Annotated in this window: 60 protein-coding genes and 2 pseudogenes (1 of these 62 only partly in view); 31 read left to right on the forward strand and 31 right to left on the reverse strand. The window is 57.8% G+C overall.

Translation table 11 applies throughout. The features are described 5' to 3' along the window. Nucleotides 1–579 precede the first annotated feature (579 nt). From ACFHWW_RS26315 to ACFHWW_RS26405, 19 genes are all read right to left on the reverse strand, one after another. Nucleotides 580–807 carry a hypothetical protein gene (locus ACFHWW_RS26315; RefSeq protein ID WP_379941833.1) on the reverse strand — a complete coding sequence of 76 codons (228 nt, stop codon included), beginning with the start codon at nucleotides 805–807 and terminating at the stop codon, nucleotides 580–582. A gap of 93 nt (nucleotides 808–900) precedes the next feature. Then, the gene (locus tag ACFHWW_RS26320; protein ID WP_379941835.1) at nucleotides 901–1,335 is read right to left on the reverse strand and encodes a helix-turn-helix domain-containing protein; all 435 of its coding nucleotides are present in this window, start codon (nucleotides 1,333–1,335) and stop codon (nucleotides 901–903) included. A gap of 10 nt (nucleotides 1,336–1,345) precedes the next feature. Beyond that, nucleotides 1,346–1,642, reverse strand: coding sequence for a hypothetical protein (locus ACFHWW_RS26325; protein WP_379941838.1), 297 nt, complete (start codon nucleotides 1,640–1,642; stop codon nucleotides 1,346–1,348). After that, nucleotides 1,639–4,440, reverse strand: a complete 2,802-nt coding sequence (locus tag ACFHWW_RS26330; RefSeq protein ID WP_379941840.1) for a type IV secretory system conjugative DNA transfer family protein — start codon at nucleotides 4,438–4,440, stop codon at nucleotides 1,639–1,641. The genes ACFHWW_RS26325 and ACFHWW_RS26330 overlap by 4 nt, the downstream gene beginning before the upstream one ends. Continuing rightward, complete coding sequence (gene virB11 / locus ACFHWW_RS26335) at nucleotides 4,409–5,458, reverse strand: P-type DNA transfer ATPase VirB11 (protein ID WP_379941843.1); 1,050 nt, start codon at nucleotides 5,456–5,458, stop codon at nucleotides 4,409–4,411. The genes ACFHWW_RS26330 and virB11 overlap by 32 nt, the downstream gene beginning before the upstream one ends. Then, entirely contained in the window at nucleotides 5,455–6,837 is a 1,383-nt protein-coding gene (virB10, locus tag ACFHWW_RS26340; protein ID WP_379941846.1) for a type IV secretion system protein VirB10, read from the reverse strand. The genes virB11 and virB10 overlap by 4 nt, the downstream gene beginning before the upstream one ends. 1 nt (nucleotide 6,838) lies before the next feature. Beyond that, the gene (virB9, locus tag ACFHWW_RS26345; RefSeq protein ID WP_379941849.1) at nucleotides 6,839–7,654 is read right to left on the reverse strand and encodes a P-type conjugative transfer protein VirB9; all 816 of its coding nucleotides are present in this window, start codon (nucleotides 7,652–7,654) and stop codon (nucleotides 6,839–6,841) included. Continuing rightward, the gene (locus ACFHWW_RS26350) at nucleotides 7,651–8,385 is read right to left on the reverse strand and encodes a virB8 family protein (RefSeq protein WP_379941851.1); all 735 of its coding nucleotides are present in this window, start codon (nucleotides 8,383–8,385) and stop codon (nucleotides 7,651–7,653) included. Before ACFHWW_RS26350 ends, virB9 begins: the two co-directional genes overlap by 4 nt. A gap of 126 nt (nucleotides 8,386–8,511) precedes the next feature. After that, nucleotides 8,512–9,585, reverse strand: coding sequence for a type IV secretion system protein (locus ACFHWW_RS26355; protein WP_379941854.1), 1,074 nt, complete (start codon nucleotides 9,583–9,585; stop codon nucleotides 8,512–8,514). 214 nt (nucleotides 9,586–9,799) lie between these two features. Beyond that, nucleotides 9,800–10,588, reverse strand: a complete 789-nt coding sequence (locus ACFHWW_RS26360; protein WP_379941856.1) for a conjugal transfer protein — start codon at nucleotides 10,586–10,588, stop codon at nucleotides 9,800–9,802. Between the two features lie 37 nt (nucleotides 10,589–10,625). Continuing rightward, on the reverse strand, nucleotides 10,626–11,801 hold the full coding sequence (locus ACFHWW_RS26365) for a lytic transglycosylase domain-containing protein (protein ID WP_379941858.1): 1,176 nt from the start codon (nucleotides 11,799–11,801) through the stop codon (nucleotides 10,626–10,628). Then, nucleotides 11,779–14,301: a VirB4 family type IV secretion/conjugal transfer ATPase gene (locus tag ACFHWW_RS26370; protein WP_379941861.1), complete on the reverse strand. Its 2,523-nt coding sequence runs from the start codon at nucleotides 14,299–14,301 to the stop codon at nucleotides 11,779–11,781. The genes ACFHWW_RS26365 and ACFHWW_RS26370 overlap by 23 nt, the downstream gene beginning before the upstream one ends. Before the next feature lie 3 nt (nucleotides 14,302–14,304). Beyond that, the gene (locus ACFHWW_RS26375) at nucleotides 14,305–14,664 is read right to left on the reverse strand and encodes a VirB3 family type IV secretion system protein (protein WP_379941863.1); all 360 of its coding nucleotides are present in this window, start codon (nucleotides 14,662–14,664) and stop codon (nucleotides 14,305–14,307) included. Further along, on the reverse strand, nucleotides 14,633–14,983 hold the full coding sequence (locus tag ACFHWW_RS26380) for a TrbC/VirB2 family protein (RefSeq protein WP_379941865.1): 351 nt from the start codon (nucleotides 14,981–14,983) through the stop codon (nucleotides 14,633–14,635). Before ACFHWW_RS26380 ends, ACFHWW_RS26375 begins: the two co-directional genes overlap by 32 nt. A gap of 17 nt (nucleotides 14,984–15,000) precedes the next feature. Next, a complete protein-coding gene (locus tag ACFHWW_RS26385) occupies nucleotides 15,001–16,185 on the reverse strand; it encodes a lytic transglycosylase domain-containing protein (protein WP_379941868.1) in 1,185 nt (394 codons plus the stop codon). A gap of 142 nt (nucleotides 16,186–16,327) precedes the next feature. After that, the gene (locus ACFHWW_RS26390) at nucleotides 16,328–16,816 is read right to left on the reverse strand and encodes a hypothetical protein (RefSeq protein ID WP_379941871.1); all 489 of its coding nucleotides are present in this window, start codon (nucleotides 16,814–16,816) and stop codon (nucleotides 16,328–16,330) included. Next, nucleotides 16,800–17,459, reverse strand: a complete 660-nt coding sequence (locus tag ACFHWW_RS26395; RefSeq protein ID WP_379941873.1) for a hypothetical protein — start codon at nucleotides 17,457–17,459, stop codon at nucleotides 16,800–16,802. The genes ACFHWW_RS26390 and ACFHWW_RS26395 overlap by 17 nt, the downstream gene beginning before the upstream one ends. A 142-nt stretch (nucleotides 17,460–17,601) precedes the next feature. After that, nucleotides 17,602–17,820, reverse strand: coding sequence for a hypothetical protein (locus ACFHWW_RS26400; protein WP_379941876.1), 219 nt, complete (start codon nucleotides 17,818–17,820; stop codon nucleotides 17,602–17,604). 169 nt (nucleotides 17,821–17,989) lie between these two features. Then, nucleotides 17,990–18,406 carry a hypothetical protein gene (locus ACFHWW_RS26405; RefSeq protein WP_379941878.1) on the reverse strand — a complete coding sequence of 139 codons (417 nt, stop codon included), beginning with the start codon at nucleotides 18,404–18,406 and terminating at the stop codon, nucleotides 17,990–17,992. Between the two features lie 284 nt (nucleotides 18,407–18,690). On the opposite strand from ACFHWW_RS26405, the gene ACFHWW_RS26410 reads away from it, so the two are divergent. Beyond that, on the forward strand, nucleotides 18,691–19,152 hold the full coding sequence (locus ACFHWW_RS26410; protein ID WP_379941881.1) for a hypothetical protein: 462 nt from the start codon (nucleotides 18,691–18,693) through the stop codon (nucleotides 19,150–19,152). Nucleotides 19,153–19,200: 48 nt separating this feature from the next. Beyond that, nucleotides 19,201–19,581: a thermonuclease family protein gene (locus ACFHWW_RS26415; protein ID WP_379942126.1), complete on the forward strand. Its 381-nt coding sequence runs from the start codon at nucleotides 19,201–19,203 to the stop codon at nucleotides 19,579–19,581. 142 nt (nucleotides 19,582–19,723) lie between these two features. Here the strand turns inward: ACFHWW_RS26415 and ACFHWW_RS26420 are convergent, their stop codons facing one another. Further along, nucleotides 19,724–20,107, reverse strand: a complete 384-nt coding sequence (locus ACFHWW_RS26420; RefSeq protein WP_379941884.1) for a hypothetical protein — start codon at nucleotides 20,105–20,107, stop codon at nucleotides 19,724–19,726. A 207-nt stretch (nucleotides 20,108–20,314) separates the two neighbouring features. On the opposite strand from ACFHWW_RS26420, the gene ACFHWW_RS26425 reads away from it, so the two are divergent. From ACFHWW_RS26425 to ACFHWW_RS26450, 6 genes are read left to right on the forward strand one after another with little or no spacing between them, the layout of a single operon-like run. Then, the gene (locus tag ACFHWW_RS26425; RefSeq protein WP_379941887.1) at nucleotides 20,315–20,995 is read left to right on the forward strand and encodes a thermonuclease family protein; all 681 of its coding nucleotides are present in this window, start codon (nucleotides 20,315–20,317) and stop codon (nucleotides 20,993–20,995) included. A gap of 17 nt (nucleotides 20,996–21,012) precedes the next feature. Then, entirely contained in the window at nucleotides 21,013–21,639 is a 627-nt protein-coding gene (locus tag ACFHWW_RS26430; protein WP_379941890.1) for a thermonuclease family protein, read from the forward strand. Next, complete coding sequence (locus ACFHWW_RS26435) at nucleotides 21,636–22,247, forward strand: thermonuclease family protein (protein WP_379941892.1); 612 nt, start codon at nucleotides 21,636–21,638, stop codon at nucleotides 22,245–22,247. The genes ACFHWW_RS26430 and ACFHWW_RS26435 overlap by 4 nt, the downstream gene beginning before the upstream one ends. A gap of 1 nt (nucleotide 22,248) precedes the next feature. Further along, a complete protein-coding gene (locus ACFHWW_RS26440) occupies nucleotides 22,249–22,578 on the forward strand; it encodes a hypothetical protein (RefSeq protein ID WP_379941895.1) in 330 nt (109 codons plus the stop codon). 11 nt (nucleotides 22,579–22,589) lie between these two features. Beyond that, a complete protein-coding gene (locus ACFHWW_RS26445) occupies nucleotides 22,590–22,961 on the forward strand; it encodes a hypothetical protein (protein WP_379941898.1) in 372 nt (123 codons plus the stop codon). 20 nt (nucleotides 22,962–22,981) lie between these two features. Continuing rightward, nucleotides 22,982–23,575, forward strand: coding sequence for a hypothetical protein (locus tag ACFHWW_RS26450; protein ID WP_379941900.1), 594 nt, complete (start codon nucleotides 22,982–22,984; stop codon nucleotides 23,573–23,575). Between the two features lie 37 nt (nucleotides 23,576–23,612). Here the strand turns inward: ACFHWW_RS26450 and ACFHWW_RS26455 are convergent, their stop codons facing one another. Continuing rightward, on the reverse strand, nucleotides 23,613–23,966 hold the full coding sequence (locus ACFHWW_RS26455) for a helix-turn-helix domain-containing protein (protein WP_379941902.1): 354 nt from the start codon (nucleotides 23,964–23,966) through the stop codon (nucleotides 23,613–23,615). A gap of 1,255 nt (nucleotides 23,967–25,221) precedes the next feature. On the opposite strand from ACFHWW_RS26455, the gene repA reads away from it, so the two are divergent. The 4 genes and pseudogenes from repA to ACFHWW_RS26475 form a co-directional block, all read left to right on the forward strand. Further along, nucleotides 25,222–26,418: a plasmid partitioning protein RepA gene (gene repA, locus ACFHWW_RS26460; protein ID WP_379941905.1), complete on the forward strand. Its 1,197-nt coding sequence runs from the start codon at nucleotides 25,222–25,224 to the stop codon at nucleotides 26,416–26,418. A 73-nt stretch (nucleotides 26,419–26,491) separates the two neighbouring features. Next, nucleotides 26,492–27,475 (forward strand): plasmid partitioning protein RepB, encoded by a 984-nt coding sequence (gene repB, locus ACFHWW_RS26465; RefSeq protein WP_379941907.1) that lies wholly within the window; start codon nucleotides 26,492–26,494, stop codon nucleotides 27,473–27,475. 155 nt (nucleotides 27,476–27,630) lie between these two features. Then, entirely contained in the window at nucleotides 27,631–28,848 is a 1,218-nt protein-coding gene (gene repC, locus ACFHWW_RS26470; protein WP_379941909.1) for a plasmid replication protein RepC, read from the forward strand. A gap of 123 nt (nucleotides 28,849–28,971) precedes the next feature. After that, nucleotides 28,972–29,057: pseudogene (locus ACFHWW_RS26475) on the forward strand (Maebl); the annotation flags it as partial. 191 nt (nucleotides 29,058–29,248) lie between these two features. Here the strand turns inward: ACFHWW_RS26475 and ACFHWW_RS26480 are convergent. Continuing rightward, entirely contained in the window at nucleotides 29,249–30,181 is a 933-nt protein-coding gene (locus ACFHWW_RS26480; protein WP_379941911.1) for a recombinase family protein, read from the reverse strand. Between the two features lie 553 nt (nucleotides 30,182–30,734). Between ACFHWW_RS26480 and ACFHWW_RS26485 the strand changes: the two are divergent. Next, nucleotides 30,735–30,952: pseudogene (locus tag ACFHWW_RS26485) on the forward strand (DUF1612 domain-containing protein); the annotation flags it as partial. Nucleotides 30,953–31,038: 86 nt separating this feature from the next. Here the strand turns inward: ACFHWW_RS26485 and ACFHWW_RS26490 are convergent. The 3 genes from ACFHWW_RS26490 to ACFHWW_RS26500 are packed head-to-tail and all read right to left on the reverse strand — an operon-like array spanning nucleotide 31,039 to nucleotide 35,812. Continuing rightward, nucleotides 31,039–33,471, reverse strand: coding sequence for an AAA family ATPase (locus ACFHWW_RS26490; RefSeq protein ID WP_379941913.1), 2,433 nt, complete (start codon nucleotides 33,469–33,471; stop codon nucleotides 31,039–31,041). Continuing rightward, nucleotides 33,468–34,076, reverse strand: a complete 609-nt coding sequence (locus ACFHWW_RS26495; protein WP_379941915.1) for a hypothetical protein — start codon at nucleotides 34,074–34,076, stop codon at nucleotides 33,468–33,470. The genes ACFHWW_RS26490 and ACFHWW_RS26495 overlap by 4 nt, the downstream gene beginning before the upstream one ends. Further along, on the reverse strand, nucleotides 34,073–35,812 hold the full coding sequence (locus tag ACFHWW_RS26500; RefSeq protein WP_379941917.1) for a hypothetical protein: 1,740 nt from the start codon (nucleotides 35,810–35,812) through the stop codon (nucleotides 34,073–34,075). Before ACFHWW_RS26500 ends, ACFHWW_RS26495 begins: the two co-directional genes overlap by 4 nt. A 150-nt stretch (nucleotides 35,813–35,962) precedes the next feature. On the opposite strand from ACFHWW_RS26500, the gene ACFHWW_RS26505 reads away from it, so the two are divergent. The 4 genes from ACFHWW_RS26505 to ACFHWW_RS26520 all read left to right on the forward strand — a co-directional run bounded on the left by ACFHWW_RS26505 (nucleotide 35,963) and on the right by ACFHWW_RS26520 (nucleotide 39,049). Beyond that, nucleotides 35,963–37,204 (forward strand): DUF6035 family protein, encoded by a 1,242-nt coding sequence (locus ACFHWW_RS26505; RefSeq protein ID WP_379941919.1) that lies wholly within the window; start codon nucleotides 35,963–35,965, stop codon nucleotides 37,202–37,204. Between the two features lie 211 nt (nucleotides 37,205–37,415). Continuing rightward, on the forward strand, nucleotides 37,416–37,598 hold the full coding sequence (locus ACFHWW_RS26510; RefSeq protein WP_379941921.1) for a hypothetical protein: 183 nt from the start codon (nucleotides 37,416–37,418) through the stop codon (nucleotides 37,596–37,598). Further along, nucleotides 37,589–38,749 (forward strand): DUF3800 domain-containing protein, encoded by a 1,161-nt coding sequence (locus ACFHWW_RS26515; protein WP_379941923.1) that lies wholly within the window; start codon nucleotides 37,589–37,591, stop codon nucleotides 38,747–38,749. Before ACFHWW_RS26510 ends, ACFHWW_RS26515 begins: the two co-directional genes overlap by 10 nt. Nucleotides 38,750–38,860: 111 nt before the next feature. Next, the gene (locus tag ACFHWW_RS26520) at nucleotides 38,861–39,049 is read left to right on the forward strand and encodes a hypothetical protein (RefSeq protein ID WP_379941925.1); all 189 of its coding nucleotides are present in this window, start codon (nucleotides 38,861–38,863) and stop codon (nucleotides 39,047–39,049) included. A 4-nt stretch (nucleotides 39,050–39,053) separates the two neighbouring features. Here ACFHWW_RS26520 and ACFHWW_RS26525 read toward each other — a convergent pair whose 3' ends face one another. From ACFHWW_RS26525 to ACFHWW_RS26535, 3 genes are all read right to left on the reverse strand, one after another. Further along, entirely contained in the window at nucleotides 39,054–41,246 is a 2,193-nt protein-coding gene (locus ACFHWW_RS26525) for a hypothetical protein (protein WP_379941927.1), read from the reverse strand. 181 nt (nucleotides 41,247–41,427) lie between these two features. Continuing rightward, the gene (locus tag ACFHWW_RS26530; RefSeq protein WP_379941929.1) at nucleotides 41,428–42,012 is read right to left on the reverse strand and encodes a P-loop ATPase, Sll1717 family; all 585 of its coding nucleotides are present in this window, start codon (nucleotides 42,010–42,012) and stop codon (nucleotides 41,428–41,430) included. Next, nucleotides 42,009–42,344: a hypothetical protein gene (locus ACFHWW_RS26535; protein WP_379941932.1), complete on the reverse strand. Its 336-nt coding sequence runs from the start codon at nucleotides 42,342–42,344 to the stop codon at nucleotides 42,009–42,011. The genes ACFHWW_RS26530 and ACFHWW_RS26535 overlap by 4 nt, the downstream gene beginning before the upstream one ends. A 349-nt stretch (nucleotides 42,345–42,693) precedes the next feature. Between ACFHWW_RS26535 and ACFHWW_RS26540 the strand changes: the two genes are divergently transcribed. Together ACFHWW_RS26540 and ACFHWW_RS26545 are read left to right on the forward strand one after the other, a co-directional pair. Beyond that, complete coding sequence (locus tag ACFHWW_RS26540) at nucleotides 42,694–42,987, forward strand: hypothetical protein (RefSeq protein WP_379941934.1); 294 nt, start codon at nucleotides 42,694–42,696, stop codon at nucleotides 42,985–42,987. A gap of 13 nt (nucleotides 42,988–43,000) precedes the next feature. Continuing rightward, nucleotides 43,001–44,407 (forward strand): hypothetical protein, encoded by a 1,407-nt coding sequence (locus ACFHWW_RS26545; protein WP_379941936.1) that lies wholly within the window; start codon nucleotides 43,001–43,003, stop codon nucleotides 44,405–44,407. Nucleotides 44,408–44,422: 15 nt separating this feature from the next. On the opposite strand, the gene ACFHWW_RS26550 is transcribed toward ACFHWW_RS26545, so the two are convergent. From ACFHWW_RS26550 to ACFHWW_RS26560, 3 genes are all read right to left on the reverse strand, one after another. Beyond that, nucleotides 44,423–45,139, reverse strand: coding sequence for an Abi family protein (locus tag ACFHWW_RS26550; protein ID WP_379941938.1), 717 nt, complete (start codon nucleotides 45,137–45,139; stop codon nucleotides 44,423–44,425). Between the two features lie 116 nt (nucleotides 45,140–45,255). After that, nucleotides 45,256–45,741, reverse strand: a complete 486-nt coding sequence (locus ACFHWW_RS26555; RefSeq protein ID WP_379941941.1) for a helix-turn-helix domain-containing protein — start codon at nucleotides 45,739–45,741, stop codon at nucleotides 45,256–45,258. 341 nt (nucleotides 45,742–46,082) lie between these two features. Next, on the reverse strand, nucleotides 46,083–46,502 hold the full coding sequence (locus tag ACFHWW_RS26560; protein WP_379941943.1) for a hypothetical protein: 420 nt from the start codon (nucleotides 46,500–46,502) through the stop codon (nucleotides 46,083–46,085). Nucleotides 46,503–46,638: 136 nt separating this feature from the next. Here ACFHWW_RS26560 and ACFHWW_RS26565 point away from each other — a divergent pair, with 136 nt between their 5' ends. The 12 genes from ACFHWW_RS26565 to ACFHWW_RS26620 all read left to right on the forward strand — a co-directional run. After that, nucleotides 46,639–46,872: a hypothetical protein gene (locus tag ACFHWW_RS26565; protein WP_379941945.1), complete on the forward strand. Its 234-nt coding sequence runs from the start codon at nucleotides 46,639–46,641 to the stop codon at nucleotides 46,870–46,872. Nucleotides 46,873–46,887: 15 nt separating this feature from the next. Further along, on the forward strand, nucleotides 46,888–47,088 hold the full coding sequence (locus ACFHWW_RS26570; RefSeq protein ID WP_379941947.1) for a hypothetical protein: 201 nt from the start codon (nucleotides 46,888–46,890) through the stop codon (nucleotides 47,086–47,088). Between the two features lie 105 nt (nucleotides 47,089–47,193). Then, nucleotides 47,194–47,799, forward strand: a complete 606-nt coding sequence (locus ACFHWW_RS26575; RefSeq protein WP_379941949.1) for a DUF6985 domain-containing protein — start codon at nucleotides 47,194–47,196, stop codon at nucleotides 47,797–47,799. A gap of 604 nt (nucleotides 47,800–48,403) precedes the next feature. Then, entirely contained in the window at nucleotides 48,404–49,348 is a 945-nt protein-coding gene (locus ACFHWW_RS26580) for an ArdC family protein (protein ID WP_379941951.1), read from the forward strand. 43 nt (nucleotides 49,349–49,391) lie between these two features. Continuing rightward, nucleotides 49,392–49,874, forward strand: coding sequence for a hypothetical protein (locus tag ACFHWW_RS26585; protein WP_379941953.1), 483 nt, complete (start codon nucleotides 49,392–49,394; stop codon nucleotides 49,872–49,874). Beyond that, complete coding sequence (locus ACFHWW_RS26590) at nucleotides 49,858–50,868, forward strand: hypothetical protein (protein WP_379941955.1); 1,011 nt, start codon at nucleotides 49,858–49,860, stop codon at nucleotides 50,866–50,868. The genes ACFHWW_RS26585 and ACFHWW_RS26590 overlap by 17 nt, the downstream gene beginning before the upstream one ends. Before the next feature lie 16 nt (nucleotides 50,869–50,884). Further along, complete coding sequence (locus tag ACFHWW_RS26595; protein WP_379941957.1) at nucleotides 50,885–51,199, forward strand: type II toxin-antitoxin system prevent-host-death family antitoxin; 315 nt, start codon at nucleotides 50,885–50,887, stop codon at nucleotides 51,197–51,199. Further along, nucleotides 51,189–51,620 carry a hypothetical protein gene (locus ACFHWW_RS26600; RefSeq protein ID WP_379941959.1) on the forward strand — a complete coding sequence of 144 codons (432 nt, stop codon included), beginning with the start codon at nucleotides 51,189–51,191 and terminating at the stop codon, nucleotides 51,618–51,620. Before ACFHWW_RS26595 ends, ACFHWW_RS26600 begins: the two co-directional genes overlap by 11 nt. Before the next feature lie 12 nt (nucleotides 51,621–51,632). Continuing rightward, nucleotides 51,633–51,863 (forward strand): hypothetical protein, encoded by a 231-nt coding sequence (locus ACFHWW_RS26605; RefSeq protein WP_379941961.1) that lies wholly within the window; start codon nucleotides 51,633–51,635, stop codon nucleotides 51,861–51,863. Nucleotides 51,864–51,956: 93 nt separating this feature from the next. Continuing rightward, the gene (locus tag ACFHWW_RS26610) at nucleotides 51,957–52,538 is read left to right on the forward strand and encodes a hypothetical protein (RefSeq protein ID WP_379941964.1); all 582 of its coding nucleotides are present in this window, start codon (nucleotides 51,957–51,959) and stop codon (nucleotides 52,536–52,538) included. Between the two features lie 80 nt (nucleotides 52,539–52,618). Then, entirely contained in the window at nucleotides 52,619–54,775 is a 2,157-nt protein-coding gene (locus ACFHWW_RS26615) for a ParB N-terminal domain-containing protein (protein ID WP_379941967.1), read from the forward strand. 82 nt (nucleotides 54,776–54,857) lie between these two features. Continuing rightward, nucleotides 54,858–55,044, forward strand: the beginning of a protein-coding gene (locus ACFHWW_RS26620; RefSeq protein WP_379941969.1) for a DUF3085 domain-containing protein. Its footprint extends 191 nt past the window's final position; the window shows 187 of its 378 coding nt (coding positions 1–187); its start codon is at nucleotides 54,858–54,860; its stop codon lies beyond the right edge, outside the window.

The following is a 55,044-nucleotide window of genomic DNA, read 5'->3' on the forward strand; positions in this document are numbered from 1 at the left end:
CAATGGACTTTATTGCAATCAGCAGATCGCGAGGCGGTGTGCGAGGGAGAACATAATAAGAACATCCATCGGCGATGCGGCCGCCATCTAAAAATCAAATCAGGCAAAAGCTCGTGTTTTCACGGGGAAGGAGGAGTCATGGCCGCCGGCGACGCACGATCGGAGATGGAGTAGGTCGACGAAAGGCTCGTCGAAGTCGCGGCTGCGCTCGCTCGGCACGGCGGCGACGCTGAAGCGACGATCCGAACCCTACTCGCCGACTGCAAGCGACCTGCGCGAACAGCTCTTTCCCCGTTGCTGGCGGTCGCGTTCGCGCTCGGCGTCTCATTAAGCATGCCTGTCGCTGCCGCCGATCCGATAGCCGGTCGCGCGACCATCATCGACGGCGACACCCTGGGAAATCCCGGGAAAGCGCATCCGCCTCCACGGCATAGACGCGCCAGAGAGCTGGCAGAAATGTGAGGATGGCGACGGGAGGCAGTTATCGATGTGGCAAGGAAGCTCGCGCTCGACTGGTTTTTGGCGCCGTCCCTCCCTACCCCGTTGCGAGGGTCGTTGAGCGCGCTCAGTATCAGCGGCTCACGGCAGCAGCGGGCTGCAACGACATCGACGCTTCTTTAGGTCATGATGTGGCTCTCGCCCCAATGCCTTGGCAATTTTGCGCCAGTCCCGGCCGCACACTCCAGGTATCCGCAGAATCTCTACTGAAGATAGATGCTGCAAGTCTCCGATCACCTCATATCCGCGCTGATTTAGCTCGGTGAGGACCCATGGCGTGAGTTTCAAATCTGCAATTTTTGTGTCCATGCCGGGATAAGATCAGGTCAAGGAGCATCGCGCAATTGCATGATTCTACACGGACCGGCGGTGAACAGCGGCTTTGAGGCGTTCGCTCGAGCGTCACCAGTCGTGTTCGCCGAGGGACTTGATGAGCATAGCGACACGGTTGCGCACCTTTAGGTCGCCAATGCGGGTGAGTGCCCGAATGATCTCAAGACCTTCCTCGCTGGAGACGAATTCCACCACTTCGGGCGGGAGATCCAGGTTTTTTGCATCGGCCCGCTCGCCGGACTTGTTTTCGTCAGGCAAGCCCTCGAAAAAATACGAGGGTTTCACATCCAGAGCATTGGCCAGCTCCTGGAGGCGGCTCGCACTGACGCGATTGGTGCCTTTTTCGTACTTTTGGATTTGCTGAAACGACACGCCGATCGCTGCGCCGAGGGCCGCCTGTGTCATGTCCAGCCAGACGCGCCGCTGGCGGATTCTGCGGCCGACATGAGCGTCCGCGTCGTTGGCTTGCCCCTTATTCTTTTTCTCGGGCGTAACACTCAGCACAGGCAACTCCTCAGTGCGCTTTTCTATTCTCCATCCAATGCCCCGCCGATGAGCCTGGGTCCAGGTATCGGCCGAGGGAGCGAAGATATGCGACAATTTCGAGGATCAGGAAATCCCGATCGCCGAACGCTTCATCTATGCGCTCAAGCTCGTCGGTCGCCGCCGCCATTTCCTCGAGGTCGGCGAGCACGTAGCAGTCGTGCCCGATCGCGCAGATGTCGCAACCGGCCTTGATCACCTCGTCGACAAAGGCCGGGGATCTCGCTCTCCACATCAGCCGCTTAGACCTGGTGCCTACGTTCGTCATACTTGCCCTTCCTCAGCAAGAGGATCCATCGCCTTTTCCGCGTATTCCTTCAGATACAGGCGGGACGTTTTATCAGCCATCTTCTCCGAGAGCGTTTGCACCATGAGCTCTATATCCGCGTTCAGGTCGGGCGCCTCGATTTCGCTCTCCGCATTCACGCTGTCGAAGATCACCTTGTTCAAAGCCGAAACGTCACTGCCAAACGCCTCACGCACCTCCTGCCTTCGAAGGATCGGAGAGCGAACGACGTGTGTGTCCGGAGCGTCCTCTCGTGCAATCATTCGCTCGCGCACGGGATCTTGGCGCTTGAGGATGCCGGCGTACTTGTTCCTGTCCAGCTTTTCCTGGTCAACTTCGAGGTCGTCATCATCGACCGTGGTCGCACCGTCGTCACTGCCAGCAGAAAGCCGATCGCCGTCGGCATTCGGGGGGGAAGACGTACTCGCGCTCGCGATTTGTTGAGGCGGTTGCTCCTTTTGCCGGTTCCGTCGCCAATCATCTTCACTCACGCCGGCAACTCGCTTCTCGTCGAGATCAAGCCGTCGGCGCAGCTCGTCGAGCGACGATATGTAGACCTGGCGGACGCCCTCTTTCATTCCGAAGCGGACTTCATGAGCATGCTGCGGCCGTTCGACGGCGGAGAAATCGACCTCGCCAGCAACAGCTTTCGCTCTGCCTTCCTTGATGTGCCCAGGCCCTTCCTTTGTCGACGGCCGCGATGCATTGAACTTGTCGGTGTCCTCGGTCGTCCACTCCACGGGTTCCATCCGCGGCTTAGGTACCGGTTTGAAGTTTCGCACCTTGGCGAACATCCGCTCCCCGCCGGAATCCAGCTTCATGATCCTCATAAGCGGCATGCCGGTCACGTGAAGGATCGCTTCTTCAGGCTTCATCATCATCAGCGTATTCACCGGGAGCAGATCCACGGACACAGGAACCTTCGATACTGAACGGTCGCGGCGGCCGTGGCGGTGCGTGTATGACGACTGTTCGATCCATTCAGTCGTTTTGCCCGCCGCCATCGAGACGGCGGCCGCATCCTCCTGGTTCTGGAAGTTCATGTAGAGTTTGATCGTAGAGGATCCCATGAGGATCTTCTGGCCCGACTTCTGATACAGCCGCTCGAGCTGCGCACCGTCCTGAAGGATGAACACGAATCGCACGCCGTTCTTGCGGATCAAAGGAGCAAGGGTCAAAACCGTGTCGATGCGCCCGCCGTTGCCGAATTCGTCGAGCATCATCAGCACTTCATGCTCGCCATCGCGCAGCTTGCCCATCTGCACCAGCTTGTCGGCCATCTGCTGGATGAAAATCGAAATCAGCCGCTCATAGATCTGTATCGCGTTCCAGTCCGCCTGCACGTAGATCACCATTTTGCGCTTGCGGATGGTGTCCACCGGAATCGTCGTGATCGAAGTCAATGCCTCCACGAGAGGGTTCTGCAGGAAGTTGAGCTTGGCAACGATCTCCGCCGCGATCCCCTCCCCGAGCTTCTCATGCCGGCCGGCAAACTTCGTAAGCTGCATGCGGGTCTGATCGGACAGCACGCTCTCGTAGTTCTCAAGCAGCTGCACGATCGCTTTACGCTCATCCGACATCGAATTGAGAATGCGATAGACCTCGCTTAAGGATTTGCGTGTGTCGGGGCATTCGAGAACGAACCCCAACATCGCAGTCAGAAGGATTCGGGCACTCTCTTCCCAAAAGTCCGAAGAATCCGACCGGAGGCGCTCAGGAAGCAGCATTTGCGTAAGCTTCTGAAGATCCGTGATCCTCTGATTCGGATCGCTGCTGATCAGGTCGAGAGGGTTATAGCCATCCGTCAGCTTCGAACCCGGCGCCAGAAGGAAGACGTCATAGCCCTTGTCCTTCATGTAGCCCGACGTCTCCTCGAACAGCTCGCCGCTCATGTCGAGAACGAACTGAGAGCCCTGAAAACACATCATCGTCGGGATGACGAAGCTTCGCGACTTGCCCTGTCCCGGCGAGCCAATGACCATCACATGCTGATCACCATCATTTCGCAGCAAGAGCCCCTGCTTGAGACCAAGCACGATTCCGTGCTTGTCTCTAAGCCGAAAATCGGCGGCATCCTTTAGCGTCGCCAGACGAGCCTTTCCCATGATCATGTTTTGTCGTTTCTGCACCGCCGCACCGATCGGAAACCCAATCAACGCCCCTGCAGCTGCCAATCCAGCGAGCGCAGCCAAAACAGTTTGTCGCGCCGGACGTTGGTAGAATCCGGCTGCGTCGATCGCGCCGAAAGGCGCTTGGAACATTGCTGCGAGGTGATTGCCGTAATACTCGGCTGCGGCGGCATTATCCCCGAACCTCGTCGCCACCATATAAAACGCAATGCCGTAGGCGATCACCCCGATGTAGGCAGCGGCGAAGACGAGCGCTGTCGTTGCGATCAGACTGAACATCGACCGTACATGGAGCAGGTACAGGATCTTGCGCGAAAGCGCCCTGCCGCCCTTCAGCATCCACAGGCACAGCCAAATAAAGAGGAAGGGCGACGCCAGCACGAAGGCTAAGAGCGTCAGTCCGATCGTGTTGCGGACGCCGATGATGGACCAGGTGTAACGGAGCCCATCGAGGAGCGGAGCGCGAGAGATATAGTCAATATACGACGCTGAGCCGAACGAGGTGATGTAAGCGTCGTAGATAAGCGTGAAGAAAACGAGCCACAGTAAAACTGCGACGACGATCGCTACCGGAAAGGTGAAGAACGAAACTTTTTGGAGGCCCGTCCACTTCGGGCGGTCAATCTCCTCGTCCGTGTACACGCTTGCCATTCTCATCAACCTCGTCGGCAAAATAGATCTCGCTGACGCCGCGGCCGCCGGCGGCATCACTTTTTTTCAACTGCACCACGATCGGAATGATGGACCTGATGTAGCTGATGATGTCGTCGCGCTCCATCCGAACATTGCTGTTCAGGACAAGGGTCGACAACCTGTTGAATGCATGGTGTGGCGAGTTTGCGTGAATCGTCGACATCGAGCCTGGATGGCCCGTGTTGATCGCATTGAGAAAGTCAAAGGCTTCATCGCCGCGGAGCTCGCCCATGAAGATCCGCTCCGGTCTCAAGCGCAGCGCCGTCGCCAGAAGATCGGTCATCGTTACGCGAGCTTCGCCCTGTCCGCCTTTCGACACCAGCAAGGAAACAACGTTTTCTTGTTGCGGCTCGAGCTCAGCCGTGTCCTGCATGAGAACGAACCGCTCATGCTTGGGAATGGCAGTCAGCATCGTGTTGAGAAAGGTGGTCTTGCCGGTAGAGGTGCCGCCTGAGATCAGCATGCTGCGGTGGTTGATCGCAGCCATTTCGAGAAACGCCCGCACCTTTCCTGCTCTCAACAGGCGGGACAGCTCGATATCGACCTCATCGATGTAATCGTCGCCCGTTACCTTGGTGAACCTGAAGGCGCCGGCCTTTTCATAATCGTCCAGGTCGAAACGACGGATGAACTGCTTTCTGATTGAAAACGCGTGCCCTGTCGCAGAGGTAGGGTTCAGCACAAACTGAACACGCTCGCCATTGACGAGCGTAGCCGACAACAGCGGATTTTCGGCATTGATGTTCTGTTTGGTAAAGGAAGCTGCCCGGGAGGCCATGTGCCTGATCGTGTCCTGATCGAGGCCTTCCACCGCCACCTTTTCCATTGCCAGTTTGCCCATGCGCTCTACCCACACCTCGTTGCTGCGCTGGCAGGAAATTTCCACGATGTTTGGATCATCGAGAAACTTTCTGATTGGCTCCACCGCCTCCGAAAGGAAGTGCTGCTCGGGCGAGATTGACGGTCTAGCGTTCATTTGTAGACAGGACCTTGCGGCACGTAGATCCGTTCGCTGCGGATCGCGGTTTGCCGCTGTTTTTTTCTGTGTAGAAGCCGCTCGTACTCTTCCTGAACCGGGTCGGGATACAAATCCGAGAAGTCCAGGTCTCGAGTCACGAAAACGTTGATATCGGATCCTTGCGGAATATGGATCGTCGGCCGGATGCTGCGAGTATCTTCGAAGGCTTCGGCCGCCATTTGCTGAATGCCCGACGCGATGGTTTCGGCGGCAATCTCGCGCGCCCGATCCTCCGAACTGTCGCCATTGTCTTGCGGAATCCGGGTGACACTCCCGTCGGAATTGACGATGGTGATGTATTGCGTCTCAGACTGGCCAAGGGTCGCCACGTATTGAGCAGCTCCACCGATCAGCGTCATCAGCGCCGGCGGTCCGAACCTTTCCCAATATTTCCGGTCGACCTTGCCCGTCATGCCCGAACGACCGAGGCGATCCGTGCCGTAGGAACCCAATTGCACGGAAATACCGTCACCGCGGATCATGCGTGTCCAAACGATGAGAACACGCTCTTGACCGCGCTCTATGCCCGATTTGTATTCGCCGATCAGGGACGAGCCGGCCGGAATCAAAATTCGACGACCATCGAACGAATAAACATCCTCGCGAACAATCCCCTTGACCATGCCGGCCAGATCAGAATTCAAGGCTGTCTCGAGCGTCCCTCGGATCATCGTCCCCTGCGGGATCCATGCATCCGTGCGACGGTTTTCGGCGGCTATCGAGACTTCGACCCCCTGGCTCCCCATGGCCTTCAAGAACGACCGATCGCCGTCGACTGCGCCGCCGCCCCCGCCGTTGGCCGGAGCCCCACCATTCGCCGACGGATCAAATCCGCCAAATCCGCCATTGCCCTCGCTGACAGAGGCCTGAGCGGTCCCGTTGGATTGATCGTAGATCATCGAGCTCGAACGAACCCGCTCGAGCATCTTGGCCTCCCGGGCGAGTTCAATGCATCGTGGATGCTCTGGATTCTTGCCGTTCGAGCAATCGACCTGTGTAGGTTGGGGGACCGGCATTGCGGCCGGGATAACAGCTGCCGGAGGCGGAGGAGGCGGTGGTGGAGGCGCCTCGGGTACCTGTACCGTCGGCAGTGGCGGAGGTGCCGGCGCCGCGAAAGCTTCTCTTCTCGGCGCATGGACTGGCTGGAACTCCTCCCGCGGCGTCGTGTCCACAATCGGCTCTTCCTCAACTCCGGACAGAAGGAAATAGAGCACGACGCCTACGCCGAAGATCGCCGCCAACACCGCGACAGGACGCATGATGCCGACGCCGGACTTTCTGACCTGGCCGCCGATCGCGGTATCGCTGTCGATCGAATGATAGTGAGAATCGGACATATTACCCCCTACCACCGCTGGAGCCGATCCGCTTCGGTCCTACGACCCCCTCAATGGGCGCAGGGGCGTCTGCCGGAGCGGTTCTCAGGTTGAACAGGCATGTTTCTTCCTCGGTGCCATAGCGCAGCGTCCATTGCCGTGAGACCTTGTCTATGACGATGTAGTCGCCTTCCCGGCGATAGTTCACAAGGCTCTCCCGACGCTTCCGATCGACAATGAAAATCGCCGGAACATCCCCGGTGAATTTCATGAAGGTCTTGAGGCCGTCGTCAAACACCCACAATGGCTTGGCCGCATCACTGCCCTTGAAGCCGTAATCGTAGTTGACCTTATCCCGACGAATATTCTTGATATTGGGGTTTTGCTGCGCCTCCTGTGCCTGCTTCCACAGCTCAGCCGTTCCCTTCAGGCCGGCATCTTCTGGATACGTGAAACGCAGCTTGAAGGTCTGATTGTTCATCGACGAGCTGTCATTTACGCGCAAGTCGAAGGCATAGGTTCTCTTGGTCGTTACGACGAGCAGGTTTGTGGGCGCATCCTTCTCCATCGGCTTCAGCATCAAAGATCGCCGATCCTGGGCAGTAACAATCTGCCAAGAAACCGAGTCGCCGGCGGCGACCTGAGTGATTTCCTCATCCGCGCCAAACAGGATGGTGGTGACCATCCCGTAGGTGCCGGTCACCAGAAAGACCTGCTCAGCCGAATATGGCAAAGTACGCACGCGCGGATCCAGGCGCCCGGGTCGCGCGATGAGCTCAGCGTGAGCCATCGAGGTCGTCAGTAGCAGGCTCAGAAGTATGGTAGTCGTTCTCTTCATTGAACCAACCCGGACGGCATGTTTTCAGGCACCTTCACATACTCGGTCACGACGAAACCAAGCGGGTTATAGAGACGCACCCTGTTGCTGGCCTGCAAATTGATCTGCTTGTAGCGAACGGTCGCCGACCAACGGTTCATAACTTCGCCACCGCGCTGGCGCTCGCGGGTTTCGAAACGAACGGACATTGTGTTGGCATTAAGCGGATTGACCGAGAGAATTTCCGGGCGAACCTCGCCTGTCGCCCCGAGGGTTTTGACCGGACCGCGGGGATTCGAGGGATTCATCCAGTCTTCGTAGTCCTTGAAGGCTTTCGAATTCGGCTCTGACCACAGCGCGATCATGTCGAAGTTGTCCGACAGATAGCGTGGGTCATAGGTCTCTCGGCGAATGACATAGTTGCCCACGAACGCGGCCCGAACCGCCTGCATTTCAGAGACGTTCGACCGATCCTTTTCAAGGGTCGTTACAGTCTCCATGTAGCCGGTGTTCTTATCGACGATCAGAGGGACAACCTCAGCCCGTACCAAGGGGAAGAGTTGCGCCACGGAATACGAAAGAATGCCTGCGATAGACCATCCAGCAATCGCAAACGCAAAGAGAATGAAGCCGATCAGCGTCCTCAGCGACTTGTTTTTTTCGCCCCAAGAAAGATGCTGATTATATGTTTCCTGCGGTCCTGGCACCTGATCGCTTGCCCCCTCGGTTTGCCGCTTCGAAAATAAAGCCACCCTACAACCTCACGTCCCCAAACGATGCAACCTTTATGGCATGTGAATCGCTCACATGCCCCTTCCTAAATTATACTGCAGTAGAAGAAAAGTGCTTAGTGGTGCGTATCGGCAACAACGGCAGGTTTAACTGCCGCTGCGCCGCCTGGCGGTGAGCATCCGCCCCAAAGCCCCCGCCCCTGCAACCCCTCCGCGACTTGCAAGAGCCGCGGCTGCTACTGCCCCCTTCGGGCCGGCGAGCATTCCAAGGGCTGCCGCGCCTGCTTGGGCTGCCCTGCTGTCCCTTCCAGCAAGTTTCCCTCGCGCAGTGTTATAAGCGGTATCCACGCCTCCTCCGCCCGGACCGACAGACAAGGCGGTGCCATAGGCGAACGTCCTCGCAAAATCAGGCACCTGGAAGACGAAATATGAGATGAGCGCAAGATAGAGTACCATCGCCAGCACGATCGCCAGCGCGTTCTCTTTCGTCGCCATCTCACCGTTGATCGTATCCATCATTCCTATAAGGAACCCGAACGACAGTCCGGCAATGATGTAAGTGAACAGCAACATGAACATGCCATAGGCAATCCCCTTCACCCAGGCTTCGAAAACAAAGCGCGTAATGCCGAAGAAGTAGCAGAGGATCGCTATGGGGCCGATTGCCAGCATGACCGCTGTGATCATTTTCGCAAACAGCGTTACGCCAGTCAGGATCAACAACATCGGCAGCAGGCCGAAGACGAGAACGATGAAGACGACTACCGCCCCAGTGACATTGGGAAGCCACCCTGATTCATAGGAGTTAAAGAGCTTCATCGCAAAGTCATAAACCTTACGAGACATACTAGCGACCTGTGATGCAAGATCCGAGCCTGCTGATTGTCCGCCCATCGCTGAAGATATAGCTGACCCGACTTGCTCAGGAGACTGCAACACAAACTGCCCGATGTTGTCGAAGAAGACAGCCCAGGACATGATCAGGGCGTAAGCAAGCGCTACCTTGAATCCAGTGACAGCCATGTCCTGTAGAGACACGCTTGAAAGCCCAAGCGCCCCCCACATGAAGTAAAGGATCAGAAAGAGCGCCAAGATAGCCGAGACCAGGTTTCCGTTCTCAGCAAAGAGACCCCAGGCTCTCTCAAGAGAGGCCTCGTTGATCTTTTCGAAGAATCGCAGCGCGTCTCCGTAGAAATTAATGGCGTAGCTGACTGGATCCATACCGCACCCTAAAACTGATTGACCGGCCTCATAGGACCACAATCATCTGTAACAGCCTCTGTGATCGCAGATTCCGCCGCAGTTTGCTCTTGCTCCGGACCATAGGCCAAAGCAGGCACAGGATTCTCGTCAGCCGAACATTTTGCCAGTTGCTCAATCTTGCCTGCGCAGCCACCAAGGGCAGCGCAGGCCACTATTATTGCGAAGGCAATCCTCACTGGTTCTGTTCCTCGAATGCTTCCAGCTGATCTCGGACCGACGACCCGCTCGCTTGCTGATCGCCGCTGCGAATAACGCTATCCGGAAGAGGGGCAAACGTTCGCAGGTTCTGTGACGAGGTCGCAAGCGCAGCCTTGTATTGCTGATTGAGCAGCATGACCTGATTGTTCAAAGACCCGACAGCTTCGTTGGCAGTCTGGTTTCCCTGAAGGACCATTTGCGTGTTCTGCTCGAGCGCGCCCTTGAGGTCCGTCGCCTTGCCGATTTCTTGCGTCGCTTGCTGGAACGAGTTTTGACGATCCTTCGTTGCAGTGTTCATCGCATCCGTCAGCGCAGTCATCGTCGTAAGCGCGTTGATCCCCTGCGAGTACGCCTGGTTCGCACCAGAGAGATCAACACCGGCACCATCAGTGACCATCTTGACCAGATTCAAGCCGTTGATCAGCTTCGCAGCAGCATTCTGAAACTGGCCACCAATGCCGCCAAAGACGGCCGAGTTCCCCGACAAGATGCTATTGAAGTCCGGCGCCTGTCCCATGCTGAAACCGTTTCCGGTGGCGAGCGACGCGAACTGGTTTGCATCCTGAGTGCGGTCGCCGGTGATCGCCTGCAGGGTTTTGGTCGTGTTGTCCTTGATGACAGACGTATCCTGCTGGATTTGCTGCGATAGTGCCGCAATCTCTTTGTTGATCGCGATGTTCGCAGCGTCCGTGACGGGGACCTGTGCATACGCCGACGCCGACGCCAGAAGGCTGACTGCGCCTGCAAAGATGAGCTTCTTCATTTGCCTATCCTCTCTTCCAACTTTCATCTTCCAACTTTCATTGCGCCGGCCGGTTATCGACCACCGTTACAAGTCCCAATGCAGGATCCTCCACGACCGCAAAGGTCGCCGACTCCCCTCTTAACCTTGCCATTTCCTGCAGGTCGGTCAGCCAGCCTTGAATTTCCTCTGTTGTCGCAGTTGACGGCACGGCGTAGCAGCGAGTCCCGCCTGTATTGATGACAGTCGATGGGCACTGGACTTCCGCCATTACCAACGAACCATTGTGTTCGTTGGCGTTGCCGCCTCCGCTACCGCGCAGCGCGGCCGACGAGGACATCAACCCCGCCTGCAGACGCTGCAGGTATTGTTGATTCACTTCGGTCGACTTCTGCACGAATTCGTTCCAGACCTTGCCACGCTCAGCCTGCGCCTCCGTGTTTCGGTCGTATGCTTTCTTCAGCTGTTCGCCGCATCCATTGCTGTAGCCGACGGTCTCCGGTTGGGGCGTTGTGTCCGTACCGGTTGGAGTGCGATCGCCATTCTGAGCCTTGTTTCGATTGTAATAGCCGGTGACCTTCTTCACATAATCCTGCGTCTCAGCGATCTGAGGAATGCGCCCTTCCCGCAGCGACTGACGATGCGGTCCGGCATTGTAGCCCGCAGCAATTAGGTCATACCTGTTGCCAAACATGCCTTGCAGCTTTTTGATGTACTTCACCCCGCCGCGAATATTATCACGTGTGTCGTAAGGGTTGACGCCAAGTTCCCTTGCTGTTCCCGGCATCAGCTGCATCACCCCGGTCGCGCCGACGGGCGAGCGTGCCGACTGCCGGAAGCGCGACTCCTGCTCCGCGATCGCCATAGCGAAGTTCGGATCGACCCCTTGCCGGATCGCCTCCTCTTCGAGTATCCGGGCAACTTCTTGCTGGCTGTGAGTGCGCTTTGACGGCGGGGCCCGCGTGGTATCGCCGGACATCCCCTCAGCGCTGCAGTCGAGCGGAGAACCGGCCCCCTGCCCAGGAGCAAAGCTATCGGTAGTCCCGCCAGAGGCGCCTTTGACCTTCTTCGTGTCGGCCTCGTAGGTGTTGTACCAGTTCTGTGTCTGCTGCTGGATATTCACCCGAGCATTATCGATAACGGGAACCTGTGCCAGCGCGGTCGAGGACGTCAGTGCCGTCGCCATGGCCAAAACTAGGACAATGGCTCGGTTAGGAAGCTTTGCGTATCTCATCCCCATCTCCATCCTCGTTCCAATCACAGAATTTCGACAGCCAGTTTTTCGGATCGTCCCCATACATGTCACGTAGTATCTCGACTTCGCGCACGGTCTCCTCACGCCCGGAAAGAACCTTAATGAATTCAGGCATATGAGACATATCTACGCGGGCAATCACACTGTCCTTGGCGTGTTTAATCAGCATGAAGCGCGACTTTGGATCCCCGTTCTTGACCCAATCGAACTCGGCCCGTGACAGGCCAAAATGCTCCATGTAAGAGCTCTCATCGGCCTTAGGGTTCGCAAAAAAAATGTTGGTCGAGGTCTGCTCGATGATCGTTCGGCTCACGTTGGACTGAACCACGTCGTCAGCTGACTGTGTGCCGAAAATCACAAGACCGTTTCGCTTACGAATGGTCTTGAAATAGTCCTTCATGGTGCGCTTGAACTCGTCGTCGTCCAGCAGCTTCCATGCCTCATCCATAAGATTAATGATGGGCGATTTTCCGTCGTAAATCGTGTCCAGGCGATGAAACATGTAGAGCAGAGCGGCCGTGCGAACGGTGGGATCGTCCAGAATCGATGTCATGTCGAAACCGATCATCGGCTTCTTGACATCTAGCGTGTCCTCCTCATTGTCGAACAGCCACGCATACGGGCCTTGATCAACCCACTTGTCCAAGCGGGCAATCAGGCTTCCTTCGGTACGCTCGCTGCCCGCAAGCAGAGCTCGAAGTGACGAAAGCCTCCGAAACGATCTATCCTTGGTCCTGAGGACCGACTTGATCGCGTTGCGGATGATCGCCTCTTCCTGCGGCGTCAGATTTTCTCCCTCCTTGGGCGGCTTCAACATAAAGCTCAACAGGCGATACAGGAAAACACGGTTTTCCTCTGTGTCGTCCAGAAGGAGAGGGTTCCAGCCAGACGGTTCACCTGGTTCGAGCGTCATATACGTTCCGCCCGCGGCGCGGACCATGATGTCGAGACCGCGGTCTTTGTCGAAAACAACTGTCTTCAATCGAGGGCTGACCCGATAGGCCTGCAGGATCATGAAGGCCATGATCACCGTCTTACCGGAGCCGGTGGGACCAAACACCGTTGTGTGGCCCACATCGCCCTGGTGGAAATTAAAGAAGAACGGAGTCCCGGATGTCGTCTCAAAAATGGTGATCGCCGGCCCCCAATGATTGCCATCGGGCTTGCCGTAGGGATAGGCGTGAAAGCTACTCATCCCGGCAAAGTTAAGCGTAGAGATCAACGCTCTCCGGGCGATGTAGGCCTGATTGCCGGGCAACTGAGCCCAATAAGCGGGCTCAGCATTCAGATCTTCGCGCACATAAGACGCTCCGAGGGCACCCAACTCGTTCCCGATCAGAGCCACGGCGTCGTCCAACTGCGCTGTTGTCTTGGCGATCGGCATCACTGTCAGGTGATGCTCTGCGAAAGCCACGCGCTTGCGCGCTAGCTCGTCACGGGCAATCTCGAGGTTGGCCTGGACACTCGAACCGCCCTCGTCCGCTTTGGAAAGCTGACGGTCCAATCTTTCAATCCGGCTGCGCGCTGCCATGTCATCGATGAACGACATGGACTGGGTGACGACCATTTCGAATGGCAGCTTCAATATGTAATCGAGCATGCCGGCCCCAGTTTCCGGAGGATACTCCTTGAGGGAAACCATGGCGGCATAGCGATCGTCTTCTGATATATCGCCCTGCAGATGAATAATGCGATTCCCGATCGAAGTGCGCCGCGCCGGCAGCATCTCATCGATTGGGATATTCCCAAGACGGATCGGCCTCACACGCCCCCCATTGAGGAGCGTATAGAAAAACTCGCATTGTTCGGAAAACCACACCTTCCGCGCGTCAGCTTCAAGGACCATGTCCTCGGAGATGTCACGGTAAATCCGCTTCCCTTTCCCGAGATCCACCTCAACGCGCTGCACGTCGCGCAAGACCTTCGGTCCATAGGCGTCCAACGATTTCTCGAGCGCTCGAGTGGCCTCCACGAGTTTATCCCGCATGGCGCGGAACTGCTCTTTTCGCACGACGTTGCCGCCGACGCCCATCAATCGAGAAAGCGCTGAGCCCTTCTTGAAAAATGGGCGAATAACGAGAGTCACGTAAGTGTCGTTAACGAACATCTCGTTCTTCGAAATGCTCGCCTGATAAACATCATCCATTCGCTGCATGAATGGATCGGCATAAGTCGATGGCAGCGAAGGCGCCACTTTGTGACGAACAACATGGGTGTACAGCGAAAAATTGCCGATCGAAGAGATTGCGCGAAACGCCGAATTGCGTTGCCGCTGCAGCATATTGATGGTTTCGATGTCGGCCGTCTCAAAGGAGAAGCCATTCAAGCGCAACGTTGTGGCAAGGCAATCATTCTTCAGCCGAATGATGCCATTCTCTACCGGCACGTAGAAGGGAACATGGCTGGAGATGCTTCTATCCGCGAAGATCTCCCATCCCTTTGTCAACGATCCCTTCAAGGAACGCGCCATCGTATTCATAGATCAAACCCCATAAGTCCGAATGCCGCCCCCGAGCTTGCGGCCCAACGGATTGACCCCGCACATGCTCAGACGCCCGACGATGTCAAAAAACCAAAGGTCGAGCTTGACGGTCAGCACGTAGAGGATGCTGTGCAGGACAACGAAAGAAACTGGGAACCAAAGAATGGATCCCAGGATCATGAACACCATCAGCGACACAAAGCACTCCGCGAGAAAATAGGTGTACGGAATGCCCATGACCGTCGGAGGCCGAGTGAGAGCCAAAATGACGGGGTACGACTCGATATAGTCGTCCCCGTCGCTGTGGTTGCTTCCAGCCGCCATGGCCTTAAGCGCCGCCACCGGCCAAGAAATCGACAAGCTCTGCCGCCGCAAACATACCAGCAAGGCAGCCCGCAACGCGCAGAAGGGCACCCCAGGACCAGTAACCGAATGCCGCTGCAAGGAACATGCCGATGAACGCGATGGCGCCGACCGACCGACCAAACGGCCCAACGAAGAACTGAACAAGCCGATCGGCAGCCTGCTGCAATGCGTCAAGGTTCTGAGCAGCGGCCGGTTCAAACTGACTGACCAGCAGGATCAAGGTGGAAACCGCCAGCATTGCGCTGTTCGCGACTACCTTGCGCCCCTTGGCCGAGTACCAAGCGGCACGGCCGTAGACGGCAACTGCCTGCATCGTCCCCGCAATCATATTCATTGAAGCACCTCTTCCTTTTTGATCTTCACAGGACCACCCACGTGGACCTGCCCACTCTCCTGTTCCACACGACCAGTAGCGTCAGCCGTGTTTCCGACCGAAAAGACGAGCATCGGCGCCTTGGCGCGTTCGGCCCGTCCAGATCGCGCGCCCGACCTTTTTGCGGCCGGCGGCACACCAGCACTCCGACCGATTTGAAACACTTCGTCAGTCGTGCTCGTATTCGTGTACAACCCGACGACGCGGGTGACGTAATCCGCCGTCTCCTCAATGAGCGGCAGGGATCGACGAACATCCACTTTTGGCTCGCCCGCGTTGTAAGCAGACGCGATGAGCACAGGGTTTCGATACTTCTCAACGAGGACGCGCAGAAACCGCGCACCAGCCCGAACATTCTGCTCCGGGTCCGTAAGATCGGCCGCGCCGAACGCCTCCCCAACCTTCGGCATGACCTGCATTAGCCCGATAGCCCCCGCAGGACTGACGATCTCCGGATCGAAAGCCGCATTTTCAACGCGCATGATCGAAAGCATGAGATTGGGGTCGACGCCCTCTTCGGTGGCGATCCGCTTCACAAGCTCCGCGAATTCCGGAGGCACACCAACGAGCAAATCAGCTCTTGGCTGCTTCGCACCACCTGATGCAGCCACAACTGCACCCGTGGCAGGGCCATCAATCGACTGAAGCGGATCTTCTCCCTGCATCACTCCATAGGAAAACACCTCGATCGACGACCGCACGGCCTGCTCGCGGCGATCAACGTCAGAGGCGGCGTGATCCGGGGAATAAGCAACAACGATGTTCGCCGCCTCGCCATGCAGCGCCCCTGATCCAGAAGTCCCTCCAACTTCAGCTGACCGCCCTGGAGACCCGCCGAACCGCTCGTTGAAGCCATTCAGGTCAAGAGACGGCATAGCCGCCGATTCGACCGGTGCAACCTTTGGATTAGCGCTGTCGGCGCGATCAGTGCGCGCGACAGCCACTTTTACGGGAGCGTACGAAGCGGCAGCCGCTGACTTCGGATACGAGCGTATAGCCCGGTCGCCATGTGCCGCCTCGCCCACACTGGAGACCGCCGCGAAGCTCGTCAGGACGAACGCCGATGTCGCGGCAGCCAACTTGGCTCGCCGCGAGCACGCTATTTTCGACAATGTCACATGCACTGACGAGCTGCGATTCATGGGGCTCTGCTACCAAGGGTTCTTACAGCCTAGTAGAATATTTTGAATCGCATGCCAAGCCAAAAATCAACCGGAAATAATCAGCCACCTCGATTTTGTTGCAATTATGCAGCGCATATACCAGCGACTTTTTACAAAAGAATCAACCGCGTACACGCGACCAAACGTCAGGCTTCCATCGATATCGAAGTTGCTCCGGATCCCCCAGCACGCGCGCGAGCCGAACCGCAGTTCCGCCCTTAATATACACAGCCCCTGCATCCGCTCCGGATCGTGCGCCGTAGATTTCACAAAGGTAAATCGGCAGCTCTTTTTGCACGCGCTGCATCGGCATGCACGACGATACTTGATACTGATAATCCTGATTCCCAGTCCCCGCGGGTCGCGACTTTTGTTGAACTGGACCCAAACGCTGGCGGCCGAAGCCGTTCAAATAATCGAGCTGGCATTCAACGATGTTGCTACCGTATTTCTTGCAGGCGTTGAGACTCAAATATGAGTAGGGTGCAACCGGCAGTGGCCGTGTGGGCTGTACGGTGGCCCCGCATCCTGACAAGACAATTGCCGCGCCAATGCCGAAAACAGTCATCCGTGTAATCAAAGGAACAGGTCTCCTATTCGTCTTGTTCATAGCCTGAGCGCTCCAGCGCCTCGAGAAATAGATCGCGGGCCAAGCCGCAATAGGGCGACCCATCCTGGGCGAGGTGCAGCTGCGTCAACACAAGCCCGACGCCTGCGATATCATCCACAATGTGATCCAGGTCCTCATAGAACTCGAGCTGCAGCAGCTCTTCTCCTTCGTGCCCTTTGATCGCCATTGCATATTCGTTGCGGGCGACATTGTGCCAAATCTCAACGATCCCCGTTTGATTTCGCCCATCCCCAGCATCGCATAAGAGCAGCAGCGCAAACCCGCCGTCCCGCAGACCGCTTTCCTCGACACGCGTCCCTCCGTGGAATTCAGTCAACGCGACCTTGGACGAGAAGATCATCAAAGCTTCGTTGTTGACGAGCCTCCTTCGCCCTAGTCGCGAAAAGCCATTCATCGCAGCTGATCGCAGCAGCGGCCCAGGAAGGCTGTCGCCGCAGTGCTCGCATATGGATTTGAGTCCACCATCCTTGATAGCGAACATGCTGTGATAGCGGTGGACGATGAATCTCGCGATGTTCTCAGTACGGCCGGCAATGCTTTCCACGAAAGCGAAGGCATTTAGCGGCCCCCACGGGGCCTTGAGGACATCACCGTCCAAATCGAACGTGGGAATGTTCGTCAAACTGGAAGGGCCAACGACTATCCCGGCCGAGCTGGTCTGCGCCCCACATCCAGAGCAATCGACCGAAACGGGGACCACGTACCATTCCTTTGTCAGTAGCGATCGTTCTCTCGTCACAAAGGCGCCCCCGCCCAATAATGCATCATTCTGCCCCGCCCTTCTCGATAGGTTCGGGGAAAGCGCTGAGTGCTCCTCTGGTCATCCCAAAAGACGAAAAAGTTTGCCAAGCCAGCAACCGTTTGCTCATAAGAATCAACGCTGTCAAAGGATCTCCTATGCCGGTATTCAGCCAAGCATTCGCCAGACCAAGAATTTCTGGTGAAACGCCTTCGGCGCTAATTTCCCAGACCCCCCCGCACATGAGGTGCTCCGTCTCCGGCTGAGTTTCCGCTGTCCTGCACCATTGAACGCCGCCATTTTCTTCTACTCGGCTAGAACTTTTAGCGGCGCAAAATTGAAAACTCAAGAGACTTACAACGCTTGCTTGCTGCTTGCCTCGGAGCGATCACTTAAATACGGTTTAGCTCTGATCAAAGCGGACGCTGCATCACCATTTGCGCGATCACCGCCGTCATGGCCAGCGCCGCTCCAAAGAGAACCCAAGCAAGGCCGCGCCGACGCTCTTCCAGCCACACCCAGAATCTCGTCCTCTTGACGGCCTCTCGCTCATCTTCGACTTCCATCAACCAGGACGCAGACGCCCCGGGCCAAGCTTCAGCTTCCCTTGCTTCCATCCGCCATTTGCTCACCCGGAACATTTCGTCGACACGCCGGAGGGTCTCCTCATAACTCAGGTCCATGGTGCCATCCGCAACAATCTCTTCGTAGACGGCGCTGACAAGCTGTCCTTCCCGAAAAGGCGTCACCTCCAGGCGATATTCCCTTAGGACTGTCCGCGTCGCGTGAACCACCCGCTCGATAAGTACGAGGTTCGATTTCAGCAGCAACGTGCCTTTATCGTTTGATCCGGACATGACTTCCCCGTCCTAACTGGCCCTCTTTGTGGCGCGCCTTTATGCGTCCGCGATCGACAAAGAGCGCGACCCCAAGGGGCCTTCCCCCTTGCCGTCGCAAAGCGACTGCCCGCCGGGGCAGATGCAGCAAGTCGGTCGCACCCAAGGGTGCAACCGCGTTGCGCACCCACCCCGGCAACCGGTCGCTTTTTGCCATCCCCGCTTCCCCGAAAGGGAGGGCAGGCCCGCCTGCACTTCATCCTCTTTCGGAGCACCCCATGAAACCGATCCGCTACACCGGCTTCCTCATCGATCCACTCAACGCGACCATCGGCCCTGTCTACATCTTCGATCCCATCGATGACCATCAACATGACCCGCAATTGCAACTGCGGCAATTACTCGGCGCCCGCACACTGCACACTCTTTCCATAGAGCTTGCAGGCCACCGCCACCTCATCTGGCATGACGCCCAGGACACGGAAACCTACTGGACTGCGATGTTTCAGATCAACAAATCTCAGTTCGTCGCCAGCCGAGCGGTTATGTTCGCAGACGACGACAAGGATGAGTTTGACAAAGACGCATCGCCTTTCGGGATCAAACCGAAGCTCTCGATGGCCGAGCTCGCAGAGTTGACGACCTGTATTCAACCGATCATCGTCCCGCGTATGCGCGAGGAGCAAATCACCGGGTTTGACCTGGCCCTGGTGCGAAAAAAACCGTCGATAATTTCGTAAAGGCTCATGAACAAACACATTCTACAGCTCATTTCGTTGCTGCTCCCAATGTCGGTTCCCGCTCCATCTGAGGCGGGGGCCGAATTTCCGTTGTGTGGCAATGAGAAACGCCATCACTGCGTCGTGGACGGCGACACCTTCTGGTACGGGGGAACCAAGTTCCGGCTATACGAAATAGACGCCCCGGAGGTTGGTGACGGAGCAAAATGCCAGCAAGAATACGATTCTGGCATGAAGGCGACCTATCTGCTCCAGTCCATTTTGCAGTCAGGCATTACCTCTATGACCGAACACGGACAGGACCGGTACGGCCGAACATTGGTGAGCGTCCAAACAGGCAGCGGTGACGCCAGTGGTCTGATATTGCAGGCTGGGCTCGCTGAACCCTTCGGGCGGGGCGTCAGGGTGGATTGGTGCTCAAACGGATGAGCGCGCCGGCGCTTGGCCCTCCTCCGCGGGCCTGGCGGATAGCCATCTGTGCGCTCGCGGCGCTTACGGCCCAATGCCCTATTCAAGCAAGCGCCACGTCTCTCCGAGATCGAAGAGGTGAGCGAGCAAGGATGAATCGCAATTAGCGAATGCGCTCCTGCTGCTGAACAGCGACAAGATTTTTGTTCAGCTCGACCATCTTTCTCTCGTGAGTCGCTTCTTCAAGCGGATCCCGCCCGGGCCAATAGCCAAGAACCGGAAAGAGAAGCAGAGCGAAAGCCGCGATTGTTCCTACCTTGAACCAGGTGTGCTCAGCGTAGAGTCCCGAAGCCCACGACCAAAGCGCTTCTGTCCAGACTTCAGGCAAGAACAGATACGAGAAGGCCAGCTCGAGCCAGTAAGCGACGAAACTTCCGACCAGCAGGGCGGCGGCCGCGATGACGAGAAAGTTCGCGATCAGGATCCCTGTCCACGCAGCGCGGAACGGCAACGCAACTACTCTGATCGCCTTGCTATAGGCCGACATCTTCTCGCCTCCGTCGCAATACCTTCTTGCCGTACAACCTTTAGGCATCGTCCAAGCGATACCCATTGCTGACCATTATTCTACCCGAGTAGAATCGCTTTTTCCAATGCTGGATTGCCGAGAATTCTAGTCCGCTGTAATTTGTCCTCTTGAGGACTACCATCATTTGGTGCATTTTCCGGCGAGTCAACAGGTGACGATTGTAGTATGGACACGAAAGTTTGGCGCCCGTTCTGCCCTCTCCTTTTCGCTCTCGCGGGTGGTCTCTTTGCGTCGCCAGTAGCAGCGCAAGACGCCGCGGTCACTAAGTTTGTCACATATTATCAAAGCGCTTACGCTCAGGGCGGCGATCTCATTCCAGCGCCTCAAGTCGCCCTGAACACGGCTTCGATCTCAACCGAGCTGAAGCTGGTTACCGTAAAGCCAGTCAGTGCGCTGACGGGAAATTCGTTTCTGGACGCCAATAGCGATGTCATCCGCTTGGCTGGCGTACAAGGCTGCCTCTCCACCGACCTGTTGGACTTCATGGGGAACAAAGCATCCTGCGCCATGATCTCCCTCGCTGGAATGACCGCGGGAATCGAGCAGGCGAAAAATGACGCCGGCGACGCATTTCCATGTCATTTCGTCGGCGAAATAGCCGGGCGACCGAACATTCGCTTTGCAGAGTGCTTCTTTACCCAAAACGACATGGTGCAATCGCTGTCTGAAACCATGATCGAACAGGGCCTGGCATTTGCAGCTAGAGACCGGGCGGGCAATCCGGTCTTTCCTGAATATGCGAAGGCAGAAAATGAGGCTCGCCTATCGAAGGTTGGGATCTGGGCAAACCAATATTTCAGGCATCCCTACGGGGAACGTTATCGCGCTAACCCTACAATGAATTGATGCGGATCCGACTGCTCATGTTGATTTCGACCGTTACAGCTTCAGGCCTTTACGCTGGCATGTACATCATGCCTGGGCTATTCGCCGAGCAACGAAAGGCGCCTCCCCCTGCCCCCATTATTCAGGTGCAAGCGCAACCAGCTCCGGCTCCTCAGTCTCAGGAGACCTCTCCCCAGCAGGAGTTCACGCCATTTCCGGAAACTGCTCAGTTTGAAACCGGGGATACCTGGATTGCCAATGGCCGTCGATATCGACTCTATGGTCTGCAAACTTGTCTTCGGGGTACGCCGGTCACGCTTTCTCCTGGTGTCGTCAGAGATTGCGGCGAACTGAACGTCATCATGGCACAGGCTCTTATTCGCGACACAAAGCCGGTCTGCACGACGGTGAAGGACCTGGACCAGAACAATGCCGTCGTGGTGTGCCAGACAACAACGGGTCAGCGCGGCTACGATCTTGCAACTTACATGATCGCACAAGGATGGGGCTTTGCTGCTGTCGACGGCGCGGGTCAGCTGATCGTGCCAGGGTATAGAGTAGCAGAAGAAACGGCCAGAAACGCCCATGTCGGACTATGGGCATATTCCGACCTTCCTCATCCGGTCTCTGTCCTGATGCAACAGCAGCAGAAGGCGCAGAAATGAGATTCGCCTTTTCCGTTGTATTGATTTTGGGTCTACCCGTAGGGGCTCTTGCTCAGAGCCGATCGCCTGACGTCCCCCGTCAGATTTACGGCAAGGTTCAGGTGATCGACGGTACAACCCTCGAATTCAAAGACCGGCGCCAGATTGTCCGGTTGGCAGGCTACGAAGCCCCCCGTGTAGAACAGATGGCAACGAGCGATGGGATCGAATGGCCTGCCGGCCAAGTCGCTAAGTCCTGGATGATCCTGCGCACGCTCAAGCGCGATGTGAACTGCGCGCCGATCGCCCGTGACGTCAACAAAAACCTCATAGCTCACTGCTTTGTCGGCGAGACAAACTTGGCCGCGACAGCCGTGGCTGAAGGGATCGGCTACGCTTTCAACTATAGAAACGAGCCGCAAGTCCCGGCATATTTCGATATCGAGCGTAAAGCCCGGGGGCTCGGTTATGGCGTCTGGTCGAGCAAGGATCTCCTGCCACCATGGCTCTACGTGGCCTCGCCGGCTGAGGAGAAGAAGGCAGACGAAGGTCTGGATCCCGGTCTTCCATTGCCGCCGCCGGTCATCACCGATACTCCGCACCCCCCCACAACATCCCAAGGAGGCTAATATGAACCATTTGCTCAAAGCCGCAGTGGCGGCCGGCGTGTTCATTCTCGCGGCTGCTCCTATCTCGGCAATGTCTCAATCGGCCTTGCAAGACGGCGCCACTCAACAACAAGTCGAGGAGCGCGATGCTGATTTCTGCGGAGCAGGAGGGCGTGGTTGCGATCCAGCTGAGGTACAGGAGTGGATGTCCATAGGCAACAAGCTCGCTGATCTGTCCTCGGCGGATCTCAGCCAATATGCCTACGCTTGCGCGCAACATCGTGAGTGGAAGAAGGACTGCGAGAAGGATCCGACTATCATTCTCAAGCGTCTCGGAATCGAAGATTACTGAGGAAAAGCGACATGAGCACAGCATACATTTCTGCAGGCATTGCGGCCGCAGTCGCAGCTCTCGTTGGCTTCGGCGCAGGCTATCAGTTCAGCAATTCGGCCGCGAGCACCAAGATTGCCGAGCTCGAACAGAAGGTCACGAGCCTCGAGGCCAAAGCCACTGAGGCGGCAAAGACAGAAGTTCCTACCGATGAACAAGCCAGCGCCGCGATCCAAAAATCTGGCCGTGCGATGAAGATCTCTGAGTGCAAACAGCATCCGGTTACTCCCGGCGTGATTTGTACCGGAATCATCACCACGACGACCGGGTCATTCGCCGGATCGAAAGAACCCGGAACGCTCTCGTTCGCAAAGATCGACGGCGTCTGGACCCAGATTCACTGATGCGGTTGAAGGAGAGGGAAATGAAACGGACCAATTTTCTGTCAGTCGCGCTACTGGCCTCGGGCGCGCTATGGGCCGCCAAGCCAGCACAAGCCGAAGATGCGTCTTGGGGCTGCCAGGTCCTATTGTGCGCAGCATCCAGCAATCCGTCTTGGCAGGGAGTTCCCTACTGCGTTCCTCCAATGAAACGGCTGATCGCCGCGATGGCGAAGCCTGGTTTTGACTGGCCTATTTGCCACGAAGCGAAAGCCGGCGCGCCCGGTCGCGAAGAGTATGAAGATTGCCCGGCAGGTTTCCACGTCGGCTATACGGAAAGTGGCCATCACGACGACTTTGGTCGCGATCCAGAGCCCAACCGATGCGTGCAAACTATGAATCGGTGCGAAAACCGATCTGAGTTCCAACGACGCTACGGCAATGAAGCGGCTAATGAACGCGCCGGCATCATCGTGAGTTTCTCGACCGGTAACAGCGCGGCGTTGACGGCGCACCGCAGCGACAGCTGCATGGTGCAAATCTCAGCGCATCGCCCGCGACGCGCCAATCCCTACTATTTCGATATTCCGAACGATAAAGGCGCTAAGCAGCGGTTCTGGTTCAACCTCAATGACTGAGCATCAAAAAGCGGCGCTCTCGCCTTCGGGGTCGCCGCTACAGACTCTCAGAAAGATGGCGTTCAGGCATCTTTTTTTTTGACCTTCGCGCGACGGGTCGCGTCTTCGGCTGGAGCTCTTCTTCGCTGACTTCGAACAACTCGTAGATTGAGACCTTCAGCTCGCGCGTCATCTTGTCGAGCATCGTCAACTTGATGTCCCGCTTTCCACGGGCGACTTCGGACATATAGCCCTCGGTGACGCCAAGCTTGGCAGCGAGGTCTTTATTCTTCCAGCCCCGCTCGGTCTTGATCCGCTCCAGGCCGACGGCCAGTCTGTCTTGAAAAGTCAACTCACCGAGGTCCTTCTTGGTCGTGGCGTCGGCAGTGTTCGCGCCCTTGAATCGTGGCATTTATGATTTCACCTTCTCGACCAGGTGCCAGTGCACTGAAGAACCGAATGATCGACTTGCATCGTCGCAAGAACTTCGAATCTTCATCACGGCACGCCTCCCCGCCGTCTACCTATCGCCCCACGAATTCACTGAGATAGAAACTGATTCGAGTTCGTCTGGTTCGTAACCTTTAAGAACTTGGTTACTCACGTGTTCGTTACCCTCACTGTCATAATAGACTCGGAAAGCGGCGCACTTCAAGGGCGAGTGCTTCTAGCTATTTGAAGTGATTCAGCTTTTCCCTAATCCGTTTGAGCTAACAGTCTCCCAATTCATCGGCGGGATCGACCGGCTGAACAATACAAGATTCGCAGTAGTTTCTTGAATTTTCCCCAGGCTCCGTCCCACTCCGAGACAGTGATAGCCCCTAAATATTAGGGGGTCAATTGCCCCCCCATCACATCCGCTGAGGTGTGTTGAACCTCCTTGCCAACAACCGCGTCCGGCATAACGAGCAAGACCTGGTGGCCGCGGCTTCACTCGCGGCGACCTGATCGGGGTATGGGAGCTGGAAGTAGTTCACGAGGCAGTCCCACCTTATCCGAGCCCGAGAAATCGCAGCCGTTGACCGGCGCTGGCGCCTACTCTCCTTCCTCCTCGCCCTTTTGGATCGCGCAGCGGGAAAATATGCCCGTCCGTGCAAATTCCGCGGGCTGAGATCTATCGTCGAGAAGCGCCAGTACGGTCGCCGCGCGATCGGGAGCGGTGCAACATCGCTGAGTCGCCAATCTAGCTTGTCAAAGGATTCGATGCGGAAGGCTCCGTCATCGGAATCTGAACAATTTGCCCTTCGGCAACTGCTGCAGCGAATTTCGGGATTCCACCAAGTCGCGGCGGCCGGCGACCCCTGTGGTGAGTCCCTACTGCAACTGATTCGACATAGATTGCTTTACCTAGGTAGCAGCGGGAGAGAGACACATGGGCACTGATCTTGCCGCCCGCCTGAAATGCCGCCAGGAGCCCTCCGCGAAGCCGCTATGGCCATCCTCATTAAATAAGACGGCCGTCTATGAACAGGCAGTCAACCTTGCCGCCAAGGCAGGTAACCGCGAAAGGTTCGACTGCGGGAGTGATGCACGGGCATGCAGCTCTACTCCTAGCGGTGCATTAACCTTCTGTTAACGAAAAACTTGTTGCCGACTCAGGGGAATCGCAGATAATGGCGGCAGTTGTCTGAATTCACGCGTAATATCGCCAGAATGGTTTAAGGCCTATGAACGCTTTCGCTGCATTCCCAAAGTTCGAGTTCGACGACAAGATACTTCTGCAGGGCGCGGAGATTTCCCGCAAGCTCGACCAACTTCGCCAGGAGAAGTTTCCGCCCAATGCTCGTAAAACTTTGCGAACATTCTCTATGGCAGAAGTGGCTCACTATCTTGGCGTGAGTCCCAATAATCTGAAACGCCTTCACCTTGAAGGCAAAGGGCCGGTGCCCACGACTTCGAGCGGTGGCCGTCGCTTCTACACGGCCGAGCAAATGCTGGAGCTCCGGCATTTCCTTGATAAGACCGGCAAGGCAGAGGCCAAGAAATACGTCCCCTATCGCAAGCCAGGTGATAAGCTGCAGGTCATTGCTGTCGTCAACTTCAAGGGCGGGTCCGGCAAGACAACGACGGCGGCTCATCTGGCGCAGCATCTTGCCCTCACGGGGCATCGTGTCCTCGCGATAGACCTCGACCCGCAAGCCTCTCTCTCGGCGCTACACGGTTTCCAACCTGAACTGGATCGAAACCCATCTCTTTACGACTCGCTTCGTTTCGACGAACAGCGGCGACCGATTGCGGACGTGATAGCAGCGACGAACTTTCCTAGTCTGGACATCATTCCAGCAAACCTTGAGCTGCAGGAGTATGAATACGACACCCCGCTCGCAATGCAGACGTCGACAGAAGGCAAGCGGTTCTTCACTCGTCTAGGCAGAGCGCTTGAAGAAGTAGATGAGCGCTACGATGTGGTGGTGCTCGATTGCCCGCCGCAACTTGGTTATTTGACTCTGACGGCGCTGACCGCCGCCACGTCGGTGCTGATCACCGTTCACCCGCAAATGCTGGACCTCATGTCGATGTCCCAGTTTCTGCTGATGCTCGGCAACATAACAAAGACGATTAAGAAGGCGGGCGCAAATGTCCAAATGGACTGGCTGCGGTACTTGATCACTCGCTTTGAACCATCGGATGTTCCCCAGGTTCAAATGCTCGGCTTCATGCAGTCGATGCTCGCCGAGGAAATCCTAAAGAACCCGATGGTGAAAACGACCGCCATCTCGGACGCCGGTCTGACGAAGCAATCCCTTTACGAGGTCGATCGCGCGAATTTCACGCGCGAGACCTACGATCGTGCGATGGAATGCATGGATGCGGTGAATTTCGAGATCCAAGGACTCATCCATAGGGCATGGGGCCGTCTTTGAATGTTGACGGCCGTAAAAACGCAGCGGAAACGCATTGAATTCAATGCGGTAGGCCACTCAGGAGAGTGAATAAATGGCTCGCAAAAACCCCTTTGCAAGCATAATGACGGAAGCCCCAGCTGGTGAGAGGGAGCCCCTACCAGAGTTCCGCATGACAGGAGCATCGAAATCCATTCTCAGCTCGATCGATGAGCTCGCAGCGCAGGCCGATAAGGTGCGTGCCGGCCAAACCGTCGTCGAATTGGAGCCGGAACTGATCGATGGCTCATTCGTCAGTGACCGGCTCGAGGAGGATGAAAACGAGTTCAACGAGCTTCTTGAGGCGATCCGCGATCGGGGACAAGACACGCCAATACTTGTCCGGCCTCACCCCCGTCTGGGCGGTCGTTACATGGTCGTCTATGGCCATCGTCGTTTGCGAGTGGCCAAGGCTCTGGGGCGGAAGGTCTTTGCTGTAGTGAAGGAAATGCGCGACGAAGACCACGTCGTCGCGCAAGGACAAGAAAACTCCGCTCGCGCAAATCTATCGTTCATCGAGCGGGCGGTCTTTGCTCATACGCTCTCGCAACTGCATTACGACAACGACAACGCCGTCGTCATGCGTGCACTGTCCACCGATCGGGCGACCCTTTCGAAGATGCTTTCCGTAGCCGCGATACCGCGGGACATCCTCGATGCGATTGGAGCCGCCAAGACTATCGGGCGCGACCGGTGGTACGAACTGAAAACTCTGTTGGAGAAGCCGGCACATCTCGACACAGCAACTCGTCTCGTCGGGGAAACCGGGTTCAATGAAGGCAGTGCTGAGGAGCGGTTCAACCGTCTTGTCGACCATCTCAAGCGATCGGCAAAGGCAGCGAAAGTCGCCTCACCTAAGAGCGTTCAGAAGTGGGCGTCTGAGGACAAACGGATTGCCGCCAGCATGTCGACTGACGGACGCAACTTTACACTCGCTTTGAAGTCGAAGGATGCCGTGGACTTCGGAAAGTTCGTTTCGGACAACCTGGCCGACCTCTACACCGCGTTCCGCAATAAACGTGAATCACAAGGAGAGTAACGCGCAAAAGAAAAAGGCCCCCAAACGTCTCCGTCGTGGAAGCCTTCCTCAGATCTAAGCACCCTGAGATTCGCATTTTCACGATTCACAGTCAAGAGTCTTTGGCGCCGTTTTGGTGGAGCGGATTTCTTTTGCCTTCTAAAAGGTGAAGGAAGATGGAGAGTGGAAATGTGACGACGCCCTTCGGGCGGCGGCCGATCTCGCTTGCCCAGGTGAAAGGGCAGATGAAGACGGCGGAAATAAAGCCCGGCAAGACCGTCGACAAGTGGAAGGTGTTTCGCGATGCCTGTGAAGCGAGGGCGCTGCTTGGAGTGCAAGACCGTGCGCTCACGGTCCTGGACGCGCTGCTGACGTTCTATCCGGACAACGAGCTTTCGGAAGACCGCGGTCTCGTGGTTTTCCCGTCGAACGACCAGCTGTCCGTGCGAGCGCACGGCATTGCCGGCACGACCTTGCGTCGGCATCTCGCAGCACTCGTCGACGCTGGGCTGATCCAGCGCAAGGACAGCGCCAACGGCAAGCGTTACGCCCGCAAGGACGAGACCGGTGCGATCGAGGAGGCGTTTGGCTTCAGTCTGGCGCCGCTGCTGGCACGCGCCGAGGAGCTAGCGCACGCCGCACAGCAGGTTGCCGCAGAGCGCAAGCGCTTCCGCATCACCAAGGAAGCGTTGTCGATCTGCCGGCGAGATGTCCGCAAGCTGATCAGCGCCGCGATGGAGGAGGGAGCTGCCGGCGACTGGGGACGCATCGAGGAGATATTCCTCGACCTGACCGGGCGCATCCCCCGCACGCCGACGACCGCGGATCTACAGCAAATCCTCGAGGAAATGGAGATGCTCCGCGAGGAAATCATCAACCGGCTGGAAATTCAGGAAAATTCCAAAGATATGGGCAGCAATGCTGTTCAAAACGAACGCCACATACAGAATTCAAATACCGAATCCAGCTATGAACTTGAACCTAGCTCTGGACATGAGCAGGGCGCGAACTCGAGCCAGACCAGGCGGCCGACGAGCGAGCCGATAAAGGCTTTTCCGTTGGGTATGGTGCTGAAGGCCTGCCCAGAGGTCAACGATTATGGGCCGGGCGGCGCGGTTGGAAGCTGGCGCGACCTGATGTCGGCGGCGGTCGTCGTTCGATCGACGCTGGGGGTCAGCCCATCAGCCTATCAGGAAGCCTGCGAGGTCATGGGACAGCAGAATGCCGCGGTTGCTGTCGCATGCATCCTCGAAAGGGCGGTGCACATCAACAACGCCGGCGGCTATCTCCGGGATCTCACGCGAAAGGCGGCGCGCGGCGAGTTTTCGCTTGGGCCAATGTTGATGGCCCTCATGCGGGTCAACCAGGGTGGTCCCGGAAGGAGAGTCGGATAGTATGGGAGCCCAGCTAATAAGCTGGAGCAATTTGGAGGAGACTGTCGCATGCCAGGAGAACTCGATCCACGGCGTTGCGGTGCTCACCGATACCGAGAACAGTTAGTAAAGATTCGCGACGCGCTTGTGATCGACGCCATAAATCTGCTGCACAGTGAACGCTTCGATGGCTTCTGCCTCATATTGCCGACAGGGATCTCACGCGTTTGGGCCGGCTGAAACCGAGATTAGGACATCAATGTCTTTGACTCTGGGGGGAGAAGAGCCCGGAGTGTCTCCGATACCAACCGTCGATTTGTTCCCGGAGCGGTCAAAGAGGTGCAAGGCCGGGCTGCGACCACTCAGCCCCTGCAACTGGTTGGCCCCGCTCCGATGGCGCGTCTTTGCAAACCTGGGCGCTTCATGAACCACGCTCTGAGGAGCGAACCAGTCCGAGGCGGCGCGCCTCATCCAATAGTGCCCGGACGGAAGACGGTGCCCATTTCCGGCCGCCACGCGGCGGCCGCTCATGCATCTGGTCCAATTGGGCGGCAATGTCGCGCAGCGACAGATCGGGATCGGCGATTGCAATCCCGGCAATTAGCCGCATCAGGTGATCTTCAGGCGGCCGGCGCGGCGATCGGGCAAGCAGCTCCGGTTCGGCGAGCTTCTCCCGCACCATCCGATGGACCGCCCGACGCAAACGTTCGACTGTCCAGTCGTACCCCCTCCGATTGAGGATCCGCACGACATTGTCCCAACTGTGTTGTGGGCGTAGCCGCCGGACGGTCGGCAGCCATGTCTGCGCCGAGGCAATCAGTTCATCGAGGTAGGCGCGCTCGCGCGCAACTGAGACCGCGCGGATTGCCTCCGGGCGGCGTTCCCGAAGTCCTGGATTGCCGGCGAGCCGGCCGCGTGCCTTGGCGGCCTGCATGCCGGACTTCGTCCGTTCGGCAATGAGTGCGCGCTCGAGCTGGGCGACGGCGCCGAGCACCTGCAAGGAAAACATCCCCTGCGGTGTCGAGGTATCGATTGGATCGCGCAGCGAGCGGAAATGCACGCCGCGCTGCTCGAGGTCTTCGATGACATCGAGCAAGTGGCTAACCGAGCGGGCCAGGCGGTCCAGGCGGACGACGACGAGCACGTCGCCGGCGGCAACGTCCTTGAGAAGCTTCGCCAGCACCGGCCGAGCGCGTGATGCGCCGGATCCGTGCTCCTGGTGGATGCGGTGGCAACCGGCAGCGCGCAGTTCGTCGACCTGCGCGTCGTTGAGCTGATCGTCGGTCGAAACGCGAGCGTAACCAATAAGCCTTTTCGGCGGAGGAGGGAGATTGAAATGCGAAGCTTTCGCCATCGGACTTTTTACCGGCCTTTCGGGGCAGTTTGTACAGATAAGGAATGTGTCAGAAAACGAACCTTTGCAAGTGTGTTTTATCGTGTGAATGGAGGCCCGCCAGACTCAAAATGGCAGCGCGGATGACCGATGGGCCGCCAGGGGTCGCGAAACCGCGCCAGCGGGCTTCTGTGGGCGAAATGCCGCGAATTCGGCTGTTTGGGAACGATCGGCTTCCCGGTCTGCCGTTTTGGATGGGCCAGGAGAAATCGCCCGGCGGACAGCTCGCGGCCTTGGCGCTCGGACTGGGTCAGTCCATTCGATCAGGCAGATAAGTCCGCCGAAAGAGATCGAAAGCGGCGGAAAAGCCCGGATTTCCAAGCAAATCCACGATCCAGGGCGGTCGACAAGCGCTTTTGCGGCTCCAAATCAAGCACTATCGATACTTGGTCCCTATCGATAGTTATACGTCGCGAGAATTGGCGTCCGGATGACGGAAATTAGTCGCGTAGTGACTTCCGTTTGTGAATTTTACGGCATTAATTCATATGGTTAATAGGTGCCTAACGACGCCATCCCCGTCGATCGTCGCCTCCATCGCGATCGCGAAACCTGACTGCCCGCCTTCGCGCAAGGCTGATCGCGGCCGCGGCCGCCGAACTCGGTTTGAAGGAGCATGACCGTCTGGCGCTGGCGCGGCAGATGATGGAGCGAAAGCTCACCGGGCGGCGAACATCGTCAAAACTGCCGAAACTGATCGAGCTGGTTCTGGCAAGACCGCTGAGGGCCGCCGCGAACGACAAGCTCCACCGAGAGGTTTCCTCAGCCAGATCATTGAGGAAGCGCCTCTTGCGCGGCCTCGACGGCTCGGCGCCTTCCTACGCCGCAACAGCGTCCACCAGGTATGTGAGGAGGTCGGGATCGACGGTTGTAGGTTCGCCGGCCGCCCTGCGAAGTTCGACTGCGAGTAGCCTGTCTTTTTCGAACGAAGGACTGAGCTCTAGCTTTAAATAATCGAACAATGTCCGCTCGTGAACGGCGATAACCACCTTCGTTCCATGAGCGCGCGAAATTGTCCGCAACAGCGCAGCAAACTGCGCAACGTGGACCTCGTCCATATTCTGAACCGGATCATCAAGTACAAGCCACGGAATTCTCGCTCCAACGGAAAAATGGAGAGCGAGAAACAGTGTTAATGCCGCCGTGTTCAAATTTCCCGCACTCAACATCGATCCCGGCGTTCCACCCTTCTTGCCATTCCGATGCACGGTTTCGAGTTTGGCGAAATCCTTAGAATCCGAGCCGGGTATCTTGAAGGCGGGAACAAATGGCTCGGTGGGGGCAAGACGAACAAAAAGGTCTCGCCAGAGCGTGTTCAATGACTCGTTGAAAACGCGTCTAACGATCTTGGTTCGAGCTTCTTGCGCAGAATCGGCGATGCTCTTTGCCTGCCCTTTCAGCGTCTCCAGTTCGGCCACCGCACCCGTCAGCACCGTGCGCGTCTCTCGCGCCTCCTTAAGATTTTCCGCGATCTGTTTTCGACGGTCGTCAATCGATTTAAGTGTGGAAGCCGATTGTATGGCGGTCCGGCGGTGAGCTTGAAGAGAAGTTGCCTGGTCGACATCATTCTCTGCCTGGGCAGTTAGCGCCGAGATTATAGTCTCAAAGGGTTCTCCGGTGAGATCGGTCCGTTCCATTTCCCCGGCCATGCGAATGGCAGCATTTAGCAGCTCGGAAGCCCCACGATCCCTTTCGCGAAAACTTGCCAGTCGATCCTTCAGTTTAGCCTCGCCGGCAAGAAGGACAGTACCGTTTATTGCCGCCTGCCACAGCCTGGCCAATGTGACCTTGCCTTCAGCGACGTCGGCCTGGGCGTTTATCGAATTCAATCTTAGCTCGTCGGAAATCCGTTTGGCGGTCTCAGAAGCGAGTTCGCGCCGAAGCTGGGCAAGGCGGCTTGTCGATGCGGTCTTTTCCGACGCGAGGGCCGTTAAGCGGGTTGCGTCGTCAGTTAGCTTCGCGATGCTTTTTTGTACATGAAGAGACAGACGTTCATCCGATGACACCTGTGAAAAATCCCGACCACATACGGGGCAATCGTCGGTATGAATATGAGGTAGAAGCGTTGCAAGGGCACTCGCGAACTGACCGGCGTCCTGCGCAAGTTTTGAAATCTGAGAGTCGACGAGCAGCCCCCGCGCTTCTTCCTTCGCGATGCTGCCGTTGAGTTCGAATTCTTTCTTCTTTGCCGCTTCGTCGTTTTCCAGCAGTGTCTCAATACGGGTTAGTTCGTTTGCAATCCGCCTCTCAGCTTGCTCGGCGGCGGTCGTCGGGTCGGTCGAAGACCAGGAGGGCAAGTCCGGAAAGTGGACGCGGAGAGAGGCGATCAGCTCCTCCAATTCGGCGCCCGTCGTCGTTCGCCACTCGTTGGCGGCCTCTCGCGCCGTTTGTTCGTCCGCTTCCACCTGGGCGCGCTCTTCAGATCCTGAATCGCTTGGCAGCTTCGACCAGGCACTTGCGAGCGACCGGAGATCGTTCAGACGACGGGTTGCCTCCACGGCAACGCCTTCGGTGCCCACGTTGCCAAGCAGGGCGGCTAGGTTTTCGAGGTCAAACCCATCTGACGGTTCATTGGGTAACAGTGCATTCAATGCGGCTTGAACTTTTCCAAGCTCTTCGGCGCGAGTTTTATCCTGGGTCGCAAGTTCGGCCCTAAGCAGCACAATTTCCTGGTCAGTTCGCTCGACCCGACTTTCAAAAGCTCGATATTCCGGCACAAGATTTTTTGTCCGAGCTTTATGGCCTGCGTCGTGAAGACCATCGATTAGGGCATCGAGCTGGCTCAGGCCGAGCAGGTCTTTCACAAATTGGGTAAGGGCGCTCTCGCCATCCTCGACTTTCGATTTCTGATAGATGTCGAGAAGGCGGCCGAGCATCGATTGCGCAAGATAGCAGCGCTCGCTGAAAAATTTGCCGTCGCCGCCGTCAAGGTACGGTGTGCCGGCGATGCGGCCGTTCTCGATCACAAAGCTGCCACGATCATCCACGGGACCTAGAGGTCCTTCGATAACGACCTTGGCGCGTTGAGCCCCTTCGTGAACCACATGCCGCGCAAAATTCGCATCGTCTTCTCTCATCGCCTTGACGTTGCCAGTCAGAGCGAGCTCGAGGGCCGACAGGACACTGGTCTTCCCGGTTCCGTTGGGGCCATGGATCAAGATGATAGGTGCATCGAGTGGAACTCGAATTGTTCCTGAGATGCTTCGGAAGTCAGTGATGGACAGGCGATGGACATCATCGAGGCTGCTCATTGGTCGCCCTCACCGATTTCAAGTTTCTTTTCGGCTGTTTCGAATGGTGCCGTTAGCCGCCGTTTCAACTCAAACTTGACGGCGGCAGCTCCGCGTGGAGAAGCGTCAATGACCGACTTTCTTAGCTGGGGATCTATCGACGCGGGTAGGAGCTGGATCATTTCCCCGAGCGGATCGGCGGCTATCCCTGTCTGCGGAGCTATTGGCAATGGCAACAGTACGGAAAGCCAATCACGGAGCAGCTCGTCGTCCTTCGTACCAGTCGGAGTGCCGACTGGTAGAACGCGGCAGACTTTCGAGATTGACTCGAGGGCGCTTTCGGCTGGCCGCGGGCCGGTGAGGATTGCGGTAACCGGTCGTCTTGAACCAACCACATCCAGAGCCCGCCCGAGACCGCCAATTTTCTGACGTGTGCGCTGAATATCCTCAGTAATCGTATCGATGACGATTACCAGGTCCGGATTCTTGTCCTGCCCGATCAGAACAGCGGAGAACTCAAAAGGGACGTTTCCGATCTTCAGAGGAGCGGGCACGCGCCGAAATGCTTTCGAGCTTTCAAGGATCGCGACAATCTGCTCAACGGGTGCCTGTGTAGTGGGTGTCATAGCGTCGCCTCTTCCTTGAGCCTCGCCAATATCTCGTCGCTACTCGTGGCATTGACTATAAGCTCTTTGAAGCTGAACTCGCGATAGCTGTTGTCCGCATCACCCCGCCCAAACCGTGACGACGGGCTCGTTTGTCGCCGAGCGACGGGGGCGGAGCAAACGGCAACGATTGTGTCGCTATCGGCTTCATTTATGACGCCTTCGCCGATAAGCTTCGACAGCGTTTCATTGTTCGAGACTACGAACATTTTCTGCTGTTTCCCGGCCGCGCCGGAAATTGAGAAGCTGCCCATGTTCGCATCGCCGGTGACCGGTGTGATCCGCCATCCGTCCACTTCTGTCGCACGCCCAGCGATCCCGAGAAATACTCCCAGCTCCGGCATGCTTGACATCTGGACATAGGGATCGTTGGCCATTTGCCCAATAGGCAGTACCCCAACCGGGCCGTAGATCCCTTTGGCAAGACCGCCGATCTCCCCGCGAAAAATCGAAAGGCTTCGTGTGATCCCGGCGACCAGCGCGTCCATGAACGCTCGCTTGTCGTCGTTGGTGTCTCCCGCCTTGGACGCGACGAGATTTCTCGCCGCGATTACTCCGTCAATGATCGTCGTCCGTTCTTCCGCAGACATTTTCGGCGCATCCACGAGCTCAATCAACTTGGCAAATTTCTGACCCAGCACACTTAGAACCAAGGCCGTCAGAAGTGGTTTTCCGTAAGCAGGCATTCTTGCTGCTTTTTCGATTTCGAGCTGGCGATCGTCATAATCGTCCTGATAGACGCTCTTAAGCATCGTCCCTTGCTCGGCGCCGAGCTCATCGCCTGCAAACACATAAGCGGGTGGATGCAAAGGCCAGGCGCGCTTCAGCATCGCGCGGCCGACCGAAAATATGTCCTTGATGTTAGAATCCTGGGCCGAAAGGCCAATCATCAGAGTACGGTGCGTGACGCTCAGTCCTTCCAGCTGATTTTTCATGAGGGCGAATTTTGGATCGTTCGGCCAATCCGTAATTTGCTGGTCCCGACCTACGATGTACTCTCGATACTGCGCTTCATGGCGCTTGGCCTGGATGGCGCAGCCGTGAAATTTGTGAAGTAGGGCTCGCCCGCCTGCGCCCGGGATATCTTCCGCTCTCACCAGCACGGCAACCAACGTTTCATTGCCGTCGGACAGGGTTGCCACCGCTTTTTCTACCAGGCCATCCCAGTTGGCCGATGCGACTTTCGGAAACACGCCCTCCAGAACCAATACCGCAACCGCTATATGTTCACAGTCCGGCTCGAGGTGATCATCAGCGTAAGTTCCCCGGACGTCGACGATGTCCCACACCAAGTGGTCCGATGGCTGTCCCTGTATTCGTATGTCGAGGAGTAGTGCGTATTTGCCGACGAGGCGCTCGACAATGATGTCTATATTCGCCCAAGTCGCCGGATCTGCCCCCTGATCAACCGCAGCTTTCTCGCCATGGGTCAAAGCGAGGCCTAGCGCTTTGTCCAGTGCGCGTTTGTATGTTCCGTCGCCGGTTTCACCTCTTGCATTGACTGACAGGTAGTCCAGCACGCGTCTCGCGACCACGCGCAGGTCAGCCACTCTTTCCCTCGAAATCCCCGACCCCAACCAAAGGGCATATTCGGCTTTCGCAACGCCGGCCGCGACTTCCAGAAACTCATCGTCGAAAAGTTTCAAGGTCTCCAACACGGAGATATTTGTTGCTGTAATCTTCTTTGGAATTTCCAAGATTTGTGCCCCCACGCGAAGCACTATAAACTCAATTCGTGCTAAAATTGCAAGCAAAGGATGTTGGCGCGCGGGCGCTTTTTACGTGCCTCGCCTATCGTTTCATTGCATGCTTGCAGCGGCTTTGGTCGGTGGCTGAGGAACGGGTGAATGCGCAGGAACATCACGGTTGATCCGCTGGCGTATGCCGATCCGGTGCAGAATCCAGAAATCACAGAGATCCTCGATCTTGCCAGCGGCGAAGTCCTCGACGCGGTTCAGTGGATTTCCGGCCGTCGCTACGATCACCTGATCGCCGACCGGGTTTCGATCCGCGAGAACTTGTCCAGCGTCCCGCGCTTCAGCTGCGCTCTGTGCCCGACTCCTGTGTATCTCGTGTCATCGCCCGAAAAGCGCTTCTTCTTCCGGCACAAGAGCGAAGACGGATCGTGCCCAGCGAAAACCCGATCAGCCTTGTCGCGGGAAGCAATCCAGGCCCTGAAATACGATGGGCAGCGCGAGAGCGAGGCGCACAAAGCCGCCAAAGCTCGCATTATCCGGAGCCTTGCTGCCGACCCTGCCAACAGCGACATCCACACGGAACGGCAATGGCGTTCAAGCGGGAAGCCCGGGAGCCGCCGGCAGCCGGATGTGCAGGCGCAGACCGTTTTCGGTCGCGTCGCTTTCGAGGTGCAGCTTTCAACCACCTTTCTCGATGTCGTGGCCGAGCGCCGTTCCTTTTATCGTCAGGAAGGAGCCTTGCTGATCTGGATGATGGCGGGCTTCAATCCAGAGGATCGGCGGCTGACTACTGACGACCTGCTATTCTCAAACAACTCGAACATATTGGTCGTCGATGAGGAGACGGCGCAGCTGTCCGAGCGGAAAGGCTTGTTCCACGTCCGTTGTCACTATCGGGTACCGGAAGTGGTTGCTGGCAAGCTGAAGGACGGGTGGAGGGATGAGATCATCGCCTTTGGAGATCTGATGGTAGATTTCGAAAGGCAAACCGCTTGGGCATTTGACTATGCCGGCCAAGCCAACTTGTTGCTGCAGCAGCAGGAAGCAACCCGGCTGGGAGGAGAGGACGACCTGCGCCAGCGGATTTGTTCTTTTTGGCTCGCGCGAAATCAAAAGACGCCCGAGACGGTGTCGCAGGTTAGGACGTGGCAAAACCTTATTGGGGAGCTTTCCGCAAGGGGAGTGCCCGCCCCGATCAGCGATCGCTATGACCGCGCGATTACCGGACTCATGAATGGCATCTTAAGCGCGCGTGAGAAGACACCGGTGGGATGGGATTTCAAACATCTTATCCAGGTCGTTCACCGCATCTGCGATGGGTACCCAGAACACGCGCTGACGATGGGCTTCGCGGGAATATGCATGCGAGGACCTGATCAAAGCCCAGGATAAAAAGGGAAAATGGGCGAAACGATCGCGGGCCATGCGTCAGGCGATCCTGGACGGCGATGAGAGGTTTCTACCAGATTCCGAGACGCTGCCCTTTCTCAAGTTCATGTTTCCGGCGATTGGCGCCCGGATTGAGAAGTTTCTTGCCTCGACCTTGGCGAGGTCGCGATTCTGATCGAGAGATCTTCGGCTGGTTTTATGAGAGGATACGCGTTTGGATAGATTTGCCATGGCGCAGGCGCCACTAAAGCGAGCGTGGGCAAATGTCGACTGGATTGGTGACGACCACGGGGACCGCTATGAGGCGACGATGATTGCAAGTGTCGTCGACGAAGAAATGCAGAGCGTGATGAAGGAAATTCTCGAACAACAAAGTGAACTCGCGCGATGCCGGTAGGAGGATTCAGTGTTGAAGCGGATCAGGCGAGCCGTGTCCTCGTCGATGTCAATCGGCGCCGGCGGCAGGTGATTGCTCTAAATCGTCTAGCCAATGCCGATAGCGTTTACAAACTCTACTATGACGAGACGAACAATATTCGTCGGCTGCATATTCGCGATAACGGACTCAACGTCCGAGAACCAAAATGCTTCGTCGTCGGCGGGGTGGCATGCGCGGCTGGCCGGCGGGGTATTGAGCTCGGGTCGCTCCGCTTGGCATTGCGGATTCAGCATAGCGCCCCTGAAATCAAGCTCAAGCATGTCGCTACCGGTGATTTTCTCGAGATTATAGGGGCCCCGCGGCTGGAGACTTATCTCCAGTGGCTTATCGAGGAGGGGCTTCATGTCCATTATTCGGTCGTCGACCCACTCTATTGGTCAATCGTCGATATCGTTGACTCTATCCTGGCCGAGTTTGGCGACACTCGGCTAATGAGTGCTCACTTCTCTCTGAAAAACGACCTCTACTCCGTTCTTCGTCAGCACTATGATGGCACGGTCGATATTTTCCAGCGATATAGCTATCCGGATGTGGGCCGAGTAAGGCGGCGGGCGTTTATGGCAGAGCTCATTGATCTGATGGAGCATGGTTCTGACCTGCTGGAGCACTTCAACTATATGATGCTTAAAGGCGTCCTTGAGATTGGGCTGAAGTTGGACTCTCTTCCCTTTCTCGAGGACGAGACACCAAATGTCTTGATCGATGGCTTCGGCGCATTCTTCCAGGAAAGGATCTGCGTATTGAAGAACGCCGTACACATCCTCGATGTCGAGGAGGTCATTAAGGACTACCTTGCGAGGCTGAAGTTTCTTGACGGCGACCAGGAACTGAAGAACTTCAGGTTTGCTGCGTCGCATGAGGAGCCCGGGATCCAAGTGTCGGATGTCATCATCGGCGTACTCGGCAAATATTTTTCCTTCATCTGCGCTACAAGTGATGAAGATCTATCGCATGCCCGAGCTGCGTTGGACCCGCAGCAGTGCCGCAACCTGGGCCTTCTGAATGAGCTGCTAGAACGATCCCTATCCGAAAACCCTGTGTTTGCTCACTGTGTAATGAGCGTCCGAGATCGAGCACAAGGCGAATTTTTCCGTGCGCTCATCCGGTAGGATCGCCGAGCGGAGATTCATGAAGTCCTTCGAGCTGCGACTGAACCATGGCAATTGCGGACGGTTCTCGGACATTTTCGCAGGGATCCGCCCGCTTGACCTGCTGGTTTCATGCTCGCTGAAACCGTTGAATGGGCCGCTGCCATGCTCGTGTTTAATTGGCTGCTCGCGCAACCGCAATCGGCCAATCCCTTAGAAAATCGCGTGATCTTCCTCGTCGGCGTCCGTCGCGACGCTGGCTGTGGCACCAAGCGCAACACAATTGCACGGATCAGCTTCGTTGCACACGCTGCAGCCTAATTCCTCACGTTGCGATAGTCACCAGCCGACCCTCCCTCTCGGTCAGGACCTGTAGCTTAGACGACAGTAGGAAGTTATTGTCGAGGTAGAGCGCCATCAGCGCCTCCTGCGATTCCGCCTCTTGCGGCAGCCGCGGATTGCGGCGGCCGCTGCGCCCTGCTTTCCAGGCGCCTTCCCAAATGCGGGCGAGGGTCAGGGAACCGTCGAAAATACATTTGACGGTGTCTTCGCCAAGAGCCTGCCACATTTTCTTCGTGCGATTCCTGCCGGCGCTCTCGTTGAAGACCTCGATCACCCGCTCCGGCGGCAGCCGCTCGACCGTGCGACGCATCAACTCGACGGTCGCCACAGCGGCGTCGTGGCCCGTGCGGCACCTGATCTCCGGCCCGGTCCATGTCGCTCGCGTTTCGGCGAGTGCCGCAATCAGTTCGTCCGTGAATTGGTTAAGCATGGCGGTTTCATAAGCCGAATGCACATCCGCTTCCACCTCCGACGAGCCATGATGCAGCTTGGAGACATGCAGGGGCTGACAAGCATCGCCGATATAATGTGCGAGCAGACCTGCGGCACAGACGAATTCGGTGATCCGCCCATCGGCCGCGAGCTCGGTCATCTCGTCAAAGATCTGCCAAGCCCTGAAAGGAAGCGCCCCGCGCTTGTTGGCGCCGATCGATTCATAAAATGCATTCCAGATATCAGGATGGACCTTCTCCGGCTGGTCCTTCGTCAGCTCTAGCAGCGACTTGCCCTCAAATTCGCCGCTCTCCGCCACCTCATCGATGTCGGCGAAGTGATTGTTGTCGTCAGCCCTCCGGATACTGCGCCAGACGAAATCGGCCACGTCTGCTAGCGGCACGAATTCGGTCCGCGGATGCGGGCCTAGACCACGCTGCAACGATACATCGTCGTAGCCAATGTTGCGCTGGTTGAGCATGAACAGCTCACGAAGCCACTCGTCCTCCACCAAGTCGCAGGCCAGCGCGCCGACCTTGAAATGGCCGACAGCCCCCCAGGTCTCCGGGTGGCCGACATTCCAATCCGCGATGACCTCGACGTCGAGTTCGCGGGATATCGTGGATAGGCAGGTCGCCAGCGCAAACGTTCCGCTGAGCTCGGCGCCGGGCGCCGTCAGTGCCTGGCCGCCCCACTGCATCGCGAATGGCCGGAGCCGGGGGGCGCGTTCACCTCTGGGCAGGGCTGTGCCTTCGTCGGGCTCCAGGAACCAGAGGGTTCCGGAATCGCCTGGCCGCGTCCCGACACTCGTCTCGCCGCGGCGGGCGCCAATCAGAAAGTCGCTGACATAGTCGATGCCACCCACCGAACGATAGCGGAAGAAAAATGCTTGTATCCGGCCCTTCAAAAGTCCGCCGGCCGCACCATAGGCCCTGACATCCTTGTCGATGAGGTCGAGGTCGAATGTATCGACATGGAGATCGATGATCGGTCCGATTTCCCCGATGCCATAGACTTGAGCGGTCCAGCGTGTGACGTCATCGATTCTGATCAGGCCGGCGTCGAGATTCAGCATTTGCCGGCTGCCGGGCCAGCCGGGATAGGCCTCGGGAAACGGCACTTTGCCGAGGTCTCTACCTATGCTGATACCAACCCTTTGGCGCGCATCGCCGACGACGGTGAACGCCTCCCGCCCGGCTTCGCCGGTCACGTGGCGGTTCGTTAGCACATAAACCTGATCGCCGTCCGTCACCAAACATCCCATCGTGCTCATGCGGCGGCGCCCCTGAACCATCTGCAACGCGGGGAACCCGCCTCCGAGCAGACTGGTCGGAAACACCGTGTCGAGCTGGGAGTCTTCGGATCGCGGTGAAGATTCGGCGTATACCACGCAGGTCGGGATCACCCGACCGTCCGGCAGGTAGAGATATTGCGGGACCATCGCCTCAGGTTTCGCTGAAAACGCGGCCCGGTCCTGCCACGTGTCGACGAAGACCAGGACACAGGGCCATGACCATTTCTGGACGCGGGAATTGTAAAGCGTCCGCGGCCCGCTCGAGCCGCGCGGCGCCGCTTTGTCGGCGCTCTTGGCGTCAGGATCCTCATCGCGGATCAGGTAACGGCCGATTGCCGTCGCAAACACGTTATCGAGGTTTGCGAGATGGACGTGATAGGCTTCGCGCGCATCGAGAAGATCCCGCATCGATAGTGAAGAGAAATTGCGTTCCCTGATCCAATCGCCCATGCTGTGCCTCCCCCTAACGATAAGCGGAGAGTGCAACACAGTTGCTTGTCATAAGCAACGCCACCTTAAATTGATACAAGAGCCCCACCTTACCGCTCAAGCATGGGTGTTCGAAGAAGGCCTGAGACGAAGGATGCGCGGTCGAGTTCCCAAAAGTGGCTCGTGGGAGCCGCACGTCGGTTCAGGAAGCAGACAGGGCGGCAACGAGGGTAGGATGGAGCGACAAAGAAGCGTCGTAATTGCCCTTCAACAGCGTTGCCAGATATTGGCGCTTATAATTAACATCGAAGATGTATCGAGCGCTGTCACCCTCCATCACCCCCAAGCTCCCATTCCAAAGCATGACGTCAATCAGTTTGCCGATGCTTTCGGGGTCTTTGAGTTCTTTCGAGGCTATGCACCGAAGTTTTGATGCTGTCAGATTCTCCCGTTGTTGCACAACTTCGAACAACAGATCGGAACCCTTCGGTACAAGGTCGGCAATCTCGCGATCCAGGTCTTCCAGAACCTGCCATCCTAGCTCCTTCAGCGCGACCAGGTAGTCTTCTTCCGCAATTTTGCCCCGGCTGAACGTAACGGCGCGTCGACGGGCGGTTTCAAAGAGGCGGATCAGATATCTTGGCCGCATAAGGCTGCCGTCAATAAGAAAGTCCAGTACCGGTCTCCCAGCGACAGTCAACACCGAGGCTCGAGACCATAGGGTCGGCCAATCATCCCTTATGTCGATCGCGCTCACTTTCAAGCGTTGCTCAAACAATTGCTTCAAGAGAGACCGACCGTCCACTCCAGACTTTGGACCGCTAGCTTCCCATAATCTGCCATGCCGCGAATCAGAAACTCGTGAACGCCGCTGCGAACGAAGATTCCCCAACGGAAATCGAGGTTTTTCCTTCTGAATTTCCGTGCGATTTCCTGCATCGATTCTGTTAGACCAACAACGATCATAGCGTCATCGTCCGTGAAGCCGCCGGGCGTCCAAAAGCGGTCAAGATTATCGAACAGGAACAAGACGAACCCCTTCAAGCGAAGGTATTCAAGCACAGCCTCCCGCAGCATCCTCACGTCTTGACCATAAATGGCTTCGAGCAGGACGGCCATGACCATCGAACATGACGTGAAGAACTTCCTGGCAGATTTCGAGGCGCTGAAGGCTAGATACGGCGAGGCATTCGCCGACTTAAAGCTGTGCGGTTTACTTCAAAGAAAGGCGAGATAATCCGGGATTGGGAGGACTTCGTGCCCTACTCCTGCAGAACGAATGACGACGGCCTAACGGAATGCCAGGAGGAAAGGCCAATCTAGGCCGGATCGACAAGCAGATTGAATTCCTGCCAGCCTCGGAGCTGCAACTTCCGTGGCCGTTGTCGTTTTTCATTCGCAGCTTCCAATTGCGATCACATTGCGCCGCGGCTAGAATCCGCGAATGAGGGATCCATCGGAGGATAGAATGTCATCGCTGAAGACGCGCCATTACAATCTCCAGCCAAGAAACCTTCTCACTAACACGTTGGCCCTGGCGCTTGTCTTCACCGCATTCCGACTGACGATCGAGGATACGCTCACCCTGGGCTATGCGATGGCTGTGGCCGTCTTCATCTATATTTCGGTGACCGTCGAAGGCGCGCGGCTTCGCAAGAGTGGCGTTGGCGACTTGCGGTCCTGGGCCGAGACATGCTTCGCCGCCGCCGTCGCAGCCTTAGTCGGCTATCTCGGATATCGCGCCTGGCTCATGGGCTACTAGGCCGAAGGATCCGATGCGTATCGTCCTTCGCAACAGTCCCGCTTATGAACTTGGCCCCATCAACGAGCGTGAGGCCATGGCTCTCCGGGCCTGGTACGGCCACTCGAGCACCGAAGATGACGAGCGCATCGCGCTTGCGGTGATCAAGCGTGCCAAGACGATGGACGGCTGGATCGAGTGCGATTGCCTCTCCGGCCGGTTCCGCTCTCTGCTCGCTCCGATCCAGCAGGAGAAAACGTTCACGCTGCGCCGGCTCACGGCGAAGGATGGAGATCCACACCAGCACGAGGATCGACCGAACCACGCCGACACTTGCCCGTTCCGCGTCGACAAAGATTCAGCGCCCGCTCTCTTCGATCGGGGGTACAATCTGCGGCCTCTTCCCAATCAAGAGCGCACCTACGTCGATGCTCTCCCGGCCATTCCGAATAGGCTCGCCGATCTTGACGCGCCGGACCAAACGAGAACGTTAGAACGCAACGATCGGCCGTCGAAATTAGGGGCGGTCTTATGGCGGCTTCTCGACAAGGCCGGCATGAATGTTGTCCCACCCCTGCAGGACACACCGAAATACGGCCTCTCGGAGCAGGTTGCGAAGCTTCGCCATAGCGCCCGCGAACTCAGAGTCCTGCGCACCTGGTCGTTGGGCGCCCTCATGTCGACCTGGGCGGCCGACTACTGGAATCCGGCGAGCCGTTGGCAAGAGCTCCTCGAAAAGTCCCGCCCGGACTGGCCCGAGACGCTGCGCCGCACTGGGTTCATGCTGCTGTTTTCGACAAGCGTGTCGGCCCAGGCGATCTCACCGGCCTCAGATTCCCGCAAAATAGACATACATTCGAAAGTTCGTCAGCCACTGCGCGGCGATCCGGCGAGCCGAGGCCCGTTCCTCACAATTCTGAACGTCGATTTTCAGGAAAACGACGGAGGGCCTATCCGCGCCATTCATGCCTACGCACAGCCAGTCTACAATGGAGACACTCTTTTCCCGGTCGAATCCGGGTTCGAACGGGACGTCGCGCACCTTCTCTTTTGGCTGCAGCAATCGCTCTTTGAAGCCGCTCCGCAACTGCGCATCCGGATCGTCAAGCCTCTCTTTGCGTGGGAAACACCGCTCGGCCCGTGTCGACCCGACTTTATCCTCGAGACCGCCTACAGCAACTACGATCCGGTCAATCTCATCGTCGAAGCATTCGGCATGGACACCGAAGAGTACCGGCAGGCGAAGGAGAAGACCATCCCCCGGATGCGCCACATAGGGCCGATCTTCGAAATCCGCCCGGATGATCTTAGGCCAGCACGCGCGGAGGAAGCCGGGCAGAACTTGCAGCGCTGGGTGCTGGATCGTTCCCGACGATCCACCGGGCGGCAGACGCAAACGACATCAGCTCAGATCGCGGCCCCAGGAATAACTCGCACATGAAGCCGCAGCTCTGTCTTAGGCGTCGGATACAACAGGTAATTCCTCTGTCTCCGTCTTTTCTTCTTCTGCGGCATTGAATATCAGCGTCAGCCCCTCCTGCGGATAGAGGCTGTCAAAGCGGCCACATGCCTTGCACCACTCCGCAGCCACCGGCGATAGCCATCCAGTCAGCTGCAGGATATTCCCATGGTGTTTTCGCAAGTCCCAATGGAGCACCGTTTCATGGTGTGCCAAACGGTTGCGAAGCGTGCGGATCGCGCCGAGTGACTTTGTGAAATCCTTGCGTCGAAGCCCCTTGCCGTCCTCGCGCCGTGCGATGTCCTTCAAAGTCGTCTGCCACAAGTTTTCGTATTCCTTACCAAGCATCGCCGTCCAGAAGCCGAAAGTTAGGGCCGCAACGATACGTGCCGGCGTGTCGTCCTTGCCCTGTTCGGCAAGTTCTTTGCGAGCCTTGGCGATCATGTCGGCCTGTATGGGGTTTACCTGATGCTCAGACATGTCGAACCAGGTCTCGCCGTGGGCCTTGCTCATCACCTGGTGAATACGGTTTCTCAGCGCCACCTCGAGCATGTGCAGCGGCGTGTACAGGCTCTCACTCAGCAGAGCATTGAGGGTATAGAGGGCGACAGCCCTGTTGCGGTCTCCCCCTGCCCACCCCAGATAGGTCCCGAACCTGTCGGCTGAGAGGGTATCCTCGATCCCTGGGAAGGGACTATGGTCCTGCATATCCATGTGCGTATGGGGTTGATTTCTCCCCCACCCCTGTATATATCTGTGTCCGTAAACCCCGGTACCGTCTCTGCCCTAGGCATGCGGCCGGGGTAATTCATTTCTGAGGTGAGGTCCGGTTATTCCTTCGGGCGCTTCCCCTTTGGGGTCTCCACCCGCTTCCTCTCTGCCTGCCTCTTCTTCTTCTCCAAGGCAAAGTCCGGCTCGAGGTCCTTGATCTTCTGTATCAGCCCGTCAAGGTGGTAGGTGTTGGCTCCCCAGTCCCCAGCCGCGGTCTTGTGCTGCACTCGCTGAATGAGGCCCGCCTTCTCCAGGGCCTTCATGTTCGGCTTGATGCTGGATGCTTTGATGCCGATGCGATCGGCCAGCTGCTGCTTGGTCGGAAAGGGGGGACGATCCGGCGACCAGAACAGATCGAGCAGATGCATTAGCAGGCAAAACTGCGTGCTGTTGACGCCAAGCCGATGCTGGGAGCGGATAAGGATCGTCGGGATGGCTGCATAGCCGTGGCTCTTCACCTTCTTGCCCCAAATCCTCTCGAACGGGGCTGAGTCTTCAGGTTTTGTCGGGAAGGGAACGACGGTGTTATCTGTTGCGGTGGTCATGGCAGTCTCGCTGAAAATGAACTTAGCGAGAATGTGAGGGAAAAGTCCCGCCGCTTCAATGGGTGGCCGTCGAGCTGGTAGGTAAGAATCCTACCCCACCTGACTATCCGTATTTCGCCTCTCTGGCTAATAGCGCTGGATGATGATGCTATTTAGTGGTGACGTTTCACCCCCCACCTGGGCGGAATCTATAACCTACCGTGGGGTAGAACTATCACCTACCCAGCCAGCATTTTTTTGAAATAAGAGGCTACTTGAGCCGCTTTTACCAGGGTTCAAGGGTTCCATCCAGCCGAAAGACGCCAAACATCCAAGCCGGCCAAAACGCTTTACGCTCTCGTTCACATAAGCCGAAGATATCGTCCTACAATGAACCTCACCACTACCGCCGGAGCGCCGCCGAAGACGGCCGCCGCGCCAAAACTGGCGACGAAGCTGTTCCATCCACCAAACCCGAAAAACGGAACGATCAGCAATGCAAGCGCGAGAAAGCCGCCAATGAACGCACATACGAGCGTTGGACCGAGATATCGTCGCAAAACAGAGTAGACGATTCCGCCGAATACAGCGGGAATGCTGCCGAAAATATAGGCCATGAAGATCGACCCAACGAATTGTTCAACTCTCCAGTCTTTGAGAGGCAGCATAAGAATGACGGCGCCGACCAGTGGTCCCAGCAAAAAAGCCCAGAAGATGATCGCGATCCAATGCGCTTCACCGGTTTTCTCGAGCGGCTGTTGGCTTTCCCTCCGTTGAACCATCGCCCTCTCGTCTGATTGTTGCCCCACTGGATTTGCCGATCAGCACTTTTTCCACTGCAGTGAGATTCAAAATAGCAATCTGCAACCTTTACGCTATTGTGGTGTGGACGCACGTTCAATTGCGAAAGGTGACGCAGTGAGCAGCTATATACACCCTGATCGTCTGGCTTTCGGGATCCCGGCCGGGATCTTCTATTTCATCCTCACCGCGTCCTTCATCCCGTTCATTCTCGCCCCTGATGCCGCGATCGGCGTCTGGATCGTGCTGTTCCTGTTCCTCTATGCGTGCATCCGCCACGGCATGGACACGCATCCGAAGGACATCGCTCGTTTTGACGACGAGATCGCAAACGGCACCCCTCCTCTCTGATCGAAAGGACCGACTGTGACCACAGACGAGCAACTCTTCAATGGAGCCTTGATCTACGGCTTCTTTGCAGCGACGTGCCTTGCCTTCATCTACCATACCGACCCCGCACAGGCCCTTTGGGTGCAGAAAATGACGGCGTTGGCCGCTGTCGCCAGCCTTTCCTTCGGCGTGCGTTTCGACGTCACATCGCCGTCGGCATCCGCGGCGGCTTCATGATGATCACCGCGATTCCTGGAATCTCGGCAGGCGCCTGGTTGGCGTCACTGCTGCCAGCGAGCATCTGAGATCGGGAACGAAAAATCTTCTCAAGGAACGAATACGGTGATTTTGGATAAACTCACTGCGAACGCTACCCCCTACCAGGTGGTCGGCCTGCCGACATTGTACGGCCGGGGTGGCGTGTGGGAGACGGCGCTGCCCATGCCGCTGACCTCGACACTCTGGCATTCACTGGTCGCCCTGCCGCATCCAGGGAGAGGCTACGCGAGCTTTGCCGAACCCGGCGAAGTGCCGGTTTATCTGGAGAACGACGACGGCTCTGACGATGCGCCCGACCCCATCATGCTCGAAACGGCGCGCTGGCTAATCGCAAACGATTCAGCGGTGGAAAGGGCAATTGTTGAAACTATCCTCAATGATCTGCCCTCGCTGCGCAAAATCCAGAACCAAGTCACCATTGACCCCGATGAGCAGCTTCCCGAGAGTTGGGATGAGCCGCTGCTACGCCCAATGATCCGGCTCCTTCACCTCACGCTCCCCCCTATTCAAGGGCGGCTTCCCTATTTCGGCGCGGAGCTGGCCTGCACCTGGGAGCGCGAGCATGGCTACGGCATCATGTTTCACGGCACTGAAATCGTAAGAACGGGCGGTGGCGACGTTCCGAACCTTTCTTGGATCGCAAACCGGCATGCCGAGGGGCGTGAGTGAAGTCAGGTTGGACTGCCTACCGGTCAGAACGTTTAATCGCGTTTGGAAGGCGAATACCGATGAAAGCCAGGATTGCCGGTACTATCGGCGGCGCGCTGCTAGGGCTCTTCGTAGGAGCAGGGACGGGCATCGTCGGAGGATTCTTCGGGGGCGTCGCCGGCGCGTCGATCTTCACTATTGGTGGTGCCGTTTGGGGTTTCAGCGCAGGCCCCGATCTCGCGAACCTATTTCGACGTTGGCGGTCCAGGTAAGCGAGGCCGACCAAGGCCGGATCAAGAGCCGCTCGACGTCTCTGAACAGATGCAAGCCGAAAAAGATGGGCAAGCCGCTGCGCGGCCGCGTGCTATGCCTGTGGCACCGAGCCGGCTGCGCGTCTCGGCCCATGCGGGTGGCGCCCGCTCTTGCAGCAAGCATCAGTCGCGCTCGCGCGCGTTTAGGTTCCAATAGCGTTTACCGCAACGTCCCGTTGCTACGCACGACTGGCCGGAAGCGGGAAGGTGAGGCAAGCGGCCACCAAAAGAGTGAGAGGAATTCCAGGCCCGGTTGCACGGGCCTGAGAGGGAGAGAGAGGCTTTCCCCGGTCCCGTGAACCGGAGAAAGCACGATGACCAGCAAAGCCCGCAAATCCGCGTCCGCCGTTCGCCGCCCGGATAGGGACGTCTATCAGCGCATTACCGACAAGATCGTCGAGCAGCTCGAGTCCGGCGTTCGCCCCTGGCATCAGCCATGGGGAGCGAATGGCTGCGCCACGCGGCCACTTCGCCACAACGGCATTCCCTATCGCGGGATCAACACCGTCCTTCTGTGGATGGAGGCGGCAGCCAACGGCTACGGATCGCCTTTCTGGATGACCTACAAGCAGGCCCAGGAAACCGGCGGTCAGGTCCGTAAGGGCGAGAAATCCACCCTCGTGGTCTATGCCGGCGCCATCGAGAAGACTGGGGAAGACGAAAACGGCGAGGAGATCGAGCAGCGGATCCCTTTCCTCAAGGGCTACTGCGTCTTCAATTGCGATCAGATCGACGGGCTGCCCGAAAAGTTCAGGCCGACGATGGAGCCTGTTGAACCGAAAGAGCGCATCGCCCATGCGGATGCCTTCTTCGCCAACACGGGTGCCGATGTTCGCGTTGGCGGTAACAAAGCCTTCTACATGATCTCCGAGGATTTCATCGGAATGCCGCCCTTCGAGGCATTCGAATCGGCGGAATCCTATGTGTCTGTCCTTGCCCATGAGACAGCCCACTGGACTCGCCACCCCTCTCGCCTCGATCGCGATTTCGGCCGCAAGACCTGGGGGGACGAGGGATACGCGATGGAGGAGCTCGTCGCGGAAATTTCTGCATCGCTCGTTTGTGCAGATCTCGGCCTCGAGGACAAGCCGCGCGAGGATCACGCAGCCTATATCGGCAGTTGGTTGAAGGTCCTCAAGAACGAGAAGCGGGCAATCTTCCAGGCGGCCGCCCATGCTGAGCGCGCCGTCACCTTCCTGCACAATTTGCAGCCGGACGCCCCTTCCGAGACAGAAGCCCCGCTCGCCGCGGCGGCCTGATCGTCTTCCCCTCTCCTCTTCCACACCATGAAAGGTTACGACCATGGCTGACCATGTCTGGACCCAGATCACGATCGGCGGTGAGCTCGATCGCGAAGGCGTCGACGCGCTTATCGAAGCCCTCTTCGACGATTTCCACGGCTACGATGCCTCGCCTGACGAAGTCCTCCTCGAGGCGATCCGCAAGAGCGAGCACTTCGTCTTCCAGGGCCAATGCTCCGGAGACCCGGAAATCACGGTAGCCGCCTGCAAGGCGCGCGGCCTCACCTATTCGTTCTGCTACGACTCCCATGCGGAGTGGAATGCCGGCGGCAAATATTGGACCCCGGGCCTTGCGACGCCCGAGGAGTTCTCCTGCGCATCCTCTTTCCATCCGGTTCTGCATCTGAAGGAGATCCGCGAGCGCTTGGCCGACGGCTCGCTTGCCAAACATCTCGACGATCTTGAAATCTGGACAGGCGACAAAGGCTTCCCGACCCTGACGCTGCGGGAGCCGGCAGGAGAAGCGCATGCGGCTTCGTCCTGATCAACGTCGCCGGCTGCTGGCGGCCCTCGGCGGCCGCCTGCTCGCCGTATCCTTCGGATCGGGCGTCGACTCAACGGCCATGTTGGTGGCTCTCTACCTTGCCGGCCTTCGCCCTGACGTCATCACCTTTGCCGACACGGGAGCCGAAAAATCGGAAACGCTTGTCCACCTCGAGCGGATGAATGCGATCCTGATCGAGTGGGGCTGGCCGCCGATCATCATCTGCCGGAAAATCCCATTTGCTGCGACGGGCTACACGGATCTCTACGGCAACTGCATCGCCAACGAGACGCTGCCTTCGCTTGCCTTCGGCATGAAGTCCTGCAGCATCAAATGGAAGCAGAAACCGCAGGACCAGGTGTTGAAGGGCTCGCGATCCGGTCCCAATGCCTGCGAACCCCACCCGGTCTGGATCGAGGCGCAGCGGACAGGCCAACGCATCGTCAAGCTCATCGGCTACGATTGCGGTCGCGCCGACATTCGCCGATCGCGCAACTTCGCCAGCGCCGACGCGGATGTCGACTATGTCTATCCGCTGCAGCTCCTCGGATGGGCGCGCCCCGACTGCGTCCGGATAATCACCGAGGTCCTCGGCCCCGGCATGGTTCCGGTCAAATCGGCGTGCTTTTTCTGCCCCGCATCAAAGCAGTGGGAGCTCTACTGGCTTGCCGCTCATCATCCGGATCTGCTCGAGCGCGCCCTTCTCCTGGAGCGGAACGCTCTCACCGGAAAGCACAGCCGGTCCGACGAGATCGAATTCGGCGCGTCATGGGATGACCTGGTGCAGAACGCCGATCGCTTCTCAAGCTCGTCCACCACGGTCGGCCTTGGGCGCAGCTTTGCATGGAACCAGTGGGCAAGGGTCAACGAGGTTGTCGATCACGCTTTCCGTGTTAGGCGTAGCGAAGCCGATCGAGACCGATTCATCGCTCTCGCCGACAGCTTACGGGATACCGACAATGCCCTCGATGGGCGCTCGCCTCGCGTCGCGTGAGGAGGTCCGATCCGACTTGCCCATTTTAGCTAAAATCCCTAAGATATGGACACGTCGTCATCAGGAGAGCGTCACCATGCGCAGCTTTTCACTCACCGATCTTAGCAACAAATCCGGCGAGGTCGTGGAGGCCGCCTATTCCGGCCCAGTCGACATCACCCGCCGAGGCAAGAGAAAGTTTGTCCTAATGACAGCAGAACAATATGACCATCTTCGCAGGGCAAACGATCCCCGCAGGGTCTATGCCGCGGGCGAAACACCACCGGACATAGCCGCTCTCTTCGAAGCTGAAGCCGATCGCCTTGCGAAGGGAGAAGGATATGACGATTGAACGGGACGAACTGCTCAAGGTCGGAACCGTTCTTGAATACCCTTATCTCTGGAAATGGCAGGCAGAACTTGGCGAAACTGAAGGCCGAAAGGACCGGCCCATTTGCGTTTTGTTCGCCACCGTGAATCCCAGGGACGGTCTAACCCACCTGGCTCTCATCGCTATCTCAAGCCAGCCTCCCCGCCATGGACAACAATCCATCGAAATTCCCGAGATGGAATGCCGGCGCGCAGGGCTCTCCGATTGGAAACGGGGCTGGGTGACGGTAAGCGAGTACAATTACGACATCGCTGAGAAGTCCTTCTACTTCGACACCACCCAAGACCCCATCGGTCGCTTCGGCAAGCGCTTCATGCAGCGCCTCGCCACGGCGGCCGCGCCGCTCTTCAGGCAAGGTGGCGCCAGAGTGGATCGCAGGTAGGTCCTTCGGGAAGTGGCTGAACGGTCCATCTACGCCCAAATCGACGAGATCAAGGACGTGCTCGAGCAACGCCGGCGCGAGCATCTGCGCTTGCGTGGCCACGACGCAAGCGTCGTCGCCGAGCACGTCCTGCGTCTCGAATGCGTCCTGAAAACTCTCGAATGGGTTCGCGACAATCAGGACGAGCTCAAGGCCCATGCGAGGATCCGCCGGCAAGAGGGGAAGCCCTCACCAACCGGCTGACGAAAGAGGCAGCGGAACGGACAAGCCCGGGTAGCCGGGCTTGCAATGCGGAGAGAGAGTTCTCTCCCCCGGCTTCTCAAGAGGAGCCCTTCCGTGATCCCCTTCCCCTTCCCCTCCCCTCCCGCCGATATCGCGCCGCCCGGCCGCCTCCTGGTGCTGGCCTGCTCCGCCACCAAAAGAGCGGATCCCGGCTATATGCCTGCGATCTATCGCTACGATGGTCCGCTCTGGCAGACGCTGCGCGCAACCGATCCCCAAGGCAGTATGGCCCGGGTCGCTTTTCTGTCGGCGCACTATGGATTTCAGGATTCGGCCGTCCCGATCGCCAATTATAATTCCCGGCTCACTTTCGAATTGGCAAAGCGCATGATCGCCGGCGGCATGACGACGCGATGGCCCCGGCCGCCGTCACCCCGCTCGCCGGATACCTGGGGCATGCATCCCGGCGCAGAGATCGCATCGATGTCCCGACACGGCCGCGAGCCCTTCCACGATATCGCGCTTGTCGGCGGTCATCTCTACCTCGACGTCATGCGCGCCTTTCTTCCGGGATTCATCCGCCTGAAGGGCATAGTCGAAAACCCTGAGGTCACGGAGATCAACGGGCCGATCGGCATGATGCGCCGAGACCTCAGAGAGTGGCTGCAGCGCGGTGCCCCAGGCAACGCTTCCTAGAGTGAGAGGCAGGGGAGCCCGGATGACCGGGCTCCGAAAGAGGAGAGAGTTTCTCCCGCCTGGCTCTTCAGGAGCATGCCATGACGAACCCCACCATCGTAATGATCCCCCTCAGCAAGCTGTCCCGCAGCCCGCTCAACGTTCGCAAGACCGCCGCGAACGAACAGGAGGACAACGAGCTCTATGCCAGCATCAAGGCGAATGGCATCAAGCAGAACCTGCTCGTCTACAAGTCCGGAAAGGGCTACCTCGTCCATGCCGGCGGCCGCCGCCTCGCCATGCTCGAGCGGCTTGCCGCCGAAGGCGTCATCAGCGCCGACTCCGACGTTCCCTGCATCGTCGAAACAAAGGACCAGGCCGACGAAACCTCACTTATCGAAAATTTCATTCGGGCCGACATGCATCCGGCCGACGAGTTTGAAGCTTTTAACGCCCTCGAAAAGAAAGGCTGGTCCCGCGAGGAGATCGCCAACCGCTTCGGCGTCACCCTCAACTTCGTCGATCGCCGCATGAAGCTTGCCCGCGTGTCGCCGATCATCATCGAGGCGTTCCGCGCCAACAAGCTGACGCTCGAATGCGTCCAGGCATTTTCCATCTCCGACGACCACGGTCGTCAGAATGAAGTATGGGAGGAGCTTTCCAAGCGTCCCTATGGTTTTTACCCCAGGGACATCAAGTCAGCCCTGACCGAGCGCACCTATCACGGCAACTCCAAGCTCGGCCGTTTTGTCGGCGTCGATGCCTATCAGGCTGCCGGCGGCGCGATCCTGCGGGATCTCTTCTCCGACAATGACAGCGTCCATCTCTGCGACAGCGCTCTTCTCGAGAAGCTCGCTCTCGAAAAGCTGCAGGCTAAGGTGGACGAGCTCGCGCAGGAATGGAAATGGGCCGAGGCACAGCTCGACGTCGCGTGGGACGCTTTCCGATCCTTCGGCCGCGTCTATCCCGAGCCCGTCGAACCGGACCCGGCTCTCGTCGCCGAATTCGAGCAGCTGGAAGCCCGGCTCGAAGCCCTCTCCGGAGAGTACGATGAGGAAACCTGGACAGAGGAATTGCAGGACGAAGAAGACGCCGCGGCTGCGCGTCTCGAGGAGCTTCGGAAAGTCTTCGCGGATAACAACGTCTACACCGCCGAACAGAAAGCTGTCGCCGGCGTCGTCGTGACCCTCGACCACAGCGGTCAGTTCCGTCTCGAAGCGGGGCTTGTCCGTCCCGAGGACCTGCCGAAGAGAACGCCGCAAGCCGACGGCGATGAAAGCCCTGCAAATGACGGCCCGGTGATCAAGCTCCCGGTTTCGTCGTCGACCCGCCATTCCGAGCGCGATTCTGATCCGGCCGCAGAGGCTCGCAAGGAGCAAGGCATCTCCGCTTCGCTCGCCGACGATCTCAGAGCAACGCGTCATCAGATCCTGAAAGCGCACCTGGCGGCGGACTTCGCGACTGCGTTCGACGTCATGCTCTATTCGATGTGCTCGCGGGTGCTCGGGGAAAACAACTATCGAACGACGCCCATCCACGTCACGGTTACGCACGCCGAGACCTACCGGAGCCGCGAAGCCATCAAGGACACTGTCGCGGCCCGAATGCTGCAGGCCACCCGGGAAGGGCTGAACGTTGAATGGCGGTCCCTGCCGACCCCAAAGGACTTCGAGGCAATGTGCGCCCTGCCTGAAAGCGACAAGCAGGCGCTCTTTGCCTGGTGCGTCGGTCACGGCGTCATCCAGCAGCTCGCGACCGATAACGCGGCAAACCCCGTCATCGAGGTGATCGGCCATCGCATGGCCGTCGATACGGCCGCGTGCTGGAGGCCGACGGCCGAGAACTACTGGAGCCGGACGAAGAAGGACCATGCCATCAAGGTTGCCCGCGACCTGATCGGCGACCGCTGGGCAGATGACAAGGCAAAGGACAAAAAGCCTGTCATCGCGTCCGCGATGGAGCAGGCCTTCAGCGAGGATCCTCGCAGTGCTGCCGGTCTTGCCCCGGAAACCGCGAGCAAGACTTCGGTCTGGCTACCCGACGGCATGGGCTTCACCGGCTCCTTCACCGAACAGGCTCCCGCGCAGGACTATTCCTCGCATGACTACGATGACGAGGAAGTTCAGGAGGCAGACGGCGAAGCTGACGAGACCGTCGGCGACGGCGATGACGAGCTCGACACCGAGAGCGAGCTGCAGGACAGCGAGCAGGATACCGGCGACGACATCCCCGCGTTCCTCAAGGAAAGCGCGGCCTGATCGCGCATATCCCTCGCAGTGATGAACCACGGCCCGGCCCTACGCCGGGCCGTCTTCACATCAACGTTCAGGAGATGCTGCCATGCGACTGACGTTCCCCTATCACCCGCTGCGCGAGCTGCTCATCGAAGCTGAAGCACGCTGGCGCCAAGGACTTCGCCTCAGGTGGGGCATCAAGGATCCCGCAGGCTTCTGGCTGATCGGTGACCAAGGCGTCTACCTCATGCACAACGGTCTCTTTGTCGAAGGCGAGCAACGTGTCGTCTATG

Origin of the sequence: Sinorhizobium sp. P24N7 (assembly GCF_042436655.1) — a bacterium.
Taxonomy (GTDB): domain Bacteria; phylum Pseudomonadota; class Alphaproteobacteria; order Rhizobiales; family Rhizobiaceae; genus Sinorhizobium; species Sinorhizobium meliloti_A.

What these genes read in the sequence shown, in the direction of transcription:
- ACFHWW_RS26515 (WP_379941923.1), top strand. Translation starts at nt 37,589, where the DNA reads ATGCCGGTAGGAGGATTCAGTGTTGAAGCGGATCAGGCGAGCCGTGTC.
- virB11 (WP_379941843.1), bottom strand. Translation starts at nt 5,458, where the DNA reads ATGAACGCTAGACCGTCAATCTCGCCCGAGCAGCACTTCCTTTCGGAG.
- ACFHWW_RS26550 (WP_379941938.1), bottom strand. Translation starts at nt 45,139, where the DNA reads ATGGATATGCAGGACCATAGTCCCTTCCCAGGGATCGAGGATACCCTC.
- ACFHWW_RS26410 (WP_379941881.1), top strand. Translation starts at nt 18,691, where the DNA reads ATGAAACCGATCCGCTACACCGGCTTCCTCATCGATCCACTCAACGCG.
- ACFHWW_RS26385 (WP_379941868.1), bottom strand. Translation starts at nt 16,185, where the DNA reads ATGAATCGCAGCTCGTCAGTGCATGTGACATTGTCGAAAATAGCGTGC.
- ACFHWW_RS26535 (WP_379941932.1), bottom strand. Translation starts at nt 42,344, where the DNA reads ATGGCCGTCCTGCTCGAAGCCATTTATGGTCAAGACGTGAGGATGCTG.
- ACFHWW_RS26525 (WP_379941927.1), bottom strand. Translation starts at nt 41,246, where the DNA reads ATGGGCGATTGGATCAGGGAACGCAATTTCTCTTCACTATCGATGCGG.
- ACFHWW_RS26440 (WP_379941895.1), top strand. Translation starts at nt 22,249, where the DNA reads ATGAACCATTTGCTCAAAGCCGCAGTGGCGGCCGGCGTGTTCATTCTC.
- ACFHWW_RS26435 (WP_379941892.1), top strand. Translation starts at nt 21,636, where the DNA reads ATGAGATTCGCCTTTTCCGTTGTATTGATTTTGGGTCTACCCGTAGGG.
- ACFHWW_RS26480 (WP_379941911.1), bottom strand. Translation starts at nt 30,181, where the DNA reads ATGGCGAAAGCTTCGCATTTCAATCTCCCTCCTCCGCCGAAAAGGCTT.
- ACFHWW_RS26615 (WP_379941967.1), top strand. Translation starts at nt 52,619, where the DNA reads ATGACGAACCCCACCATCGTAATGATCCCCCTCAGCAAGCTGTCCCGC.
- ACFHWW_RS26380 (WP_379941865.1), bottom strand. Translation starts at nt 14,983, where the DNA reads ATGCAGGCAGTTGCCGTCTACGGCCGTGCCGCTTGGTACTCGGCCAAG.
- ACFHWW_RS26580 (WP_379941951.1), top strand. Translation starts at nt 48,404, where the DNA reads ATGACCAGCAAAGCCCGCAAATCCGCGTCCGCCGTTCGCCGCCCGGAT.
- ACFHWW_RS26590 (WP_379941955.1), top strand. Translation starts at nt 49,858, where the DNA reads ATGCGGCTTCGTCCTGATCAACGTCGCCGGCTGCTGGCGGCCCTCGGC.
- ACFHWW_RS26420 (WP_379941884.1), bottom strand. Translation starts at nt 20,107, where the DNA reads ATGTCGGCCTATAGCAAGGCGATCAGAGTAGTTGCGTTGCCGTTCCGC.
- ACFHWW_RS26425 (WP_379941887.1), top strand. Translation starts at nt 20,315, where the DNA reads ATGGACACGAAAGTTTGGCGCCCGTTCTGCCCTCTCCTTTTCGCTCTC.
- ACFHWW_RS26400 (WP_379941876.1), bottom strand. Translation starts at nt 17,820, where the DNA reads ATGTGCGGGGGGGTCTGGGAAATTAGCGCCGAAGGCGTTTCACCAGAA.
- ACFHWW_RS26330 (WP_379941840.1), bottom strand. Translation starts at nt 4,440, where the DNA reads ATGGCAAGCGTGTACACGGACGAGGAGATTGACCGCCCGAAGTGGACG.
- repC (WP_379941909.1), top strand. Translation starts at nt 27,631, where the DNA reads ATGGAGAGTGGAAATGTGACGACGCCCTTCGGGCGGCGGCCGATCTCG.
- repA (WP_379941905.1), top strand. Translation starts at nt 25,222, where the DNA reads ATGAACGCTTTCGCTGCATTCCCAAAGTTCGAGTTCGACGACAAGATA.
- ACFHWW_RS26315 (WP_379941833.1), bottom strand. Translation starts at nt 807, where the DNA reads ATGGACACAAAAATTGCAGATTTGAAACTCACGCCATGGGTCCTCACC.
- ACFHWW_RS26490 (WP_379941913.1), bottom strand. Translation starts at nt 33,471, where the DNA reads ATGAGCAGCCTCGATGATGTCCATCGCCTGTCCATCACTGACTTCCGA.
- ACFHWW_RS26505 (WP_379941919.1), top strand. Translation starts at nt 35,963, where the DNA reads ATGCGCAGGAACATCACGGTTGATCCGCTGGCGTATGCCGATCCGGTG.
- ACFHWW_RS26560 (WP_379941943.1), bottom strand. Translation starts at nt 46,502, where the DNA reads ATGGTTCAACGGAGGGAAAGCCAACAGCCGCTCGAGAAAACCGGTGAA.
- ACFHWW_RS26450 (WP_379941900.1), top strand. Translation starts at nt 22,982, where the DNA reads ATGAAACGGACCAATTTTCTGTCAGTCGCGCTACTGGCCTCGGGCGCG.
- ACFHWW_RS26360 (WP_379941856.1), bottom strand. Translation starts at nt 10,588, where the DNA reads ATGAAGAAGCTCATCTTTGCAGGCGCAGTCAGCCTTCTGGCGTCGGCG.
- ACFHWW_RS26365 (WP_379941858.1), bottom strand. Translation starts at nt 11,801, where the DNA reads ATGAGATACGCAAAGCTTCCTAACCGAGCCATTGTCCTAGTTTTGGCC.
- ACFHWW_RS26545 (WP_379941936.1), top strand. Translation starts at nt 43,001, where the DNA reads ATGCGTATCGTCCTTCGCAACAGTCCCGCTTATGAACTTGGCCCCATC.
- ACFHWW_RS26325 (WP_379941838.1), bottom strand. Translation starts at nt 1,642, where the DNA reads ATGACGAACGTAGGCACCAGGTCTAAGCGGCTGATGTGGAGAGCGAGA.
- ACFHWW_RS26370 (WP_379941861.1), bottom strand. Translation starts at nt 14,301, where the DNA reads ATGAATACGATGGCGCGTTCCTTGAAGGGATCGTTGACAAAGGGATGG.
- ACFHWW_RS26585 (WP_379941953.1), top strand. Translation starts at nt 49,392, where the DNA reads ATGGCTGACCATGTCTGGACCCAGATCACGATCGGCGGTGAGCTCGAT.
- repB (WP_379941907.1), top strand. Translation starts at nt 26,492, where the DNA reads ATGGCTCGCAAAAACCCCTTTGCAAGCATAATGACGGAAGCCCCAGCT.
- ACFHWW_RS26415 (WP_379942126.1), top strand. Translation starts at nt 19,201, where the DNA reads ATGTCGGTTCCCGCTCCATCTGAGGCGGGGGCCGAATTTCCGTTGTGT.
- virB10 (WP_379941846.1), bottom strand. Translation starts at nt 6,837, where the DNA reads ATGTCCGATTCTCACTATCATTCGATCGACAGCGATACCGCGATCGGC.
- ACFHWW_RS26455 (WP_379941902.1), bottom strand. Translation starts at nt 23,966, where the DNA reads ATGCCACGATTCAAGGGCGCGAACACTGCCGACGCCACGACCAAGAAG.
- ACFHWW_RS26355 (WP_379941854.1), bottom strand. Translation starts at nt 9,585, where the DNA reads ATGGATCCAGTCAGCTACGCCATTAATTTCTACGGAGACGCGCTGCGA.
- ACFHWW_RS26445 (WP_379941898.1), top strand. Translation starts at nt 22,590, where the DNA reads ATGAGCACAGCATACATTTCTGCAGGCATTGCGGCCGCAGTCGCAGCT.
- ACFHWW_RS26600 (WP_379941959.1), top strand. Translation starts at nt 51,189, where the DNA reads ATGACGATTGAACGGGACGAACTGCTCAAGGTCGGAACCGTTCTTGAA.
- virB9 (WP_379941849.1), bottom strand. Translation starts at nt 7,654, where the DNA reads ATGAAGAGAACGACTACCATACTTCTGAGCCTGCTACTGACGACCTCG.
- ACFHWW_RS26390 (WP_379941871.1), bottom strand. Translation starts at nt 16,816, where the DNA reads ATGAACAAGACGAATAGGAGACCTGTTCCTTTGATTACACGGATGACT.
- ACFHWW_RS26495 (WP_379941915.1), bottom strand. Translation starts at nt 34,076, where the DNA reads ATGACACCCACTACACAGGCACCCGTTGAGCAGATTGTCGCGATCCTT.
- ACFHWW_RS26520 (WP_379941925.1), top strand. Translation starts at nt 38,861, where the DNA reads ATGCTCGCTGAAACCGTTGAATGGGCCGCTGCCATGCTCGTGTTTAAT.
- ACFHWW_RS26540 (WP_379941934.1), top strand. Translation starts at nt 42,694, where the DNA reads ATGTCATCGCTGAAGACGCGCCATTACAATCTCCAGCCAAGAAACCTT.
- ACFHWW_RS26430 (WP_379941890.1), top strand. Translation starts at nt 21,013, where the DNA reads ATGTTGATTTCGACCGTTACAGCTTCAGGCCTTTACGCTGGCATGTAC.
- ACFHWW_RS26555 (WP_379941941.1), bottom strand. Translation starts at nt 45,741, where the DNA reads ATGACCACCGCAACAGATAACACCGTCGTTCCCTTCCCGACAAAACCT.